We start from the raw sequence: 57,671 nt of genomic DNA on the forward strand, positions 1-57,671 counted from the left end.
CGCCCCCGGCCCTTCCGCCGGCGCCCGTCGTCCTCGTCGTACTCGTCCTCACGCGGGCCCAGCAGCTCGTCCGCCAGCGTCGGCAGATCGTCCAGCGGCGTCTCCTCGGCCCAGTCGGACCGCCGTCGGCGCGCTGTCTCGTCGGGGTCGACCTGGGGCAGCTCACGCGTGCGGTCGTCCGACCCGTCCGGCCGGGCAGCCGGGCGCTCGTCCCGGAAGTACCCCGGCGGCATACGGTCCGCAGGCCCGTCCCCCGACACCGGCGGCAGCACAGCCGTCTCGTCGGCGGCCCCCGGCGCCACGGGAGGCAGCACAGCCGTCTCGTCCGCCGCCCCCGGCGGAACCGGCGGCTTCGGCAGCTCGGCCGTCACCTCCGAGTCGGCCGGCTCGGAGGTGCGCTCGTCAGCTCGCTCCTCCCGTACCGGACGGAGCACCGCCGTCTCCTCCAGCGGCCCGCCGGAGGCGTTCTTCGGCGTCACCACCGGCGTCGGCACGGTCGCCGCGTCCGGCGCGGTCCCGGAGTCATCCGGAGCCGTCGGCTTGGGGCCCGCCGCGGCAGCGGCAGCCGCCTGTTCCGCCATCCGCCGGGCCTCCTCGGCCCGCAGCAGCGCCTCCTCTGCCTTGCGCTGCTTCTCCAGGCGTCGTGCCTCGGCCTCGGCCCGCAGCCGGGCCTCCTCCTCGGCCTGCTGGCGGCGCCGTTCCTCCTCCGCCTTGCGCCGGGCCTCCGCCTCGGCCCGCTGCTTCTCCTCCGCGAGGAGTCGCGCCCGCTCCTCCTCGGCCCGCCGACGCGCTTCCTCGGCCCGCCGCCGGGCCTCCTCCGCCTGCCGTTCGGCCTCCCGGCGCTGCGCCTCCTCCAGCTCGCGCCGCTTGCGCTCCTCCTCCTCGGCCTTCAGCCGGGCGAGCTGCTCCTGGCGCTCACGCTCCAGACGCTCCTCCTCGGCCTTGCGCCGGGCCTCTTCCTCGGCCTTGCGCCGGGCCTCCTCCTCGGCCTTGCGGCGCGCCTCCTCCTGTGCCTTGATCTCGGCCTCGGACAGCGGCAGCACCTGGTCGAGCCGGTGCCGGACGGCGGTGGTGACGGCCTCGGGTTCCTGGCCCGCGTCCACGACGAGGTACCGGCCCGGGTCGGCGGCGGCCAGCGTCAGGAAACCGGCCCGCACGCGCGCGTGGAACTCCGCGGGCTCCGACTCCAGCCGGTCCGGCGCCTCGGTGAAGCGTTCGCGCGCGGTCTCCGGCGAAACGTCCAGCAGCACGGTGAGGTGGGGGACGAGACCGTTCGTCGCCCAGCGGTTTATCCGGGCGATCTCGGTCGGGGACAGGTCCCGGCCCGCTCCCTGGTAGGCCACCGAGGAGTCGATGTAGCGGTCCGAGATGACGACCGCGCCGCGTTCCAGTGCGGGGCGGACCACCGTGTCCACGTGCTCCGCGCGGTCCGCCGCGTACAGCAGCGCCTCCGCCCGGTGCGAAAGGCCGGCCGAGGACACGTCCAGCAGGATCGACCGCAGCCGCTTGCCCACCGGCGTCGCCCCGGGCTCGCGTGTGAGCACCACCTCGTGGCCCTTGGCCCGTATCCACTCGGCGAGCGCCTCGGCCTGGGTGGACTTCCCCGCTCCGTCGCCGCCCTCCAGGGCGATGAAGAAGCCGGAGGCGGCGGGTGCCGTCTCCGGGTCGTCGCCGCCGAGCAGCGCGTCCCGCAGGTCGTGCCGCAGCGGCACCCCGGAGCGGTCGTCGACCTTGGCCAGCACCAGCGCGGCCACCGGCAGCAGCAGCGCACCGACCAGCATCAGGGTGAAGGCCGCGCCACCGTGCGCGAAGACGAACTTGCCGCTCTCCAGGCGGTGCGGCCCGATACCCGCCGCCACCGCGGGGGCGATCACCGCGCCGAGCGCCACACAGACCCGTACCACCGCGTGCAGGTGCTCGGTCGTGCGCACCCGGCGGTGGTCCTCGGCCTCCTGGTCGAGCAGGGTGTGCCCGGTGTTGGCGGCCACGCCCGCGCCGACGCCGGCCAGCGCCAGGATCAGCAGCACGCTGGTGTCGTCCGGCGTGAGTCCGGCGGCCAGCAGGGCGACGCCGGTGAAGGCGATCGCCAGCGCCAGCAGGCGCCGCCGGGACAGGGCGGGCAGGAGGGCGGGCGCCGTACGGATGCCGACGACGACGCCGCCGGTCAGCACCGTCACCAGCAGGCCGTACAGGACAGGGCCGCCGCCCAGGTCCTTGGCGTGGAGCACGGACACGGCGACGCCGGCCGCCACCGCCGCGGCGACGGCCGCGCAGGCGAGCACCAGCAACGGGATCGCGCCGGTGCGGCCCTTGTCGGAGCCCGTGGTCGTCCGCGGCCGGCGCAGGCCCTCCAGCGGCGACCGCGCGCGGGGGGTGCGGGTGCCGGGCAGCTCCAGGAAGGTCACCACGGACAGGGACGCGGCGAACAGTCCGGCCGCCACGTACGAGCCGAGGGCCGCCTGGTGCTGGCCGAACCAGTCGATCCCGGCGCCCAGGAGGTTGTTGATCAGCCCCGCGACGACGAGTGCGGCGGCGGCCAGGGGGATCGCCACGAAGTTCGTCCGCAGCGACAGGCGGCGCAGGGCGTCCATGTGGTCCGGCAGCGGCCGCACCGTCGCGCCCTCCGGGGGCGGGGCGGGCAGCAGTGCGGGGGCCGCGCTCTCGCGGCACACGGTCCAGAACCGCTCGGCGACACCGATGACGAAGGCGGTGACCAGGAGGGCCGCCAGGGCGTTGTCCGGCGTCCAGTCGATCCACAGCGGCGCGACGATGAGCAGCGCGGCCCGTATGCCGTCGGCGCCGACCATGGTCCAGCGGCGGTCGAGCGGGCCGTTCGCGCCGGTGAGGGAGGTGAGGGGGCCGAGGAGGACGGCGCCGAAGAGCAGCGTCGCCAGGATGCGCACCCCGAAAACGGTCGCCACTGCGAACGCCACGCCCCGGTAGCCGCCGCCGAACGCGCCCTCGGCGATCGCCGCCTGGAGGGCGAGGACGACCAGCACGAGGAGTCCGAGTGTGTCGCCGATCCCGCCCACGAGCTGCGCACTCCACAACCGCTTCAGCTGCGGCTGGCGCAACAGGGCGCGGACGGCGCGCTCGCGGGAGTCCGCGACCAGGGCGTCGTCAGGGGTCGGGTGAGGGGCCGTGGGCTGCTCGGCTGGCTGCTCGGCTCGCGTCATGCTTTCAGACTATCGGGACCGACTGACAGCCCTGAGCGCCCGTCCGGTCCCGCGCCCGCCCCGACACCGAACTGATGCCGGGGCGTTCGCATTGCGAAGCCGTGGTGAAGATCCAGGCCGTGGTCGGCCCGGTCCAGGGACGGCCTCAGTCCTCCGCGGCGTTCGAGGCGGTCGCCTTCTTCGCCGTCGTCTTCTTGGTGGTCGTCTTCTTCGCCGCGGTCTTCTTGGCGGCCGACGTCGTCTTGGCGGCCGTCTTCTTCGCCGCCGTCGCCTTCTTGGCCGGGGCCTTCTTCGCGGCCGTCTTCTTCGCGGTCTTCTTGGCGGGCCCCTTCGCACGCTTCTCGGCGAGCAGTTCGAAGCCGCGCTCCGGGGTGATGGTCTCGACGCTGTCGCCGGAGCGCAGGGTCGCGTTGGTCTCGCCGTCGGTGACGTACGGCCCGAAGCGACCGTCCTTGACGACGACCGGCTTGCCGCTGACCGGGTCCGCGCCCAGCTCCTTCAGCGGCGGCTTGGCGGCCGCCCGGCCCCGCTGCTTGGGCTGGGCGTAGATCGCCTGCGCCTCCTCCAGCGTGATCGTGAAGAGCTGCTCCTCGGACTGCAGGGACCGCGAGTCCGTGCCCTTCTTCAGGTACGGGCCGTAGCGGCCGTTCTGCGCGGTGATCTCCTGGCCGTCGGCGTCGGTGCCGACGACACGCGGCAGCGACATCAGCTTGAGCGCGTCGTCGAGGGTCACCGTGTCCAGCGACATCGACTTGAAGAGGGAGGCCGTGCGCGGCTTGACCGCGTTCTTGCCCGTCTTCGGGGTGCCCTCGGGGAGGATCTCCGTGACGTACGGGCCGTAGCGGCCGTCCTTGGCGACGATCGTGTGCCCGGTGGCCGGGTCGGTGCCCAGCTCGAAGTCACCGCTCGGTTTGGCGAGCAGCTCTTCGGCGAGCTCGACGGTCAGCTCGTCCGGTGCCAGGTCGGCCGGGATGTCGGCGCGCTGGTGCTGCTCGGTGTCCTTCTCGCCGCGCTCGATGTACGGGCCGTAGCGCCCGACCCGCAGCACGATGTCGTTGCCGACCGGGAAGGACGACACCTCCCGGGCGTCGATCGCGCCCAGGTCGGTCACCAGCTCCTTGAGGCCACCGAGGTGGTCCCCGTCGCCGTTGCCGGCGTCGGCCGCGTCGCCGTTGCTGCCGCCCTCGCCGAAGTAGAACCGCTTCAGCCACGGCACGGCCTGTGCCTCGCCACGCGCGATGCGGTCGAGGTCGTCCTCCATCTTGGCGGTGAAGCCGTAGTCGACGAGCCGTCCGAAGTGCTTCTCCAGGAGGTTGACCACGGCGAAGGACAGGAACGACGGCACCAGGGCCGTGCCCTTCTTGAACACATAGCCGCGGTCGAGGATCGTGCCGATGATCGACGCGTACGTCGACGGGCGGCCGATCTCGCGCTCTTCCAGCTCCTTGACCAGCGAGGCCTCGGTGTAGCGGGCCGGGGGCTTGGTCGAGTGGCCGTCGGCGGTGATCTCCTCGGCGGTGAGCCGGTCGCCCTCGGCGACCTGCGGCAGCCGGCGCTCGCGGTCGTCGAGCTCGGCGTTCGGGTCGTCGGCGCCCTCGACGTACGCCTTCAGGAAGCCGTGGAAGGTGATCGTCTTGCCGGAGGCGCTGAACTCGACGTCCCGGCCGTCGGCCGCGGTGCCGCCGATCTTCACGGTCACGCTGTTGCCGGTCGCGTCCTTCATCTGGGAGGCGACCGTCCGCTTCCAGATCAGCTCGTAGAGCTTGAACTGGTCGCCGGTCAGTCCCGTCTCGGCGGGCGTGCGGAAACGATCACCCGAGGGTCGGATCGCCTCGTGCGCCTCCTGCGCGTTCTTGACCTTGGCGGCGTACGTCCGCGGCTGCGGCGGCAGGTAGTCGGCGCCGTACAGCTGCGTGACCTGGGAGCGGGCGGCGGCGATGGCCGTGTCGCTCAGGGTCGTGGAGTCCGTACGCATGTAGGTGATGTAGCCGTTCTCGTACAGCTTCTGCGCGATCTGCATGGTGGCCTTCGCGCCGAAGCCGAGCTTGCGGCTGGCCTCCTGCTGCAGCGTCGTCGTACGGAACGGGGCGTACGGCGAGCGGCGGTACGGCTTGGACTCCACGGACCGCACCGAGAACCGGGTGTTCTCCAGCGCGGCGGCCAGGGCGCGGGCATGGGCCTCGTCGAGGTGGAGGATGTTCGCGCTCTTGAGCTGTCCCAGGGAGTCGAAGTCGCGGCCCTGCGCGATCCGCCTGCCGTCGACGGTCTGCAGGCGGGCGACCAGCGACGACGGGTCCGACGCGTCCCCCGCGCGGCCGGTCGCGAAGGTGCCCGTCAGGTCCCAGTACTCGGCAGAACGAAACGCCATGCGCTCGCGTTCCCGCTCCACGACGAGACGGGTGGCGACGGACTGGACACGGCCCGCCGACAGGCGCGGCATGACCTTCTTCCACAGCACCGGCGAGACCTCGTAGCCGTAGAGGCGGTCGAGGATGCGGCGGGTTTCCTGGGCGTCGACCAGCTTCTGGTTGAGCTGGCGCGGGTTGGCCACGGCCTCGCGGATCGCGTCCTTGGTGATCTCGTGGAAGACCATCCGCTTGACCGGGATCTTCGGCTTGAGGACCTCCTGGAGGTGCCAGGCGATGGCCTCTCCCTCGCGGTCCTCGTCCGTGGCGAGGAAGAGCTCGTCGGATTCCTTCAGCAGGTCCTTGAGCTTCTTGACCTGGGCCTTCTTGTCGGCGTTGACCACATAGATCGGCTGGAAGTCGTGTTCGACGTCCACACCGAGGCGGCGGACCTCGCCGGTGTACTTCTCGGGCACTTCGGCGGCGCCGTTGGGGAGGTCGCGGATGTGCCCGACGCTCGCCTCGACGACGTATCCGGGGCCGAGGTAGCCCTTGATCGTCTTCGCCTTGGCAGGCGACTCGACGATGACGAGTCGGCGGCCGCCCTTCGCGGTCTCGCTGGTCGGGGACAACTTCGCTCTTCTCTCCGGTCGACGCTGGGGTCCCCCCAGGCCTTCGTCCCGGGGTCGGGTCATGCTGACGCTGCGGAGTGTGACGGTACATCCCGCCCCCGTGTCAAACGGGAAAAGCTCGCAACGGCCACTCGAACGGTAACCCGACTCGCACCATTCCTGCCGCCCGGAGTGCCCACCTGCCGATTCCGCGCTGTCCGGAGGGCGACCCCTTGATGGTCGGGGCCGTGGTGCTTTCACAGTCCGAACACACCACTCACGGACGTGTGAAGCACCACGCCCCGAGAACCAGTGCGGCCAACGCGGCGATGCTCGCGAGGGTCGCCGATGCGACGGGGTTCACACCCTGGGCGACGGGACGGCGGTGCCGTGCAGAAGTGACGATCCAGGCCAGCAGACCGCCTCCGAACAGGGCGAACACCACTCCCGCGAAGATCGCCGGCCCGCTCTCCATGGCTCTTTGTGCCCCTTTTCTCCGGTCCGCGAGTGCCCAGCCCCGGGAGGCTGACACGCGCGGGCGGCGGGCAGGCGAACCCGAGGTGAACGCCGGGCCGACAGACCTCGACGGACCGCGCTCGCCGCTGTCCCGTCGTAGCCGGTCCCGGACCGAACCGGGGATGAGTATTTTTCCGGTCGTCTTCTTCCCGTCGGCACGGCTCACCGTGACGAGCACGGCTCACCGTGACGAGAGGTGCGGCTCCCGTACGGCGACGGGTTGCCGGTAGGTGGGCGCGGGGGCGTGTCAGGCATGGGCGGGGCCCCGGGCCCTCCGGAGCCGCGCGGCAGCCCGGCCGGCCCTCACCGGGCGTCGGTTCGCCCGCGCCGGCGGAGGGGTGCCGGGTCCTCGTCGAGCAAGGCCGTCCGGGTCGCGTACTCGCAGCGTGGGCGACCCGCCACGGGCGCGCTCGGGGCCGGACAGCCGGGCGGGCGGAGGACGCCGGCGGTGGCGGTGATCCGGGGGCTCCGGGAGCTCGGACCGGCACGCGAGGCCGTAGCCGGCGGGCAGCACGCGCGCGTGGGGGCTCCCGCGGCGTCCGGCGCCAGAAGGAGGTTGGCCGGTTTCGCACTCCCTGCGCAGGAGGCCGATGCGGGCCACGCGAGGGGGCGGCAGCGGTCCCGGGTGCCGTACGACCGCCAGGAGAGCCCTTCGTCAGGCGACCGGTTCGAGGAACCCCTGCTCCACCAGCAGCCGGATCTGCGCCGGCGTGCGGTCGCGCAGCAGCACCGGGTCCTCACCGACCAGTTGCGCGATGGCGTCGAGGATGCGGCCCGCGCTCATCGTGCCGTCGCAGACGCCCGCGAAGCCCGCACCGACGGTGTCGACCTTGGTGGCCCGGCGCATGCCGCGGTGCTGGCGCAGCACGACGTGCTCGGGATCTTCTGCCCCGGGCAGCCCGACCTGCTCCTGGACGACCTCGGCGGCCAGCTCGAAGTGCGTTGCGAGCAGCGCCGCGTCGTCGTGCGACCGCAGCCAGTCGAGGCGGTCGAAGTGCGCCCTCACCGTCTCGCCGAGCGGCTGCTCGACCGGGTGCGGCCACTCCTCCACCGTGACCGACGGCACGGCCGCCCCCGTCTTCCGCAGGGTGATCCAGCCGAAGCCCACGGCCTGGGTCTTGCGTGCCTCGAACTCGTCCAGCCACGCGTCGTACCGCGCCTGGTACTCGGCCGGATCCTCGCGATGGTCGCCCGCGTCGCGGAGCCACAGCTCGGCGTACTGCGTGACGTCCTGCACCTCGCGCTGCACGACCCAGGCGTCGCAGCCGCTCGGCACCCAGGAGCGCAGCCGGTCGGTCCAGTCCTCCCCCTCCACGTGCTGCCAGTTGGCGAGGAACTGCGCGAACCCGCCCTGGTTCAGCCGCTCTCCCGCCTGCTGAACGAGCGTGCGGCACAGATCGTCCCCGCCCATGCCGCCGTCGCGGTAGGTGAGCCGGGCGCCCGGCGAGATCACGAACGGCGGGTTGGACACGATCAGGTCGTAGGTCTCGTCACCCCTGACCGGCTCGAACAACGACCCCTCGCGCAGATCCGGGGCCTGGGCGCCGGACAGCGCGAGGGTGAGCGCGGTGATGTGCAGGGCGCGCGGGTTGACGTCGGTCGCCGTCACGCGCGTGGCGTGCTGGGCGGCGTGCAGCGCCTGGATCCCGGAGCCGGTGCCGAGGTCGAGCGCGGAGGAGACGGGCGTACGGACGGTGATGCCGGCGAGGGTGGTGGAGGCACCGCCGACGCCGAGGACCACGCCCTCGTCCCGGCGGCCGATCCCTCCGGCCCCGCCGACCGCGCACCCCAGGTCGGACACGATGAACCAGTCCTCGCCGCGGGGCCCGCCGTACGGCCGTACGTCCACGGTCGCGACGACGTCCCCGGAAGATGCGCCGGCACGCTCCAGCCACCCGCTGTCCAGGCAGGCGTCGACGGGCAGAACCTCCGCCACGCGCGCGTGGGGCACGGGTTGCTGCAGCAGGAACAGCCGTACGAGCAGCTCCAGCGGCGTGTCCCCGCGGGTCGCCCGGAGCGCGGGCACGATCTCGCTGCGCGCGAGCGCCGCGTACGCGGGGGCGCCCAGCAGCTCCAGCAGGCCGTCGGCGGTGAAGGAGGCCCCGAGCAGGGCGTCGCGCAGCCGGGCGGCGACGTCGGGGCGGTCGGAGGCGGGCAGGGGGGAGAGGCTGGCGTTACTCACGCCCCCATTGTGGCCCGCCCCGAGGGCCCGGCGAGGCGGACGTCAGCTCGCCGTCGCCGGCGCCGAGCCGGTCGCCCTCTTGCAGCTGGACTGCTTGGCCATCGCCTGGCCGACCTCGCCCTCCTCCAGGGTCTTCAGGGCGTCGTTGCCGGTCTTGCTGAGCTTGTCCAGCTCGGTGGCGATGTCCTTGAGGCCGTCCGCGAACTTGCCCTGGTTCTTGGTGTCGAGCTCGTCGACCTGCTTCTTCAGGGAGGCGTACGCGGAGGAGATGGTGTTGAGTTCCTTCACCGCGTCCTGCTGCTTCTTCTGGCCGTTCTCGACGTCCGGCGCCCCGGCCTTCTGGACGGCGGTGCCGATCGCCTTGTAGGCGTCGGACATGTCCTGGAAGGCCTGCGCGTCGGTCTTCTGGACCTCTTCCGGCGTGCTGTTGTCCGAGGTCTCCTTCTGGATCGAGGCGTTGGCGGCCTCGATCTTCTTGGCCTGCGGCTGAACGGCGTCGCAGACATCCTTGGCCCAGGAGTTCAGCTTGTCGCTGCTGTCGTCGCTGCTGCATCCCGACAGCGCCAGTACCAGTACCGCACCGCCGGACAGTGCGGCCGCGAGCTTCTTGTTCACCGGTTTGGTCCCTTCCATGGCTCTCGGCCCCGGAACATACACGCCAGACGGGCGACAGCCGCATGCCGAACGTCCACTAGTACCCTATTCATCACTGTTTGCACCAAGCGAGAGAAGGCTCACGGCGAGGGCGCGAACAGGCACAGAACGGGCGGCCGACGCGTCAACACGCGCCGCCCGCCCGTGCCTTGAGCTGGGGCTTGTCAGACGAGCTCCGAGGGAGCTACGAAACCACCGCGGGATCGGCCGACTTGGACTCCCGCTCGGCGTTGTCTTCGTCACCCACGGCGATTCCACGCCGCTTCGAGACGTACACCGCTCCGACGATCACGAGGAACGCCAGGACCGCGACCAGGATCCGTACGCCGATGCTCTTGTCCGCGCCGTAGGAGAACTTGATCACCGCGGGTGCGATCAGCAGCGACACCAGGTTCATGACCTTCAGCAGCGGGTTGATCGCGGGACCGGCGGTGTCCTTGAAGGGGTCGCCCACCGTGTCGCCGATGACCGTCGCCGCATGGGCCTCGCTGCCCTTGCCGCCGTGGTGGCCGTCCTCCACCAGCTTCTTCGCGTTGTCCCAGGCGCCACCGGAGTTGGCGAGAAACACCGCCATCAGCGTGCCCGCGCCGATCGCGCCCGCCAGGTACGCGCCGAGCGCGCCGACGCCGAGGGTGAAGCCTATGAAGATGGGCGCCATCACGGCGAGGAGACCGGGGGTGGCGAGTTCGCGCAGGGCGTCCTTGGTGCAGATGTCGACGACCTTGCCGTACTCCGGCTTCTCGCTGTAGTCCATGATCCCGGGCTTCTCACGGAACTGCCGCCGCACCTCGAACACCACGGAACCCGCCGAACGGGACACCGCGTTGATCGCCAGCCCCGAGAAGAGGAAGACGACCGCCGCGCCCGCGACGAGGCCGACGAGGTTGTTGGGCTGCGAGATGTCCATCATCAGGCTCAACGGGGCGCCCTGACCGCTGAGCTGCTCGCCCACGTCCCGCGCGCCGGTGGTGATCGCGTCGCGGTACGACCCGAACAGCGCCGCCGCCGCGAGGACCGCGGTGGCGATGGCGATGCCCTTGGTGATGGCCTTGGTGGTGTTGCCGACCGCGTCCAGGTTGGTGAGCACCTGCGCGCCCGCGCCCTCGACGTCGCCGGACATCTCGGCGATGCCCTGCGCGTTGTCGGAGACCGGCCCGAACGTGTCCATCGCGACGATCACGCCGACCGTGGTGAGCAGGCCGGTGCCGGCCAGGGCCACCGCGAACAGCGCCAGCATGATCGACGTACCACCGAGCAGGAACGCCCCGTACACACCGAGGCCGATCAGCAGGGCGGTGTAGACGGCCGATTCGAGCCCGACCGAGATACCGGCGAGGACGACGGTGGCCGGGCCGGTGAGCGAGGTCTTGCCGATGTCCCTGACGGGGCGGCGGGTGGTCTCGGTGAAGTAGCCGGTCAGCTGCTGGATCAGGGCGGCGAGCACGATACCGATGGCCACCGCGACGAGGGCGAGGATCCGTGGGTCACCGCCCTTGCCCAGGATCGCCTCGTCGGTCACGCCGTCGAGGTCGGCGTACGACGACGGCAGGTAGGCGAAGACCGCGATCGCGACCAGCACGAGCGAGATCACCGCGGAGATGAAGAAGCCCCGGTTGATCGCGGACATGCCACTGCGATCCGCTCTGCGCGGGGCGACCGCGAAGATGCCGATCATGGCCGTGACCACGCCGATCGCGGGCACGAGCAGCGGGAACGCCAGCCCCGCGTCGCCGAAGGCCGCGGTGCCGAGGATCAGCGCGGCGACGAGCGTCACGGCGTACGACTCGAAGAGGTCGGCCGCCATGCCCGCGCAGTCGCCGACGTTGTCGCCCACGTTGTCGGCGATGGTCGCGGCATTGCGCGGGTCGTCCTCCGGAATGCCCTGTTCGACCTTGCCGACCAGGTCGGCGCCGACGTCGGCGGCCTTGGTGAAGATGCCGCCGCCGACCCTCATGAACATCGCGATCAGCGCCGCGCCGAGGCCGAAGCCCTCCAGCACCTTCGGCGCGTCGGCCGCGTACACCAGCACCACACAGGAGGCGCCCAGCAGGCCGAGCCCCACCGTGAACATGCCGACGACGCCGCCCGTGCGAAATGCGATCTTCATCGCTTTGTGCGAGACGGTGGTGAGATCCTTTTCCGGTTCACCCTGCGCCGGTGTCGCTTCCCGCGCCGCCGCGGCGACGCGCACATTGCTGCGCACGGCGAGCCACATGCCGATATAGCCGGTGGCCGCCGAGAACGCCGCGCCGATCAAGAAGAACACCGATCGTCCGGCGCGCTGGTTCCAGTCGTCCGCGGGCAGCAGCATGAGCAGGAAGAAAACGATCACGGCGAATACGCCGAGCGTGCGCAGCTGCCGGGCGAGATAGGCGTTCGCGCCTTCCTGGACGGCTGCCGCGATCTTCTTCATGCTGTCGGTCCCCTCGCCCGCCGCGAGCACCTGGCGCACCAGGACGCCTGCGACCACGAGCGCCGCCAGTGCGACGGCCGCGATGACCGCGATCATGACGCGGTTGTCGTCGGTCAGCACTGCGGCTGCGAAGGTCGAGGGGTGGCCCAACTGATGAGGGGTAGAAAGCCCCGCCATTCGTCCTCCTTGACGCTTGGGCTGAGCTCAAGATGTGGACGGATTGTAGGTACCGGAACCTGATCAAAACAGGGCGCGGTAAATGGAATTAGCCTTCACATGCTTCTCAGCAAATGATCGCCGGGGAGCGGCCGAAACGCAAAGCGGTAATGCCCCGAAAGCATTCACGCTTGATCCGCGGCAGCGCTTTCTTGATCGACGCCTGATCGTGAATTAATTCACGAAAAGCACCGCACGGAACCACTGTATGCGCGGGTCTGGACTTCCGCACATGACAAAGGGCCCTACGAGGTAGGGCCCTTTGTCACGGAAGTCGTCCGGTGAGGTCGCCGGGGTCAGGCCACGGGCACCGACGGAGTCGCGGTCGGCCAGGTCATACGGATCAGACCGCCGTGCTCCCCGGTCGAGACCTCCACGTCGTCGACGAGCCCGCTGATGACCGCCAGGCCCATCTCGTCCTCCTCGGCCTCCACGTCGTCGGCCGCCGCTCCTGGGTCCCCGCTCCCGGGGACGGCGTGCGGCGCCTCGTCGCCGACCTCGATGGAGAACTGTTTCTCCTCCTCGATCAGCGACACCTTCACCGGCGCCGTGACACCGCTGTTCTGATGCAGTCCCACGGCCCGTGTGCAGGCCTCGCCGACAGCGAGCCGGACCTCGTCGAGGACGGCCTCGTCCACTCCTGCCCTGCGTGCCACCGCGGCCGCCACCAGCCGGGCGGTCCTCACGTGCTCGGGCAGCGCGCTGAAGCGGAGTTCGACGGTGGCCATGCATCCCCCTCGGAGCTACGGGCGTGCTGTCGAGGGGCCGGGCCGCCGGGAGCCCGGACCCCCTGTTGTGTTCACATCTTCCGTCCCGGACCAGGGCCCGGGAATGGCGGTCAGTCGGTGGCCGCCACCGCTTCCTCGACCGAGGTGTGGATCGGGAACACCTTGGTGAGACCGGTGATGCGGAAGATCTTGAGAATGCGCTCCTGGTTGCAGACCAGGCGCAGTGAGCCCTCATGGGCCCGCACGCGCTTCAGGCCACCGACCAGCACGCCGAGCCCGGTGGAGTCGAGGAAGTCCACGCCCTCCATGTCGACGACAAGGTGGAAACTGCCGTCGTTCACCAGCTCGACCAGCTGCTCGCGCAGCTTGGGCGCGGTATATACGTCGATTTCGCCACCGACCCTGACGATCGTGCGATCGCCCATGGTCTCGGTCGACAGGGACAGGTCCACGGATCCTCCAGCACCTTGCTATCGAGCGTTCGTCCCTCGGGACACCTCGGCTTGAAGCCCCCAGGACGCTTCGCCAGCCGCGATGGCATTCAATCACTTACCGGCAGGCGTGCACGACGCCTTGCGCCCATTGTCCGTCACGCCAGTGACACACTCGGAGCCGATGGCCAAGAATCACCGATCCGATCGGACCTCGACGGACCCCGTTTCCCAGCTGAGGCCGGGCACGGTCCTGGACCGGCTCGCCGCGGGGCCGAGCCGGGCTACGCGCATCACTCATACGGAGCACTTGCCCCCACGTGAGGGCCGCCATGCCGTCTGGCCGGACCGGATTCGCCCGGAGGTCATCGCGGCGGTGCAGGCCGCGGGCATCGAGCATCCCTGGGCCCACCAGGCCCGCGCGGCCGAGCACGCCCTGGACGGACATTCGGTGGTCGTCGCCACCGGAACGGCCTCCGGCAAGTCCCTGGCGTACCTGGTTCCGGTGCTGTCGACGCTCCTGGACGGCTCCGAGGCCCCGAACGGCCGCGGCGCCACCGCGCTGTACCTGTCCCCGACGAAAGCTCTTGCGGCGGACCAGTGCCGGTCCGTGAAGGAACTTTCACAAGGGCTGGGCACTGCCGTTCGCCCCGCGGTGTACGACGGGGACACCCCGTTCGAGGAACGCGAGTGGATCCGCCAGTACGCCAACTACGTGCTCACCAACCCGGACATGCTGCACCGCGGCATATTGCCGGCACATCCCCGCTGGTCCTCCTTCCTGAAGACGCTGAAGTACGTCGTCGTCGACGAGTGCCACACCTACCGCGGCGTCTTCGGCTCCCACGTCGCCCAGGTGCTGCGCCGACTGCGGCGCCTGTGCGCCCGCTACGGCGCCTCGCCGGTGTTCCTGCTGGCCTCCGCGACCGCCGCGGAGCCCGCCGTGGCCGCCCGCCGTCTCACCGGCCTGCCGGTTCTCGAGGTCGCCGAGGACGCCTCCCCCCGCGGTGAACTGGTGTTCGCCCTCTGGGAGCCCCCGCTCACCGAGATGCAGGGTGAGAAGGGCGCGCCCGTCCGCCGCACGGCCACCGCCGAGGCGGCCGACCTGCTGACCGACCTCATCGTGCAGGGTGTGCGCTCGGTCGCCTTCGTACGCTCCCGGCGCGGCGCCGAGCTGATCTCCGTCATCGCCCAGGAACGCCTCGCCGAGGTCGACCGCTCGCTCGCCCGGCGTGTCGCCGCCTATCGCGGCGGCTACCTCCCCGAGGAGCGCCGCGCCCTGGAACGCGCCCTGTACTCGGGCGAACTCCTCGGTCTTGCCGCGACCAACGCCCTCGAACTCGGCGTCGACGTCTCCGGCCTGGACGCCGTGCTGATCGCCGGCTATCCGGGGACCCGGGCGTCGCTGTGGCAGCAGGCCGGCCGGGCCGGGCGGTCCGGACAGGGGGCGCTGGCCGTCCTCGTCGCCCGCGACGATCCCCTGGACACCTTCCTCGTCCACCACCCCGAGGCCCTGTTCGACCAGCCCGTGGAGACCACGGTCCTCGACCCCGACAACCCGTACGTCCTGGCGCCTCACCTGTGCGCCGCGGCCGCGGAGCTGCCCCTGACGGAGGAGGACCTCGGCCTGTTCGGTCCCGCCTGCGAGGAACTGCTCCCCCAGCTGGAGGCCGCGAAGCTGCTGCGCCGCCGTACGAAGGCCTGGCACTGGACGCGCCGGGAACGGGCCGCCGACCTCACCGACATCCGCGGGGAGGGCGGACGGCCGGTCCAGGTCGTCGAGGCGGGCACCGGACGGCTGCTGGGCACGGTCGACGCCGGCGCCGCCCACACGACCGTGCACGAGGGCGCGGTCCATCTGCACCAGGGCCGTACCTATCTGGTGCGCTCGCTCGACCTTGAGGACTCGGTCGCCCTGGTCGAGGAGGCGAGCCCTTCGTACTCGACGATCGCCCGTGACACGACGTCGATCTCCATCCTGGAGACGGACATCGAGGTCCCCTGGGGCGACGGACGCCTGTGCTACGGCTCCGTCGAGGTCACCAACCAGGTGGTCTCCTTCCTGCGCCGTCGGCTCATCACCGGTGAGGTGCTGGGCGAGACCAAGCTCGACCTCCCTCCTCGTACGCTGCGGACGCGGGCCGTCTGGTGGACGGTCACCGAGGACCAGCTGGACGCCGCCCGGATCAACCCGGAGATCCTCGGTGGCGCCCTGCACGCCGCCGAGCACGCGTCGATCGGCATGCTGCCCCTCTTCGCGACCTGCGACCGCTGGGACATCGGCGGCGTGTCGATCCCGCTGCATCCCGACACGCTGCTGCCGACGGTCTTCGTGTACGACGGCCACCCCGGCGGCGCGGGCTTCGCGGAGCGCGCCTTCCACACCGCCCGCGCCTGGCTCACCGCCACCCGCCAGGCCATCGCCTCCTGCGAGTGCGACGCCGGCTGCCCCTCCTGCATCCAGTCCCCCAAGTGCGGCAACGGCAACGACCCGCTGCACAAGAGGGGGGCGGTGCGGCTGCTCACGGTGCTGCTGCGGGGGGCACCGGAGGAGAAGGCGGTGGCGGATCCGGCGACGGGACCTCTTCAGGAGCCACCGGAAGAACCGGCTCCGGAAGCCTCGCCGGCGGAACCGGACCCGCAGGGCCCGCCCTCGCCCTGACCTCCGCCGCGAAGGGGCCGTGTCCCGACGCCGCCGTCACATCCGAGATCTCCCCGGCGACCACGCACCGCACGAGCCGCGTGCCCTGGGCCCGGGCCAGCCGGTCCGCGCGAGCGCAGGCCGCCGTGGTGCCCTCCGCCCAGTGGTCCGCCGCCGCGAGCGCCGCCAGGTCGGCGCCACCGGCCGCACGGTGCCGTGCCACGACAGCCTGCCCCAGGGCCAGGACGACCCCGAAGACCACGCAGAGAACGGCGATCGCACCGACGGTCCAGACGGTGGCGGACCCTTCGTCGGAGCGGCGGCCGACGGTCGGTCCGTGGGACGAGGGGCCGTTGCTCATCGCTCCGCCCGTCACGTCCCCGCCTCCACCGTCTCCTCCACCGCGCCCACCGTCTCCTCCACCGACGCCACGGCCTCCTCCCGCACCTCGAAGGGCAGGCCACGCAGTGCCGACGGCCTCGCCACGACCACCACGCGGACCTGCTCCGCCTCCCGGCTGACGCGGACCTCCGCGCCGCGCGGTGCCGCCGCCCGGGCCACCTGGACGACCGCGTCGGCCGGGTCCTGCCGGGCCGCGGCTCGGGCGCCGGTCCGCGCCGCGTCCACGCACTGGATCTGCGCCGCCACGACCAGCAGTCCCCACACCAGCGCCATCGTGAACATCACCAGCACCGGAAGCACCACGGCCGTCTCGGCGGTCACGAACCCCCGGTCCGCGTCCCGTTCACATCGGCGCATCGAGCGCCTGCTTCACGACGTTCTCCAGCGCGGCACCGACCGGCCCGCTCGTCACCACCTTGTAGAGCACCGTGGCGAACGCCACCGTCGCGACGATTCCCATCGCGTACTCGGAGGTGACCATCCCCGCGTCCCTCCGCACCGCTCGCACTCCGCACACCAGGGCACGCAGCCGCGCCCGTACCGCCTTGTACATCGCAACCCCCGTAAGGATCAGTCCTGCCTTGAGGATCAGTTCTGAGCTACTTGCGTTCGTCGTTCGTCGTTCGTCGTGGACTACGTCATCCCCCACCGCCTCCCAACACGCCCCTCGCCAGCCCGATCACCACCGGCAGCACGCCCACCGCGATGAACGCGGGCAGGAAGCACAGCCCCACCGGCGCGGTGACCATGACGGCCGCCCGCCGCGCCCGTGCCGTCGCGGCGCGTGCCCGGTCGGCACGGGCCTCGGCGGCGAGCCGGGCGGCCGGTCCGGCCGCGGGCAGCCCGGACACATCGGCCCGTTCCAGCAGCCGCGCCAGCCCTCCGGCACCAGGTGTCGCGGCCAGCCGCCGCCAGGCCTCGCCCGGCTCGCCGCCGAGCCGCACCTCCGCGGCGCCCCGCGCCAGCGCTTCCCCGACAGGCCCGCCCAGAGCCTCGCCCACCGCCTGGGCGGCGATCACGGGCCCGGCGCCCGCCGCGATGCAGGCCGCCAGCAGATCGGCAGCGAGCGGCAGTTGACGGACGGCCTCCGCCGCGTCGGCCCTCTCCCCGGCCGTACCGGCGGCAGCCTCCTGCCGCAGGTGCAGGCGCCAGAGCCCGCCCGCGACCACCAGCCCCGCCACCACCCCGGCGACGCCGCCGACCAGGACCCATCCGGCGCACACGGTCCCCAGCAGGGGCAGCCATCTCCGGGCGGCGCTCCGCACCTCGATGCGCGGAGCGGCACGCGTCGGTTCCAAGGCCGGGAGCCCGGCCAGTCGCCGCCGCAGCCTGCGCTCGCTCCGGACCGCCCCCAGCCACCGCGCCGACCATCCGAGTACCAGCACCGTCCCCACGGCCGCCCCCAGCCTGTGGACAACGTCCCCGTTCACGCCGCCGCCTCCGCTCCCCGCACGATGCGCATCGCCCACCACATCCCCAGGCCCTCCAGCACACCGCCGGCCAGCAGACAGCCCAGCCCCGCGCCGGTGTGCAGCAGCACGTGCAGCGGGTCGGCCCCGAGGGCGGTGCCGAGGAGAAGGCCGAGGACCGGCAGGCCGGCGAGCATGACCGCCGTGGAACGGGCGCCCGCCAACTGGGCGCGCAGGTCGGCACGTTGGTCCCGCGCGGCGCGCAACGCCCCTTCCAGCCGGTCGAGTCCGGCCGCGAGTCCCGCGCCCTGGTCCACGGCCACCCGCCAGCACGCCGCGAGGCCCAGCAGCCCGTCGGCGCCCGGTTGCCGTGCCGCGGTCGCGAGCGCGCCCGGGACGTCTCCGCCGAACCGTGCGGCCGCCAGCACCGCCGCCTGCGCGTCCCCCAGCCCGCCGGAGTCCCGCGCGGCACACAGCAGCGCCTCGCCGGGTTGCCGCCCCGCCCGCACCTCTCCGGCGAGCGCCCCGCACAGCGCGATCACCGCGTCCGACCGACGCTCCCGCGCCCGCCGCGCCGCCCCCGCCAGCCGTACGCGCCGCAGCACCGGCACCCCGGCCGCCCCCGCGACGACCGGCAGCACCGAGGCACCCAGCACCGCCAGCACCAGCCCGGCCGCCAGCGACCACCACTCGGCCCGCACCTTCCCACGGATCCGCCGCAGCCCGGCCGTCACCTGGCGCCACTCGGGCGGCCCGGTCCCCACCGTCTCGCCGCCCGCGATCAGCAACCGCGCCCGTCGTGCTCCGCTATGACGCCCTGCTGTCAGCCACGCCGCCGCCCCCAGACAGGCCACGGCCGCACCCGTCGACAGCTCACTCATCCCCGTCGTCATCCCTGCCCGTCCCTTTCCGGGCCGCCGGCGCCGAGCAGCCCCCGCAGCCGCTCCCATCCCCGCTCGTAGGCGAACGCCTCCGCACCCCATCGCAGCGCCGGCACCGTCCGCACCAGCCCCGAAGCGTCCCGTTCCAGCACATGCACCTCGGCGATCCGCCGCCGGCCGGCCCTGTCCCGTACGAGATGCAGGACCACCGACAGCGCGGCCGCCAACTGGCTGTGCAGGGCCGCCCGGTCGAGCCCCGCGGCCGTACCGAGCGCCTCCAGCCGGGCCGGTACGTCCGCGGCGGCGTTGGCGTGCACGGTCCCGCAGCCGCCCGAGTGAACCGCCAAACCATCCATGGCGTTCGACTCGCTCGGAAGTCCGTATGAGACCTAAAACCGTCGTGATCTATGACCGCCTGTCCCGCTTGTACGCCGAGGAGGCGCCAGATCACCGCATCGCCGCCTGCAAGGCGTACGCCGCTCAGCGCGGGTGGAAGGTCGTTCACATCGCCGCCGACACCAACGTCAGCGGAGCAAGCAAGCTCGAAGATCGCCCCGGCATGCGCGAGGTACTGGCCTGGCTTCCGCGCGCTGACTACGTGCTGGCCGCCAAGCTCGACCGGTACGCGCGCAGCGTCCTGGAGTTTCAGCGGCTGCTCGACGCTGCCAAGGCAACCAAGGCAGTGGTCGTCACCGCTGACGGCGTCGTGTCGCCGGAGAACTCATCGCTGATCGCCAACGTGCTGGCAGCGTTCGCCGAGTACGAGCGCGACATGATCAAGGCCCGGATCACGGCCAGCAAGGAACACTTTCGCCAGCGCGGGAACCACCTGGGCGGGATCGCCCCGTACGGGTACGCCGTGGCTGGCCCGATCAATGACAAGCGCTGGGTCATCGACGAGACGGCAGCAGCGATCATTCGCGAGTGCGCTGACCGACTGGTGAACCATGGTGCGACCCTGACGGGGCTTGCCCGTGAGCTGAACGAACGGGGCGTGTTGCCTCCCGCCGAGCACGCACGCCAGCGAGACGGCCGGAAGCTGCGGGGTCAGCGCTGGCACTCGACCACACTCCGGGATGTTCTCTACACCCCTGCCGTCCGTGGATGGCTCGTACAGGCCACCCCGGGCACCCGTCGTAGCGCGCTGACGAATCAGCCCGTCCTCGACGCTCAGGGCAACCCGCTGAGCGCTGGTCCGGCCATTCTCGACGCAGAAACCTGGGCGACTGTCCGGGCACTCGTCGACGGAAAGTCCAAGGGCCGTGGCACCCCGCGCAACGGTAAGGCGTTGCTCCTGCACGTGGCCTGCTGCTCCGAGTGCAAGGGACCGATGTACCGACAGCGCAGGGCAGTGGACGGGGTCGACTACTCCACCTACGTGTGCCGGAACGGTGTGGGCAAGCACGGGACGCACCGGCCCAACGTGATCACTGCTCGGTACCTGGACCAGCTTGTGACCGACGACTTCCTGAAGCGGTTCGGTTCGTTCGCGCTCATGCGCTGGCAGGAGGCAGACGGCAGTGCAGTGCTTCAGCTCGCTGAGGTGTCCACTCAGCTGGACAACCTTGCCGGGAACCTCGCCAACCTGCCAGCGGGTGGCCGAACGGCTCAGCGGGTCATGGCGCAGATTGGGGCACTGGAAGAGCGCGAGGCGGAGTTGCGCAAGGAGGCGGAGCACGCCGTAGGCCGCTGGGTGGACGCTGGGGGCACCGTGGCGGACGCATGGGCCGAGCGGGACACAGAGGGACGCCGGAACCTGCTGGGCGACCTAGGGGCGTGTGTGGTCGTATCTCCTGCTCGCGCTGGTGCACCTAAGCGGTTCGACGCCGGACGGGTAGCGGTCGACTTCACCGGGCCTGCGTGGTGGCGGGGTGCCGATCCGGCCGAGGCAGCGCTAGCGGCTCTCGCGCTGGAAGAAGAACTGAGCCGAGAAGAACTTGCCGAGCGCTTCGGGTGGGACCCCGACAAGGTGCCTGCGCCGTGCGCGGTGACGGATTGCAAGATGCACGCTCCGCCCAGGGAGACCTATTGCCCCGAGCATCAGCGGACGCGTGAAGAGAACACAAAAGCCGCCTAATTCAATGGCACCGGTTCGGCCAGTGATCTTGGCGGACGCAGACCGAACCGGTGTCCCTGCGAAAGGGAGAGACCAGTATGACGCGCGAACACCGGATAGCGCAGTGGCAGGCTCAGCAGGACGCCGAGGACGCAGTGTTTGAGCGCGAGTTGGAGTGGCGCCAGATCACGCGCAGGCTCGATGCGCTGTACGCCGCGCAGGCAGCCGGGGACGGCTCGACCTACACCCGCCAGCGCATAGGGCGCCTTGAAGCACTACAGCAGACACTCATGGGTCAGCCGGAAGCACTAGGAGCAGCAGCATGAGCGACAACCCGCCCAAGGTTCAGGTCACCGTGGCATGGCCGGACAGAGACACCACTGAGTGGCTCTTGGCCTACCCGCAGCGCGGCGACTTCCTGATGAGGGAGGACGCAACGCTTTGGGAGGTCACCCGAGTTACGTGGGTACCCGTCCCTCGCGCCGAATGTGTGGTCACAGTAGATAAGCCCGCGCAGCAGCCCTGAGCGGCCCCCTGAGCACCTTCTAGCCCCGTCGGGTGGGATTCCTCCGACGGGGCTTTCTCATGCCCCCAGACGGCCACCGAGCGGTTCGCCGACGGCTACAGGCGGAGTACTCGGTTCCGGTCCCTACCGGCGGTAGGCGTTCGAGCCGCTCTGAGGAAAGTGGAGAGTCCTACTGCGGGAGGAGAGAACCGCGCATGTCCATCGAGCAGGTCAAGGAAATTGCCCGTCGGCTAGCTGAAGAGCTTGACGTCACGGTCACCGAGGCACTCGGCCCGGATGGTCGGCTGACTGAAGCGGCCCGCAACATCTACAGCGCAGTGGCGGGCAATGCCCCCGTGTTCGCTGTCTAGCAATCTGAGCCCCTGGTTTCCCGAGCGGGAAGCTGGGGGCTCTTTTGCGTCTGTGCAGTCCGCTGAGCGCCGTTAAGGGGCCCCTGGGGGCATCGCTCGGCATAGCTCCGTACAGGCTCCAGAGGGGCGCTGTGTAGTTTCAGCGGGAGGGGGCCAACGAACTACACACAATCAAACCCGCTCTGACCTGCAAGAACACTAGCTAGATACTTCTTCTATGTAGTTTGTAAGGGAAATACAGAACTACATAGGGATTCCTAAGAGCAAACCCAAGATTCCTTACGAACTACACCGAGACGCTCCGTCAGACATAAAGCCGCAGGTCAAAGGCCATATCGGCCTGTGTAGGTTGCTGCACTCGCTTACAGGCAGGCCATAACAGGCGTTCGAACCGCTCTCTTACAAGTGAGGGGGATTTCAGCCCCCGCCCCATAAGAGAGGACACCCCCGTGTACGAGTGCTCTGCCCCTGGCTGCGAGCGCCCCACTGAAGGCCGTTCCGCGTACTGCTCGCAGCGCTGCTACATGCGCGAGTACCGACTACGCCAGATGACCCCGGAAGAGCGTACGGCGAAGCACCAGCGCGATAACCGACTTGCCGAGGATCGCAGGTCTGAGTGGGAGATCCAGCGCGACCGCAACACCCGCCGCAAGTTCCCCTGCGCTGTTTGCGGGCAGGCGTTCAAGCGGAAGCCCGGTTACGAATCCGGCCGTATCGCTAAGTACTGCTCGACCCAGTGCCGTTCGCGCCGTTCCCGTGAGATCTCCGGCGTCGCTCCTGGCGCTGTCGCTGAATACCTCCGCTTCACCCTCCTACCTCCTGGCCAGCCTGTCAGCGCCCTGAAGTTCTACGAGACCTACGTGACATGGGCCGGGATCTACGGTGTTGACCCGCTGTCCCCCTCAGACATGCTTCCGCAGCTAAAGGCGCGAGGCTTCCGCATTGAGGGCGACGACGCCGACCAGGTTGTCATCCTGAGCGAATAGCTTTATGCCCGGCTTGTTCTTACCGGGCGTTCGAACCGCTCTCTTACTAGTGAGGGGCCTATTGCGGCTCCATCGCGCAGCGAATCGGCTGGACTCCACCCCGTATCGCCGGTAACCCTGCGCCCTTCAATCCTGGCCCTAGGCCGGTTTCTCCTGTGCGACGAGTGGAGTCCTCGCACAGTGCAGAAACCCGCCTAGGGCCATTTCTCGTTTCTGGCAAGGCACCAGTCACTATGCCGCCGCAAACTGCTCGCCCGAGCGCACACATGCCCGCTGACCAGGCTTGACCCCTCAGCCGGCATTTACCCCCTGTTTTCTGGAGCACACATGCCCACACCCGCCGACATGCCTACTCGCCGCCCTGGTTCTGCCCAGACTCGCGTAGCGCTTGAATCTGTCATCACCGCTCTCGCTGAGTCGATTGAGGCTGACGGCGAATCCATCGACCTTGACGCCGTTATCACGCTGACTCGCCTAGTCGATTCCGTGGCCAAGCTGACTCAGGCGCAGGCCGATTACACAGCCGCCCTGAATCAGCGCCACGCTCAGCGCGCGGAGGCTGCCCGATGAAATCCAATGCTGTTCGTGCCCGTCGTGGCGCCAAAAGCCTTGCATTCAGCGTCACCGTACGCACGTACCACGAAGAGGGCGTGTCCCTCGATCGCGCTGGGCAGGAAGCCATCTTCGCTTCTGTCTGCGCCAATTACCGACCACCAGCGTACGCAGTCCTGACCGATGAACTCTGGGAACGAATCCAAGATGCCATCTGGGAAGGCATCCAGGACGCTGCGACCGCAATCAGCAAGAAGGAGACCAACAAGTGATCGCCGATATCACCGTGACCAACTTCCCACCCGTTGACTCGCTACCGCGAAACGTGGCCGAGCTGATCGCCGCTCGGGATGCCGTCTACGAGGAACTCGACGCGTTCGAGGTCGAATGGGCCGACGTTCTAGCGGACGACTGGCGAACCATCGCTGAAGGCAAGGACATTCGCTCTGCTGTCGACGCTGCCAGAGCTGGCAAGGATGGCCTGAAGGGCGCCAGCGAGGTTGCCAAGGCACGTGATATCCGACCCCGTGTGGTCGGCGTTCATCGCGTCCTGACATCCAAGCTGCGTGAGGCCGAGAATGCCGCTCAGAAGGCTTTCCGCGCTGTCGTCGGCACCCTGGAGGCTGACGCACTTAAGCAGCTGCGAGAGACGGCGCAGAGGGCCGAGGAGGCGTATCGGGCTTACCTCGCTGCGCGTGACGCTTTGGGCGGAGCCGCTAACCGTGTTCGCTTCGTGCGCGATTGGCAGTCGGACGGGCGCCCGAGTTGGACCGATGAGGGCATGAACCCCCTTCGCGCCGACAATAGCCCTCTGACCGCCACTGAGCCTCTCGCGGAAATCCGCGAATTGCTGGAGTCCTTCAATGCACCATTCACGCCCGATCCACTGGTGTGGGTGGAGTTCGGTAATGGTCAGCGCATGGAGCTACGGCGCTCGCAGGCCAAGGCACTAAACGACTCTGCCAACAACGACATTCGGCTAGTCGACGCCGAGTAGCACGTATGGGGGGCCAGCCACCTACCAGTTTCGGTATGCGGCTGGCCCCCTCCCTGAAGGGGGAAACCGCCCTATGAAACTGCGAGTTGGAGCCCTTCACTCGCTGGCCTACGGCGACACGATTTACCGGGGTGGCGACGAATTCGAGGTACCCGACGAGAGCGCCGCTCAGTGGCTCCGTACGGGCCTTGTGGTCCCTGCCAATGGTGTTTGGCCGGACGGCGCCCTTATCGAGCCTGAACAGCCCCCAGCGCGCAAGCGCTCTGAGCCTGCCACTATCGGCGTTCATCCGCTGTGTGACCCTGGCCCGAAACCATCCGGTCAGCGTGGCGGCATGCGGCCGTGTCCGGTCGCTCAGTGCCCCTGCAAGACATGGTCGGGCAAATGCCGAGCACACGCACGGACACGCAGCGACGGCAGACGGTATTCCGACAGCCACAACGACGCGCCCTCTCTCCGAAAGCGCTGGGACAGGGTCAAGCGCAACTATCTGCGCGCTAACCCATACTGCGAGTGTGAGGAATGCAGCTCGATTCCCGAGCCGCTGAGAGCCGCAGCCCAAGAGGTCGACCACATAGACGGGCTCGGCTTGCTCGGCCCCCGTGCATTCGACTGGTCCAACCTTCAGTCATTGACCAAGGCTCACCATTCGCGGAAAACGGCGCGCGAATCGTTCGGCCATTCGTAACGCATGGTCACTACCCCCTGGGGGGTGACCCCTTCCGACCCTGGGGACGTTCAGCGCGGGGGAGGGCTCTGAGAGGTGCGCCCGGTACTAGACCCTGTTCTACAGCGCGATAGCCCCCAATACCCCGTCTTTCCCTTTACCGAGAGTGACCCATGTCTGAGGACGAATACCTAGCCCACTGCTCGCGCTGCGACGAGGAAAAGCCAGAGTCCGCATTCGCCTGGTGCGGTGTCTACGGACTACAGCGCTGGTGCCGACGGTGCAAGACGGAATACCAGCGTGAGCGACGCAGACGAATACGCGAGCAATCCGCCGACTGACCACATACCGACTTTCGTAGGTGCCCTGATTCCGCCGACAGGCGAGCCGGGGCACCTTTCGTTTCCCTGGAGATCCCCTCATGACTCGCTGTTCAGTAGCCAACCTCGCGCGTTATGCAGCCCTGTTGGCCGCCATGTTCATCAGCTTCTCGACTCAGCGACACCTTGCACTGACACACGGAGTACCTGAGTGGCCGTCATACGCCGTACCAGTGGCCATCGACCTGTTCATGATTTGGGCTGTCCGGTCACGCCGTGATGTGGCGCTGGCCGTGGCCGTTGCCGTGTCCGCAAACGTGGCCGGTGTGTTGTCCGCTGAGCCATTGGGCGCTGTTGATACCTGGGTGTCCGCAGCGCTGCACGCCGTGTTCCCGCTGACCGTGTGGCGAATGCACAGGGCGCCTGAGACGGCACAGCCGGTACCGGCGGACCCTGGCCCGGAGATAGCCCCGCAGAGAGCCTCTGAGAGCCTGCCGGACACGTGGCCGTCGGATGACCTCTGGGCCGACTTTGCCGAGACAGCGCCGGACAGCGAGCAGGACACGGTGGCCACCCCGCCGACCCCGGATCACGTACGCACGGTCATCGCGGACATGGGCGGACACGTAACCGGCGCCATGCTGGCCAAGCATTACGGAGTGTCCGAACGGACCGGCCGTCGGTACCTGGCAATGGCCGGTGATGCGGCATGAGGGACGCACAGCTAAAGGCTCTGCTCGCGCTGTCCGAGGCGGAGTTGTGGCGCCCTCTCTGGGAATGGCCATGGGATCAGCGCAGGGACGTGCTGCGCGCTCGCGAGAGGCGCCGCTATGCCCGCTGGGTCCCATCGGAGGATGGCGAACCGTACGTGCCGTCAGAGAGCCTTACGCCCGTTCTCGACTTTGCGCCGACCGAGTGACACCCTGCCCCGATCTTGGGATATCCCAGGATCGGGGCCTTTCGTGTTTCTGGCGCTGTGTCGGCTCAGCTCGCTGGACTCCCGCTTGACCTATCGGCGTTGCTCCGCTAGGGCGAGTGCGTACCCTGGGTGTTGAGGTGAGTGCCGATGTCCGCAGGGTTGGCAGACAACGTCCGCAAGTACCGGCGCCAGCGAGGTTGGAGCCAAGAGCGGTTGGCCGAAGAATCGGGCCTCTCGCTGAGCACCGTGCGCAAGGTCGAGCAGGGTGGGCACGTCAGCATGGACACCCTTGCTGCGCTGGCTGGTGCGCTGGGTGTCGAGACTTCCGCACTGTTCGCCAGCGAGGCGCCTGAGCCGGTACTCGGCCAGCAGGATGAGGCGAACCGCAGGAACCTCGCCGAGCTACGCCGTGCGCTCATGCCCCCTATCGGCCTTGCTGCGCCCCTTGCTGAGCCCGGTGAGGCTGCGGAGCCATCGGTCATCCGACAGGGCGTACAGGACGGCCACACGCTGTATCAGGCAGACCGGTACACGTCCGTGGCCCGGAAGCTCCCCGGCCTGCTCCGATCCTCCGAGGCTGCCGTTGCGATCCTGGAGGGCGAGGAGCAGCAGCACGCCATGATTGCGCGGGCTCATGCGCTGCTGCTGGCGGGCAAGTATCTGACTCAGGTTCGGCAGTACGACATGGCTTACTTCGCGCTGGCTGAGGCGATCAGGCTTGCTCGCGAGACTGGCCAAACTCAGTTGGCAGCAACGGGAGTTGTGGGTCTGTGCTGGCTGCTGCTGAGGCAGGACCGGTTCGACGAGTCGGAGCAGCTTGCAGCGCAGACGGCGACGGACATTGAGCCACGCATGTCGGAGGCAACACCCGCCCAGCTTGCTGTCTGGGGTGAGCTGTGGTTGCGCGTTGCTGCTGCTGCACGGCGGAACAACCGGCCGGACGTGGCCAAGCATGCTCGCCGGATGGCTGGCACTGCCGGGGGCGCCCTTGAGCGGGAACACACGGACTTCCCTACTCACTGGAGTGCCTTTGGTCCCGTCACTGCTGAGGCCAAGGCCGTTGAAGATCTCGCGCTTGTAGGTGACGCGCGTGGTGTCCTCCGGCGAGCCGATGAGGGACCCCTGAGCCCCAAGGCAGCGAAGAACGTCGGTCGGTTGAGTACGAACAACTGGGGCCGTCACCGGCTGGACGTTGCCCGCGCTCACGTCCTGCTCGGCTCGCACCAGGACGCCATGGACGAGCTAGTCAGCCTGCGCGAGACGGCCGATGTCTGGCTGACCCACCAGCCCATGGCACGGCGCGTGATGGCGGACATTCTGAAGACTCGCAAGCGCACGCTGACGGAAGACATGCGCAGCATGGCGGTACACCTCGGGGTCGCTGGCTGACCTACTGCGGAGCGTGGTAGTTCGGCCCGCAGTCCTGCTCAACTACCGCTCTGCACACGTGGATTGACGCTGCGCGCGCTCATACGGTCCCCCTACTGACCACCGGCGAGGGGACCTAAGCCATGCAGAGAACGGGCGGCGAGGTATCGACGGGTCACCGGCCCCGGTTGCTCCCTTGGACGACTGAGGACGGTAAGCCGTGCATGCTCAGCACCAGTGATCCAGACAGCGTCATGTCTCGGCTCGCTGATGACTTCGAGGATGCCCAGATGGCCATGGGCGCCGACGTGGTCAAGGAAGCTTCCGCCGTGCTGGGCAATCCGCTGTCCACTCACTCTGAGGTGCGCTACATCGCTCTGCGCCTGTCCGAGTGCCTCTCTGACGCGCTGAGGATCGCCGAGAGCCGTGGCCTGCGCCTGCCTGTGCCGATCGCCAGCGAGGATGACGACAGCGACGCAGAGGTGCCCGCATGACCACGCGCGCGGTACTCCGGTACGTCCCCCACACGATCCGGCATGCCCCCGACCTTGAATCGACGCGTGAGGCTTTCTGCACGGCGACCGGCTGTGAGGAATCGTCCGGCGCTGGCAGCGAAGAGAGTGTGCAGCTCTGGTGTCTCAGGCACACCGGCCGGAACCCCTCGCACGACACATTCCGGCGCGTCTTCACTGACCATGCCCGGGTGACCCGAGTCGAGTAGCCCCACCCCTGAAACTGCCCCCGTCTGTGTGCCTCCCCCGTGGTGCATGGGCGGGGGCTCTTCGCTGTCTGCTCGGCTCTATGTATGGTTGAGGCGTTCACTCACCTTCGTGGCCCGTGTTCAACGCGGCGAGGAGGTGGACCACTTCGGGTCCCCGCACCTCGCCGACGACCAGCCGGTCCGGCCGCATCCGCAGCGCCTGCCGCACCAGGTCCTCCAGGGTGACGAGCCCGGCGCCCTCCTGGTTGGCGGGTCTGGTCTCCAGCCGCACGACGTGCGGATGGTCCGGGCGCAGCTCCGCCGAGTCCTCGGCGAGCACGATCCGCTCCCCCGGCCCGACGAGCCCCAGCAGCGCGCTGAGCAGGGTCGTCTTGCCGCTGCCGGTTCCACCGCTGACGAGGAAGGACAGCCGTGCCCGCAGCAGCGCCCGCAGCACGTGGTCCCCGCCCGGCGGCACGGTGCCCGCGGCCACCAGTTCGTCGAGCGTGAACGCGCGCGGGCGTACGACGCGCAGCGACAGGCACGTGCAGCCGACGGCGACCGGGGGCAGCACCGCGTGCAGCCGGGTTCCGTCGGGCAGCCGGGCGTCGGCCCAGGGCCGGGCGTCGTCGAGACGGCGTCCGGCCACGGCGGCGAGGCGCTGCGCGAGGCGTCGTACGGCCGCCGCGTCCGGGAAGGCGACGTCCGTCAGCACCAGTCCGCCGCCCCGGTCCACCCAGACCCGGTCCGGGGCGGACACCAGCACGTCGGTCACCGAGGGATCGGCGAGCAGCGGCTCCAGCGGCCCGCTGCCGACCAGTTCGGACCGCAACTGCTCGGCGGCCCCCAGCACTTCGGCGTCCCCGAGCACCCGCCCCTGCTCCCGCAGCGCCTGCGCCACGCGCGCGGGTGTCGGTTCCGCCCCGCTCTCGGCGAGCCACTGCCGGACGCCGTCGAGCAGCCCGGGAGGCATCCCCGCGGGCCCTCCGCGCCTGCCGGCACTGGCACTCCTCTCAGAAGCCGTGTCCCACTCGGGTGCCCCACTCCTCGGTGCCGCCACCGCACCGCCCGCCCACTCGATCCCGGACGCCGTCCTCATGCCGCACCCGCCTCCAGCAACGCCCGCTCCCAGAACTCCTTGCAGAAGCGCGCCAGCGGTCCGCGGCCGGACGCGCCGGGTGGCCGCTTGCTCTCGTTCGGGCGCAGCAGTGCGGACTCGACGGGGACCTCGCCGACCAGGGGCAGTCCGAGGAGCCGGGCCACCTCCCGGTCGTCGAGCCCGGGCGCGTACGGCCCGCGTACCGCGACCCGGAGGTCGCGCAGGACCATGCCGACGGCGGAGGCCACGCGGCCGGCCGCGGCTACGGCGCGCAGTTCGGCGGGGACGACGAGGAGCCCGACGTCCAGTTGGGCGAGGACCTCGGCGACCCCGTCGTCGATGCGGCGCGGCAGATCGACGACGACCGTGCCGCCGCGGCGCCGGGCCGCGGCGAGCACCGCCCGTACGGCCTGCGGCGGGACGGCGACGCAGTCGCCGCGGTCCCAGCTGAGCACCCGAAGCGAGTGCAGCGCGGGCAGGGACTCCTCCAGGGCTCCGCCGCCGACTCGCCCGCGGGAGGCGGCGAACGCGGGCCACCGCAGTCCCTCGGCCGTCTCGCCGCCGAGGAGTACGTCGAGTCCGCCGCCCAGCGGATCGGCGTCCACGAGCAGGGTGCGCAGTCCCTCACGCGCGGAGGTGACGGCGAGCGCGCAGGCCAGCGTGGACGCTCCGGCGCCGCCCCGGCCGCCGATGACGCCGACGGTGAGGGCGGGCCGGCCGACGCCCTCGGCGACGTCCGCGATGCGGTCGACCAGCCACTGTTCGCCGTCGGGCAGCATCAGGACGTGGTCGGCGCCGATCTCGACGGCTCGCCGCCAGACCCCTGAGTCGTCCTGGTCGCGGCCGACCAGCACCACTCCCCGTCTGCGGGCGGCCCCGCGGACGCGCCGGGCGGCGTCGTCGCCGACCAGGACGAGTGGCGCGGCCTCCCAGCTGCCCCGTTGCTCGGGCACCGAGTGGTGCACCTCGGGTGTGGCGCCGGCCGCCGCGCACAGGCGCAGCAGGTCGTCGAGGAGTTCGGCGTCTTCGGTGACGATCAGCGGTCCGCTCTGCCGCCCTCCGGCGGCGGGCGGCGGTCCGTGTGTGACGGCTCCGGGCACGGTCTTGGTCCCCCTTCGCTGCATCTCTCGCGCAGCCCCTGCGGCCCCGCGATTCCCAAGCGTGTGGAGAACCGGCAACCGGCCCTCCATATGAACGGCCGATACGAACCGGCCATACGCGCACGACAAACGGAACCGGCCATGGAACTGGCCGCGGCCGAGGCGCGTTGGAATCACGGTGCAGCGATCCCGGAAATCTTGTGGATCTTGGTCGATAACTGTGGACAACTCGACGGTTGTGAATATCGCCGTCACCCATACCGGTGAGCCCTGCGCCACCCTCTGTACGACCTCCGCAGAGCAGTCCGATGACTACGGACAGTGAGGGATCATGGGCATGCCACGAGGCCGGCCGCAACTGCCACCAACCGGCTCCTCAGCCGCACACAGAAGGGGAAAACCCACCCGGACATGCGACGACCCCCGCCGGGGGGGAGAGCGGGGGTCGTCTCCACGGCCGACTCGGGGGGGGAGGAGTCGGACCGGGTTAGCACGGTCGCGAACGATCCGTGACTTCCATGGTGTACCCGAGAGCCCTCTCAGGCAAACCCACGCGCCCCACCTTACGCCGAATGGGCTGCCCCTATGCTCTGGGGCGTGGAAAACCACTCCTTGCCCCGCACAGCGGCCTTCTTTGATCTGGACAAGACGGTCATTGCGAAGTCGAGCACGCTCACGTTCAGCAAGTCGTTCTACCAAGGCGGCCTGATCAACCGCCGGGCAGTCTTGCGTACCGCATATGCCCAGTTCGTCTTCCTCGCGGGCGGCGCCGACCATGACCAGATGGAGCGCATGCGGCAGTACCTGTCCGCACTGTGCCGCGGCTGGAACGTCCAGCAGGTCAAGGACCTCGTCGCCGAGACACTGCACGACCTGATCGACCCGATCATCTACGACGAGGCCGCCTCCCTGATCGAGGAGCACCACACCGCCGGCCGCGACGTGGTGATCGTCTCGACATCGGGTGCCGAGGTGGTGGAGCCGATCGGCGAGCTGCTCGGGGCGGACCGGGTCGTGGCGACCCGCATGGTCGTGGGCGACGACGGATGCTTCACCGGAGAGGTGGAGTACTACGCGTACGGCCCGACCAAGGCCGAGGCGATCAGGGAGCTGGCCGAGTCCGAGGGCTATGACCTTTCCCGCTGCTACGCCTACAGCGATTCGGTCACCGACCTGCCGATGCTGGAGTCCGTGGGCCGTCCCCACGCCGTGAACCCGGACCGCGCCCTGCGCCGTGAGGCACTCGCGCGCGGGTGGCCCGTTCTCGACTTCCACCGCCCCGTGCGGCTCAAGCAGAGGCTGCCCGCGTTCTCCGTACCGCCCCGTCCGGCGCTGGTGGCGGTCGCCGCGATAGGCGCCGCTGCGGCCACCGCGGGCCTCGTCTGGTACGCCAGCAGGCGCCGGGCGACGGTGGTCTGACCTGGCATACCGCCGAAGCTTCGGCGCCGCTCGGCATATCAGCGTCCGTTTGCAACCTTTTGAGGCTAAAAGTAAAGAAGTGCAACCAGGACTTCCGCTTGCTCCGGTCCTGGAGTACAAAGGAGTCAACGGCCCGCGAGACCAAGGCCATCCGAGAGGATCACCTTAAAAACGCAATTGGCCCCACGGACCGAGCATGAACATCGGGCACCCACGCGACGTCGACCCGTCGATTACGGGCCAGCCGCACCAGGTGACGGGCAAAGTTCCCGACCTGATGGGCACATATCGAGGACGCTTGGTAACCCGGTGGTCATGCCAGCGGCGGTACGAATTCTCGTACCGCCGCATCTCTGCGAGGCCCCCTTACGGGGGCCTTTTCCGTGTACCGCCACCCGCGCGTGCCGCCGACGGGACAGCCGTGTCAGGCCGCCCCGCGCTGCAGCGCCTCACACACCGCCGTCGACTCGCGCACGCCCAGCTCGACCGCCTTGCCGCAGTGGGCGATCCAGGCGGCCATACCCTCCGAGGTCCCGGAGACATAGCCGTCGAGGGCCGCCAGGTAGGCCGCGCGGCCCAGTTCGGCGTGGCCCACCTCGGCCGGGCACACCGACTTCGGATCGAGACCGCTGCCGACCAGCACGATGCGCTCGGCCGCGCGCGCGACGAGCCCGTTGTGCGAGGCGAACGGGCGCAGCGCGAGGAGCTCGCCGTGCACGACGGCCGCCATCACCAGTGCGGGAGCGGAACTTCCCGCGATGATCAGTTCGGCCAGGCCCTCCAGGCGGCCGTGTGTCTCCGCCGCGCTCGGCAGCGGCAGTTCGATCAGCGGCTCGTCGACCGGCTCGCCCTCCTGACGCGGCCGGCCGACCTCGTCGGCCTTGTCCGCCGCCGCCACCAGGTGCAGTCGCGCCAGCACCCTGAGGGGCGACTGCCGCCAGACGGACAGCAGCTGGCCCGCCTCCGCCGTCAGCCGGAGAGCGGCACCCATCGTGCGCGCCTCGTCGTCGCCACTGAAGTCGGTGCGCCGCCGCACCTCCTCCAGGGCCCAGTCGGCGCCGGAGAGCGCCGCCGAGCCGCGGGCGCCGCGCAGCGCCGCCTCGGAGGTGATCTCGTTGCTGCGGCGCCGCATGACCCGGTGTCCGTAGACCCGGTCCACAGCCTTGCGCACGGACTCCACGGACTCGGCCACACCGGGCAGTGCGCCCAGGGCCGCAAGGGGGTCCGCCCCGTTCGAGCCTTTTCGAGAGCTCGGGGGCGGATCGGCGGTCGCGCCTGTCGTACTCATGGGTACGACCCTACGCACAGCGGCGTCACACCCCACGAAGGAGTGGTCTTCTTCACGCCGCCCGGCACGTACAGCCATCTCCCTACTACGCTTAGTGAACATGAAAATTGCTTTCGTGGGGAAGGGCGGCAGCGGCAAGACCACCCTGTCCTCCCTGTTCATCCGCCATCTCGCGGCCACTGGCGCGCCCGTCGTCGCCATCGACGCCGACATCAACCAGCACCTCGGGGCCGCACTCGGCCTGGACGAGGCGGAGGCGGCCGGGCTGCCCGCGTTGGGAGAACACCTGTCGCTGATCAAGAACTATCTGCGCGGCACCAACCCGCGCGTCCTGTCCGCCGAGACGATGATCAAGACGACCCCGCCAGGCGCGGGCTCGCGGCTGCTGCGGATCTGTGAGGACAACCCCGTCTACGACGCCTGCGCCAGGCCGGTGGAACTCGACGGCGCCACCGTCCGTTTGATGGTCACGGGACCCTTCACGGACGCCGACCTGGGGGTCGCCTGCTACCACTCCAAGACGGGAGCGGTGGAGCTGTGCCTGAACCACCTGGTCGACGGCCGCGACGAGTACGTCGTGGTCGACATGACCGCGGGCTCGGACTCCTTCGCCTCCGGTATGTTCACCCGCTTCGACATCACGTTCCTCGTCGCCGAGCCGACCAGAAGGGGGGTCTCCGTCTACCGCCAGTACAAGGAGTACGCCGGCGACTACGGCGTCACCCTGAAGGTCGTCGGCAACAAGGTGCACGGCCAGGACGACCTCGACTTCCTCCGCGCCGAGGTCGGGGACGATCTGCTCGTGACGGTCGGGCACTCGGACTGGGTGCGCGCCATGGAGAAGGGCCGGCCGCCCCGGTTCGACCTGCTGGAGGACGCCAACCGCCGCGCGCTGCGCACGCTGCACACGACCGCCGACGCGACGTACGAGCTGCGGGACTGGGAGCGCTACACACGCCAGATGGTGCACTTCCACCTGAAGAACGCCCAGTCCTGGGGCAACGAGCGCACGGGGACCGACCTGGCGGCACAGGTCGACCCCGGGTTCGTCCTCGGCGAGGGCGTGGCCGCACCCGCGTGACGGTGGCTACCGGCCGGCTGCGGCCATGGCCTGACTGCGGCTACTGCCGGGCCGCCCGCGTCCCGGGCGCCCCCTTCGGGGCCGGGGCGTGCCGGGCCGCCAGGAAGGACGCCCAGCCTCGCTCGGGGGCCTCGCCGACCTTCAGCGTGCGCAGCTTCCGAAGCGTCCCGGGGTCCTGGGCGTCCAGCCAGTCCGCCAGCTGTCGGAAGGAGACACAACGCACCTCGGGCTTGGTGCACACCCGCTCGATCACGTCCTCGACGGCGCGCATGTAGGTGCCGCCGTTCCAGGACTCGAAGTGGTTGCCGATGATCAGGGGTGCGCGGTTGCCGTCGTAGGCCCGGCGGAAGCCACTGAGCAGGCTGTCCCGCATCTGCCGGCCCCAGCGCGCGTGGTGGCGGGGGTCTCCCTGGGTGCTCCTGCCCGACTGGCTGAACATGAAGTTGTAGTCCATGGTGAGCTGCTCGAACGAGTGGCCGGGGAACGGCACGAGCTGCATCGACAGGTCCCACAGGCCGTGCTTCTTCTCAGGCCAGACCTGGTCGTTGATGCCACTGCTGTCGTAGCGGAAGCCCAGCTGGCGGGCGGCCCGCAGGAAATTCTTCCGGCCCTCCAGGCAGGGCGTGCGGGCTCCGATGAGTTCCTTGTCGTAGTCGAAGGGCAGTGGGGCCGCGTCCGTCATCCCCGCGTTGGTCCGCCAGGTCTTCACAAACCGCTTGGCCTGGGCGACCTCCTCCTTCCACTCCTTGACCGACCACTCGCCGACCCCGCCGTCGCTGCCACAGAAGTGGCCGTTGAAGTGGGTGCCGATCTCGTTGCCCTCCAGCCACGCCAGGCGTAGCTGCTTCACGGTGTCGGCAATGCCCTGCCGGTCGTTGAAGCCGATGGTGGAACGGCCCGGGGAGTGCTGCGGCGGCTTGTACAGGTCACGCTTGTCCTCCGGCAGCAGGTACACGCCGCTGAGGAAGTACGTCATCGTCGCGTTGTTGTCCCGGGCCACCTTGCGGAAGCGGGAGAACAGCCGCTGACCGTCCTCCGCCGCGCCGTCCCAGGAGAACACCACGAACTGCGGGGGCTTCTGGCCGGGCCTGAGACGCCCCGGTCTGGGCAGGTGCGGCTGCGCTCCGGTGTACGCGGTGGACCCGTCACCGATCAGCCGCACAGCGCTCTTGGGCGCCGGGGCCGGGCCGGGCACCCCTTCCCGAGGCCCTTTGACGCCGGCCCCGCAGCCGGCGAGCGAGACGGCGCAGGCCGCGGCGACCACACTGCCCGCGGCGATCCTCTCAGCGGCGGCCATGTCCGCTCACCTTCTTCCTTCTCTCGGCCAACGCCGCCAAGGTCCCATGGACCCGAAAAGGAATTAACACGACAAGCAGACTTAAGGGCTACTTCACCCTTCGGAGTGATTCGTTACGCCATTTGCCCGGAATGTCTATGCCTGGCCTTTACTCTGCATTACGATCCATTTACCGAGCGTTGATCATCCCGCCGCTGTACGCCGTGACCCACGGCCGCGACCGACCCCCCGACGCGAGAGGGGGGACCACCTGTTCCGCGACCGCGCAGCCCCGGAGGAGACGGGAAACATGTCAGCTTGCATCCCCACCCGCGCCACCGACCCGACTCGGACCAAGCGCATCCACCAACCCCACAGCCCGCCGCCGACCCGACCGCGCCGCTTCCGCATCGCGGGCGCCGACGTGTCGGCCTCGATCGCCGTCTTCCTGATCGCCCTGCCCCTGTCCCTGGGCATCGCCCTCGCCACCGGCGCGCCCCTCCAGGCCGGCCTCGTGGCCGCCGCGGTGGGTGGCATCGTCGTCGGATGGCTGGGCGGCTGCCCACTCCAGGTCAGCGGCCCCGCCGCCGGACTCACGGTGGTCACCGCCGACCTCATCCACCGCTACGGGTGGCGTACGACCTGCGCCATCACCGTCCTGGCCGGCCTCGCCCAGCTGGGCCTGGGCTGTCTGCGGGTGGCGCGTTCGGCGCTCGCCGTCAGCCCCGCCATCGTGCACGGCATGCTCGCCGGCATCGGCGTCACCATCGCCGTCGCCCAGCTGCACATCGTCCTCGGCGGCACTCCACAGAGTTCCGTCCCCGACAACCTCCGTGCCCTGCCCGCCCAGTTGGCGGGGCTGCAGCCGGCCTCCGTGTCGGTGAGCGCGCTGACGCTGACCCTGCTGCTGCTCTGGCCACGGCTCCCCGGCCGGGCCGGTCGGCTGCTGCGCAAGGTCCCGGCCGCGCTCATCGCCGTCGCGGGATCCACCGCGGTCGCGGCGCTCGCCGGGCTGCGCCTGCCCAAGGTCGACCTGCCGACCTGGACCAGCCACGCTCTGGCCGCGCTGCCCGAGGGCCCGGTGCTCGGCCTCGTCGCCGCGGTACTCACCACCACGCTGGTGTGCAGCGTTCAGTCCCTGCTCGGCGCGGTCGCCGTGGACAAGCTGGTGGCCGCACGGCCGGCCCTGCCCGCCCAGGTCGGGCGCGCCGACCTGGACCGCGAGCTGCTCGGCCAGGGCGCCGCCAACATCGTCTCCGGCACACTCGGCGGACTGCCCGTGGCCGGCGTGGCCGTGCGGAGTTCGGCGAATGTGAACGCGGGTGCCGTGAGCCGGAACTCCACGATGCTGCACGGCGTTCTCGTAGTGGTCGCCGCGCTGCTGATGGTCCCCGTCCTGGAGCTCATCCCGCTCGCCTCGCTCGCCGCCCTGGTGATGGCCGTCGGCATCCAGATGGTGTCCCTGAACCACATCCGCACGGTGACCCGCCACCGTGAAGTGCTGGTGTACGTCGTCACCACCCTCGGCGTGGTGTCCCTCGGCGTCCTGGAGGGTGTCGGACTGGGGGTCGCCATGGCCGTCGGCGTCGCCCTGCACCGCCTCACCCGCACCCGTATCACCCACGAAGAAAGGGAAGGAGTCCATCACGTACACGTAAGAGGGCAGCTGACGTTCCTCGCGGTGCCGCGGCTCAGCCGGGCCCTGCATCTCGTACCCCAAGGGGCCGAAACCGTCGTCGAGTTGGACGGGTCGTTCATGGACCACGCGGCCTACGAGACGCTGCAGGACTGGCAGAACACACACACCGCGCGAGGCGGCACCGTCGAGATCACCGGCCGCCGTCCCGGCACGCGCATCGCCGAGCCGGCGGACCCCGCGGGATGCCGCTGCCGTCCCTGGACGCCCTGGCGCAACCACCAGTGCGAACGCCCGCAGGCCGCACTGCTCCACGGCAGCCCCGAGGGCGGAACCGGTGAGCCGAGCGGACACGAACTGGCCCGAGGCATCAGCGCGTTCCAGCGCAACACGGCACCCCTGGTGCGCAGCGAGCTGGCCCGGCTGGCGCGCGAAGGGCAGCGGCCCTCGCAGCTGTTCCTGACCTGCGCCGACTCACGGCTGGTCACCTCGATGATCACCTCCAGTGGTCCGGGCGACCTCTTCGTGGTGCGCAACGTGGGCAACCTCGTACCGCTGCCCGGCGAGGAGAGCGGCGACGACTCGGTGGCCGCGGCGATCGAGTACGCGGTGGACGTGCTGAAGGTGCGCTCCATCACGGTGTGCGGGCACTCCGGGTGCGGAGCCATGCAGGCACTGCTCAACTCCGAGCCCGGGGGCGCCCAGACGCCGCTCAAGCGGTGGCTGCGGCACGGGACGCCGAGCCTGCAGCGCATGGCCGACGACAGCCGCCCCTGGGCCGGGCTGGCCGGACGCGAACCCGCCGACGCGGTCGAGCGGCTCTGCCTGACCAACGTGGTCCAGCAGTTGGAGCACCTGCGCGCCCACGAGTCGGTGGCCCGCGCCCTGCGGGAAGGCGAGCTGGAGCTGCACGGGATGTACTTCCACGTGGGCGAGGCCCAGGCCTACCTGCTCACCGACACGGGCGGGGACCGGGTGTTCGACCACGTACGCGCCGACCAGCCGGCGTAAGTGCGGGGCCCGCGGGGTGCGGTCACGATCGAGCGCACCCCGCACCGGCGACGCCGGGCACCGCCGGCCAGGGCCATCGGCCCCCGCCCCAGGGCACTTCAGCACTTCAGCACTTCGCACCTCGGCCCGGGTCAGCCGAAGGACTCCGGCTCACAAGGCTTCATCCGACCCTTGATCGCGTAGAACCTCTCGGTGTTCGGACCGGGTTCGCCGTCCTTGCGGGCGGTGTTCTCGATGCCGAGGGAGTCGCCGGGATGCAGGGTGACCTGCCACTCGCGGTCGAAGGCCGGGTCGGTGGGGCCGACGGGGACGGAACCGTCCTCGGGCGCCTTGTCACCGATGAAGGCCCGGTCGACGGTGCCCGACAGCAAGGTCCCCCGCGGCTGGGCGCACTGGTGGCCGAACGGCAGGCTGTCGATGGTGACGTCGATGCCCTCGGCACGCAGTCGTTCGGCCAGCCGGCGCTGGGACTCGGGGCCGATCACGAGCTTGACGAGGGTGAGCGTGACACTGCCGTCGCCGTGCCGTTCGACCGCGTACGCCGGTGAGTCGGCCGGGGACCCCGGCACGAGCACCACCGCGAGACCGGCCAGCGCGCAGGCCCCCGCGGCGAGGGCGAGCCGCCGGCCGGTGAGCAGCCCCCTGGCCCGAGGGCGCCTCACCACACCCACCCCGCGCAACTCGGCTCCGCACAACTCGGTTCCGCGCATCTCCGCCGCCCGCGCCTCGGCCCCGCCCGCCTCGACGCCACGCACCTCGATCTCATGCTGCAACTCCCGCAGCAGCCGGTCCTCGAACGTCGTCTTCGTGTTCATGCCTCTCCTCCAGACCCCTCGGCTCCCCTGACGCCCCTGACACCCCTGGCTGGCCCGTTGCCCCCGCGCCCGACGCCTCCGGGCCCGCCCGCTCCCCCCATGGCGTACGACAGGGCCGTACCGCGCTGCCGGTCCGGCACCGCCGTGTCCGCCTCCGCCCGCAGGGCCTTGCGGGCTCGGTGCAAGCGGACTCGGGCCGTGACCTGGCGGATGCCCAGCGCGGCCGCCGCCTCCGTGACCGTGAGCTGGTCGACCACGACCAGCTCCACGACGGCCCGTTCGCCGTCCGGCAGCCGTTCCAGCGCGGCGAGCGCACGACGGCCCGGGCTCTCGGCGTCGAGCTTGTCCTCGAGCCGGGCGATGTCGTCGGACTCCAGCAACCGCCGCCCCGAGACGCGCACCTCACGCGCCGTCTCCCGGGCTGTCCGACGGCGCTCGGAGGCGACGACATTGCGGGCGATGCCGTAGAGCCAGGCCCGCTCTCCACCCCGCCCGGGGCGGTAGGTGTGGGCGGAGTCCAGGACCGCGAGGAACACCTCGGCCGTCAGGTCCGCCACCGTGTGGACGTCGGCGACACGCCGGGCCACGAAAGACGTCACGGCGTCCACGTGGCGCCGGTAGAACTCTTCGAAGAGCTGGGGGTCGCGTGCCGCCGCGGTGGGCCCGCCCCGTATGTCGTCCACTCGTGTCCCCTCTCGTCGGTGCGCTTCACCTGTAGTTGGGCCGGAGTGTGAAAGGCGTTACAAGTGCTGAACTCCGGCGGCCCGACGTCCGTGGGTACGGATGACCCAAGCCGCCGTAAAGCCCACGGAAAAGTCCTGCGGAGACCCCCGCGAACAGGTCTAAACCATTTTCCGGACGGCCCTTGTCACCGGACCACCCGGTCTGATGAGCTGTGGCCTGGGACACAGCCGGACAACCCTGGGAAAGGGAGCAGTCGTGAGCAATGAAAGCCTGGCCAACCTGCTGAAGGAAGAACGCAGGTTCGCACCCCCCGCAGACCTGGCCGCGCACGCCAACGTCACCGCGGAGGCGTATGAACAGGCCAAGGCTGACAGGCTCGGCTTCTGGGCCGAGCAGGCCCGCCGGCTGACCTGGGCCAAGGAGCCGACGGAGACCCTCGACTGGTCGAACCCGCCGTTCGCCAAGTGGTTCAAGGACGGCACGCTCAACGTCGCGTACAACTGCGTGGACCGGCATGTGGAGGCCGGGCACGGCGACCGCGTCGCCATCCACTTCGAGGGCGAGCCCGGCGACAGCCGCGCCCTCACCTACGCCCAGCTCAAGGACGAGGTCTCCAGGGCGGCCAACGCCCTGCTGGAGCTGGGAGTCGAGAAGGGCGACCGCGTCGCGATCTACATGCCGATGATCCCGGAGACGGCGGTCGCGATGCTGGCCTGCGCCCGGATCGGCGCCGCGCACTCGGTCGTCTTCGGCGGCTTCTCGGCGGACGCGCTCGCGACCCGTATCCAGGACGCCGACGCCCGGGTCGTCATCACCTCCGACGGCGGCTACCGGCGCGGCAAGCCGTCCGCGCTCAAGCCGGCCGTCGACGAGGCGGTCGAGAAGGCGGGCAACGTCGAGCACGTCCTCGTGGTCCGCCGCACCGGCCAGGAGGTCGCCTGGAACGACTCCCGCGACGTGTGGTGGCACGAGCTCGTCGAGCGGCAGTCCGCCGAGCACACGCCCGAGGCGTTCGAGGCGGAGCACCCGCTGTTCATCCTCTACACCTCCGGCACGACGGGGAAGCCGAAGGGCATCCTGCACACGTCCGGGGGCTACCTCACGCAGACCTCGTACACGCACTGGGCCGTCTTCGACCTCAAGCCGGAGACCGACGTGTACTGGTGCACCGCCGACGTCGGCTGGGTCACCGGGCACTCGTACATCGTCTACGGGCCGCTCGCCAACGGCGCCACCCAGGTCATGTACGAGGGCACGCCGGACACCCCGCACCAGGGCCGGTTCTGGGAGATCGTGCAGAAGTACGGCGTCACGATCCTCTACACCGCGCCCACGGCCATCCGTACGTTCATGAAGTGGGGCGACGACATCCCCGCGAAGTTCGACCTGTCCTCCCTCCGCATCCTGGGATCGGTCGGCGAGCCGATCAACCCCGAGGCGTGGATCTGGTACCGCAAGAACATCGGCGCCGACAGGACACCGGTCGTCGACACCTGGTGGCAGACCGAGACCGGCGCGATGATGATCACCCCGCTGCCCGGCGTGACGGAGGCCAAGCCGGGGTCGGCGCAGCGGCCGCTGCCCGGCATCTCCGCGACCGTCGTCGACGACGAGGCGAACGAGGTGCCGAACGGCGGCGGTGGCTACCTGGTCCTCACCGAGCCGTGGCCGTCGATGCTGCGCACCATCTGGGGCGACGACCAGCGGTTCATCGACACGTACTGGTCACGCTTCGAAGGCAAGTACTTCGCCGGTGACGGTGCCAAGAAGGACGACGACGGCGACATCTGGCTGCTGGGCCGGGTCGACGACGTGATGCTCGTGTCCGGGCACAACATCTCCACCACGGAGGTCGAGTCGGCGCTCGTCTCCCACCCCTCGGTGGCCGAGGCGGCCGTCGTGGGCGCGGCGGACGAGACGACCGGTCAGGCGATCGTGGCGTTCGTGATCCTGCGCGGTACGGCGGCGGAGACCGAGGACCTGGTGGCGGAGCTGCGCAACCACGTCGGCGGCGCCCTCGGGCCGATCGCCAAGCCCAAGCGGATCCTGCCGGTGGCCGAGCTGCCCAAGACCCGCTCCGGCAAGATCATGCGGCGCCTGCTGCGGGACGTCGCGGAGAACCGTCAGCTCGGTGACGTCACCACGCTGACGGACTCGACCGTCATGGACCTCATCCAGGCCAAGCTCCCGGCGGCGCCGAGCGAGGACTGAGAGTACGTACGTCCCTGAGGGGCACCCGGCAGACAGCGCCGGGTGCCCCTTTCGGCACCTGATGCAGGGATCGCCGGATTCCTCCCCACGTACTTTGGATAGGCTGAACAAAATAGGTGCGCCGGGAAGTCTGGTCGGCAGTCGTTCCGTCCTGCCCACCGACCGGAGGTCCCCGTGGCCACGCCCCGCACCACCACCCGCAAAATCCTCGGACGTCTGTCCCTGCCCGAGCGGACCTTCGTCGCGGACGCGCTGCGCACCGAGACCGTCGGCGGTGTGCTGCTGCTCGTCGCCGCGATCACGGCGCTGCTCTGGGCGAACGTCCCCGCGCTGCACGACAGCTACGAAAGCGTCGGCCACTTCCACCTCGGCCCCGAGGCCCTCGGCCTGCACCTGTCGGTCGAGCACTGGGCCGCCGACGGACTGCTCGCGATCTTCTTCTTCGTCGCCGGTATCGAGCTCAAACGCGAACTCGTCGCCGGGGACCTCAAGGACCCCCGGGCCGCCGTGCTGCCGGTCGTGGCCGCGGCGTGCGGGATGGCCGTACCGGCGCTCGTGTACATCCTCACGAACGTCACCGGCGGCGGCTCCCTGGCGGGCTGGGCCGTGCCCACCGCCACGGACATCGCCTTCGCGCTGGCCGTGCTCGCGGTCATCGGCACGTCGCTGCCCAGCGCCCTGCGCGCCTTCCTGCTCACCCTGGCCGTCGTCGACGACCTGTTCGCGATCCTGATCATCGCGGTCTTCTTCACCGACGACATCGACCTCGCCGCGCTCGGCGGCGCCGTCGTCGGCCTCGCCGTCTTCTGGCTGCTGCTCAGGAAGAACGTACGCGGCTGGTACGTGTACGTCCCGCTCGCCCTCGTCATCTGGGCGCTGATGTACAACAGCGGCGTCCACGCCACCATCGCCGGCGTCGCCATGGGCCTGATGCTGCGCTGCACGGCGCGCGAGGGCGAGGAGCACTCCCCCGGCGAGCGCATCGAGCACCGCGTGCGCCCTCTGTCGGCGGGTCTGGCCGTGCCGCTGTTCGCGCTGTTCAGCGCGGGTGTCTCGGTCTCCGGCAGCGCACTGGGCGACGTGTTCACCCAGCCGGAGACGCTCGGTGTGGTCCTCGGGCTGGTGGCCGGCAAGGCGATCGGCATCTTCTGCGGCACCTGGCTGACGGCCCGTTTCACCAGGGCGGCGCTCAGCGACGACCTCGCATGGGCCGACGTCTTCGCGGTGGCGACCCTCGCCGGCATCGGCTTCACCGTCTCGCTGCTCATCGGCGAGCTCGCCTTCGAGGGCGACACGGCGATGACGGACGAGGTCAAGGCGGCCGTCCTGACCGGCTCCCTCGTCGCGGCGGCCCTGGCGACGGTGCTGCTGAAGCTGCGCAACGCCAAGTACCGCAGGCTGTCGGAGGCCGAGGAGCGCGACGAGGACAGCGACGGCATCCCGGACATCTACGAGGAGGACGACCCGGCGTACCACCTGCGCATGGCCGGCATCTACGAGCGCAAGGCCGCCGAGCACCGCAGGCTCGCCGAGCTGAAGGCCGCCGAACGACGCGGGCTTGCCGAAGTGCCGGGCGGGGCAGGCGATGACCGCGGCGGTCCGGCATGATCTGACGAGACGGTACAAAAGACGGGACCGTACGCAGTCGGACACACGTCAGACAGAAGACGGCACCGCACTCGGAAGACGGAACCGTACGCAGAAGAGGGAGACCGCGATGAGCGCACCCGACGGCAGCCCGGTCGGCGCCGAACGCAGCATCGGCCAGCTGTTCGCCTCGGCCACGACCGACTTGTCGGCGCTGGTGCACGACGAGATCGCGCTGGCGAAGGCACAGCTGAAGCAGGACGTCAAGCGCGGGGCGACGAGCGGCGGCGCGTTCACGGTGGCCGCCGCGATCCTGCTGTTCTCGCTGCCGATGCTCAACTTCGCGCTGGCGTACGGCATCCGGACCTGGAGCGACTGGAACCTCGCGATCTGCTTCCTGCTGTCCTTCGCGGCGAACGTCCTCGTCGCGGTGGTCCTCGCGCTGATCGGTGTGACCTTCGCGAAGAAGGCCAAGAAGAGCAAGGGCCCGCAGAAGGTCGCCGCCTCGATGAAGGAGTCCGCGGGCGTGCTGCAGAAGGCCAAGCCGCACCCGCGGCAGGCGCTGGAGGACCGGTCGCCCGAGGCCATCGAGGCTGTGGCACGCTCATCCTCATGACGGGCTCCTCCACTCCTTCCGGTCCTTCCGGTCCTTCCGGGCCATCCCCCTCGGCGCAACCCGCTTCGGTCGTACGGCTCGACGTCCCCGGCGGGCGGGAAGTGACCCACCGGGACGTGGCCGCCAACGGCGCGCGCTTCCACATCGCGGAGCTCGGGGACGGGCCGCTGGTGCTGCTGCTGCACGGCTTCCCGCAGTTCTGGTGGACCTGGCGGCACCAGCTGGTCGCGCTCGCCGACGCCGGCTTCCGGGCCGTCGCCATGGACCTGCGGGGCGTCGGCGGCAGCGACCGCACCCCGCGCGGATACGACCCCGCCAACCTCGCCCTCGACATCACCGGCGTCATCCGCTCCCTGGGCGAGCCGGACGCCGCGCTGGTCGGCCACGACCTGGGCGGCTACCTGGCGTGGACGGCGGCCGCGATGCGCCCCAAGCTGGTACGGCGCCTCGCGGTGGCCTCGATGCCGCACCCCCGCCGCTGGCGCTCGGCGATGCTCGCCGACGTCAGGCAGACGAAGGCGGGCTCGTACATCTGGGGGTTCCAGCGGCCCTGGATCCCGGAGCGGCAGCTGACCGCGGACGACGGCGCGCTCGTGGGACGGCTGATCCAGGAGTGGTCCGGGCCCCGTCTGCCGGACGACGAGGCGGTTCAGGTCTACCGGCGCGCGATGTGCATCCCGTCCACGGCGCACTGCTCGATCGAGCCGTACCGCTGGATGGTGCGGTCCCTCGCACGCCCCGACGGCATACAGTTCAACCGCCGCATGAAGCGGCCGGTGCGGGTGCCGACGCTGCACCTGCACGGCTCACTCGACCCGGTGATGCGCACGCGCAGCGCGGCCGGGTCCGGCGAGTACGTCGAAGCGCCGTACCGCTGGCGGCTGTTCGACGGACTGGGGCATTTTCCGCAGGAGGAGGATCCGGTCACTTTCTCCGCGGAACTGATCAACTGGCTGAAGGATCCCGAGCCCGATCGCTGACCGATCCGATCGGGGACGACCTGCAACGGTGACCGAACGGGCGCACCCGGTGTCCGGACCGGAATGCCTGTCCCAGGAGCGGCCACTTGCCCGGCGCATAGGCCAATTGGGGGCTCCGGAGGCGGTTATCGACCTTGGGCCAGGGGCAGACGTCGGGGTATGGGCTGGACGCACGACTACAGTGACGCAGCACGCGATCGCCGCTCCACGAGCGGTGTGAGCACCCACCAGCGCGATGGATCCGCGCAGCTGCCGGAGACCGATCTCAGGGTGGGAATCCCGCGCATCCTGCGCCGCCGGGCCCGCTGGGTCTCGGTACGCCTGCGGCACACTCGCGGCTGACGCCTCCCAGCGGCTCAGAGCGCGCAGCTGTCGCTGTCCACCTGCTGGTTCGCGGTGCGCCCCCTGGTGATGTCCTCCTGGATCTCGTCCGCGGTGAGCGCGTACCCCGTCTCGGCGTCGTCGAGTGACTTGGCGAAGACCACGCCGTAGACCTTGCCGTCAGGGGTGAGCAGCGGGCCGCCGGAGTTGCCCTGGCGGACGGTCGCGTAGAGCGAGTAGACGTCGCGGCGGACGGTGCCGCGGTGGTAGATGTCCGGGCCGTTGGCCGTGATGCGGCCGCGCACACGCGCGGCACGGACGTCGTACGCCCCGTTCTCCGGGAACCCGGCGACGATCGCGCCGTCGCCGCGGCTCGCGTCCTCGGAGGTGAACCGCAGCGCGGGCGCGCTCAGGTCGGGCACGTCCAGTACGGCGATGTCGCGCTGCCAGTCGTAGAGGACGACCTTGGCGTCGTACTTCCGGCCCTCACCGCCTATCTGCACGGTGGGCTCGTCGACACCGCCCACCACGTGCGCGTTGGTCATGACACGGCGGTCGGCGAAGACGAAGCCGGTGCCCTCCAGGACCTTGCCGCAGCTCTGGGCGGTGCCCATGACCTTGACGATGGAGCGCTGCGAGCGGGTGGCCACCGGGCTGCCCGCCAGCGCCGGGTCCGGGGGCTGCACGTCGGTGATCGGCTCGTTGGAGAACGGGCTGAAGACCTGCGGGAAGCCGTTCTGCGCGAGGACGGAGGAGAAGTCCGCGAACCAGGTGTCGGCCTGGGTGGGCAGCGCCCGGGAGACACCGAGCAGCACCTTGGAGCTGCGGACCTCCTTGCCGAGCGTCGGCAGGGTGGTGCCCGCGAGGGCGGAGCCGATCAGCCAGGCGACCAGCAGCATCGCGACGACGTTGACGAGGGCGCCACCGGTCGCGTCCAGGGCGCGGGCCGGGGACCAGGTGATGTACCGGCGCAGCTTGTTGCCGAGGTGTGTGGTCAGGGCCTGGCCGACGGAGGCGCAGACGATCACGACGACGACGGCGACGACGGCCGCGGTGGTGCTCACCTCGGCGTTGTCCGTCAGGGCGTCCCAGATGACGGGGAGCGCGTAGACGGCGGCGAGACCGCCGCCCAGGAAGCCGATCACCGACAGGATGCCGACGACGAAGCCCTGGCGATAGCCGACGATCGCGAACCACACGGCGGCGACCAGCAACAGGATGTCCAGCACGTTCACCGCTTCAAGCCTCGCCTCGTCAGTCCGCGGTCACCGCAGGTCGGCCGGGAGGTCAGCACGCCGTGCAGCGGCATTCGGACACAGCGTTCCCCGGGAAAACACAGCACGGCAGACACCCTGTCATGACCGCCAGTCGAGCGGGACCTGCTTCCCCCTGTCCCAAGGTCGTTCCCAGCCCGCGTAGTGGAGCAGCCGGTCGATGATTCCGGCCGTGAAGCCCCACACCAGGGCCGATTCGACCAGAAATGCCGGACCTTGGTGGCCCCTGGGGTGAATGGCTGTCACGCGGTTGTCCGGATTCGTGAGATCCGCCACGGGAACGGTGAAGACCCTGGCGGTCTCTTTCGGGTCGACGACTCCTACCGGGCTCGGCTCGCGCCACCAGGCCAGCACCGGGGTGACGACGAAGCCGCTGACCGGGATGTAGAGCTTGGGCAGGACCCCGAAGAGCTGCACGCCGGCCGGATCGAGCCCGGTCTCCTCCTCCGCCTCGCGGAGCGCGGCCCGCAGCGGCCCCTCGGCCCCCGGGTCGCCGTCCTCGGGGTCGAGGGCGCCGCCCGGGAAGGAGGGCTGGCCGGCGTGGGAGCGCAGGGAGCTCGCCCGCTCCATGAGCAGCAGCTCGGGGCCACGCTCGCCCTCGCCGAACAGGATCAGCACGGCGGACTGCCGCCCGGCGCCGTCCTCCGGCGGCAGGAAGCGGCTCAGCTGGCCCGGCCGCACCGTCTCCACGGCCCGCACCACCGGATCCAGCCAGCCGGGCAGGCCCTCCTTGCTGAGTGCCACGCCCCGGGTGTTGCTCGCGTGCGTCATCGCCACCCCCGTCGTCCTGCCGGGTCCAACGCCCGACGGCCCCGAGATCGTTCCTGGGTCCCTTCCCGGGGGCCCCGCGACGCCCGGGGCGTCATCCGGCGGCCCTCAGCGGCGGCGCCGGTGTGCCGCCCGCGTCCAGGTATGCCTGCGGGGGTTTCAGGCGCTGGCCCGGGAAGCCGCCCTTCTCGTACTTGAGCAGCTTCCTCGCCTTCTCCGGGTCCGTCTCGCCCTCGCCGTACGCCGGGCAGAGCGGGGCGATGGGGCAGGCGCCGCAGGCGGGCTTGCGGGCGTGGCAGATGCGGCGGCCGTGCCAGATCACATGGTGCGAGAGGTCCGTCCAGTCGCTCTTGGGGAACAGCGCGCCGACGGCGGCCTCGATCTTGTCGGGGTCGGTCTCGCCGGTCCACTCCCAGCGGCGCACCAGGCGCTGGAAGTGCGTGTCCACGGTGATGCCGGGGCGGCCGAAGGCGTTGCCGAGGACGACGAAGGCGGTCTTGCGGCCGACGCCGGGCAGCTTGACGAGGTCCTCCAGGCGCCCGGGGACCTCGCCGCCGAACTCCTCCGTCAGGGCCTTGGACAGCCCCATCACCGACTTGGTCTTGGCCCGGAAGAACCCGCAGGGACGCAGGATCTCCTCGACCTCCTCGGGGTTGGCGGCGGCCAGGTCCTCCGGGGTCGGGTACTTGGCGAACAGGGCCGGCGTGGTCTGGTTGACCCTGAGGTCGGTGGTCTGGGCGGACAGGACCGTGGCGACCAGCAGCTGGAAGGGGTCGTCGAAGTCCAGCTCGGGGTGGGCGTACGGGTAGACCTCGGCGAGCTCACGGTTGATCCGGCGGGCACGGCGGACCAGGGCGGTGCGCGACTCCTCCCTCGGCGGCCTGGAGGCGACGGTCTGCGCGGGGGCGACACCCTTGACGGCGGCCGTGCCGTCCTTGGGGGCGGCGACCACTTTCCTGGGGGGCGGTGCCTTTTTCACGGCGGCCTTCTTGGGGGCGGCCTTCTTGGCGGGCGCGGCCTTCTCGGAAGGCGGCACCTTCTGCACGGCCGCCTTCTTCCCGGCCGTCTCCTTCGCAGCCGCCTTCTTCCCGGCCGTCTTCTTTACAGCCGTCTTCTTCGCGGTCGTCTTCTTCGCAGCGGCCGTCTTCTTCACAGGCGCAGCCTTCTTTGTCGCTTTCGCCGTTTTCCTGCCGCCATCGGGGCTCTGTTCGCCCACAGCGGAATCTCGACGTACAACCACCCGTCCAGCCCCCTCGGCCTGTGCTCTCACCGGCGATTTGGACACCCGGCCAGCCTACGGCCCGGCTCGGACATCCGTCCCGGACCCCGAAGATCGGCCCCCAATTGGACCCCTGCCGCGTACCCCGGGACGCCGGTGCGGCATCCTTGTGACAGATCACACTGTTTGGACCGCCCAGCACAATGGGCACCACGGTCCCCTGGTACACGGGGGATGCACTATCCCCTGAGCAGGTCGACAAGGAGAGAACTCGTGGACGACGTTCTGCGGCGCAACCCGCTCTTCGCGGCGCTCGACGACGAGCAGGCCGCGGAGCTCCGCGCCTCCATGAGTGAGGTGACCCTCGCCCGCGGCGACTCGCTGTTCCACGAGGGCGACCCCGGTGATCGCCTGTACGTGGTCACGGAAGGCAAGGTCAAGCTCCACCGCACGTCCCCCGACGGCCGCGAGAACATGCTGGCCGTCGTCGGCCCCGGCGAGCTCATCGGCGAGCTGTCGCTCTTCGACCCGGGCCCCCGCACGGCGACCGCCACGGCACTGACCGAGGTCAAGCTGCTCGGGCTCGGCCACGGCGACCTCCAGCCCTGGCTGAACGCCCGCCCCGAGGTGGCGGCGGCGCTGCTGCGCGCCGTCGCGCGGCGGCTGCGGAAGACCAACGACGCGATGTCCGACCTGGTCTTCTCGGACGTCCCCGGCCGCGTGGCCCGGGCCCTGCTGGACCTCTCCCGCCGCTTCGGCGTGCAGTCCGAGGAGGGCATCCACGTCGTGCACGACCTGACGCAGGAGGAGCTGGCCCAGCTGGTCGGCGCCTCCCGCGAGACGGTCAACAAGGCCCTGGCGGACTTCGCCCAGCGCGGCTGGCTCCGCCTGGAGGCCCGCGCGGTGATCCTGCTGGACGTGGAGCGGCTCGCCAAGAGGTCCCGCTGACGTTCGGCCGTACACCGAGAGGGCCCGTCTCGTGAGAGACGGGCCCTGTTCGTGCGACGGCCGGCCGAGGGCCGGGTGCCACGGCCGGCCGGGCTAGGCCTCGCGACGCCGGGATGATCCAAACGACAGGGCCTAGATGAGCCCGTGCTCCTCCAGGTAGTCCAGCTGCGCCCGTACCGACAGCTCCGCGGCCGGCCACAGTGAGCGGTCCACGTCCGCGTACACGTGGGCGACGATCTCGGGTGCCGTCCGGTAGCCGTCCTCGACGGCCGTCTCGACCTGGGCCAGGCGGTGGGCGCGGTGGGCGAGGTAGTACTCGACGGCGCCCTGGGCGTCCTCCAGGACGGGACCGTGGCCCGGGAGCACCGTGTGCACGCCGTCGTCGACGGTGAGGGACCTGAGCCGCCGCAGGGAGTCCAGGTAGTCGCCGAGGCGGCCGTCCGGGTGCGCCACGACCGTCGTACCGCGTCCCAGGATGGTGTCGCCGGTCAGCACGGCCTGGTCGGCCGGGAGATGGAAGCAGAGCGAGTCCGCGGTGTGTCCGGGGGTCGGTACGACCCTCAGCTCCAGGCCGCCGACGCGGACGACGTTCCCGGCGGACAGCCCCTCGTCGCCGAGCCGCAGCGCCGGGTCCAGGGCCCGCACCTTGGTGCCGGTCAGCTCGGCGAAGCGCGCGGCGCCCTCCGCGTGGTCGGGGTGACCGTGGGTCAGCAGGGTGAGGGCGACGCGCCTGCCGGCCCGCTCGGCCGTGTCGATGACGGTGCGCAGGTGGCCCTCGTCCAGCGGGCCCGGGTCGACCACGACGGCCAGGTCGGAGTCGGGTTCCGCGAGGATCCAGGTGTTCGTGCCGTCCAGGGTCATCGCCGAGGCGTTGGGCGCCAGGACGTTGACGGCCCGTGCGGTGGCCGGGCCCGTGAGGACCCCGCCCCGTGGCTGGCCGGGCAGGGTGCTTGCGTCCGTCATGCGGGGGCTCCCCCGGTCCGGGTCGTCGGGATGTGCTTGGTGAACTCGTCGTGGCCGGGCCAGGAGAGCACGATCTCGCCGTCCTCCAGGCGTGCCTCGGCGAGGACGGGCGTCAGGTCGCGCCCGGGGGCCGCGGCGAGCGCCTCCGCCGCCGTGCCGTACGGCGCCAGCTGGCGCAGGGTCGCGATGGTCGGCGGCATCATCAGCAGCTCGCCCTTGTCGTAGCCGTCGGCCGCGTCCTGAGGGCGGGTCCACACGGTGCGGTCGGCCTCCGTGGAGGCGTTGCGCGTGCGCTGCCCCTCCGGGAGGGCGGCCACGAAGAACCACGTGTCGTAGCGGCGGGACTCGAACTCCGGGGTGATCCAGCGGGTCCAGGCGCCCAGGAGGTCCGAGCGGAGCACCAGCCCGCGGCGGTCCAGGAACTCGGCGAAGGACAGGTCCCGGGCGACCAGTGCCGCACGGTCCGCCTCCCAGTCGGCGCCCGTGGTGTCGCCGGCCACGGAATCGGGCGTCGGGCCGGCGAGGAGGACGCCCGCCTCCTCGTACGTCTCCCGTACGGCCGCGCAGACGATCGCCTGGGCCCCGGTCTCGTCGACGCCGAGTCGGTCCGCCCACCACGCGCGCGTGGGACCGGCCCAGCCGATGTCACGGTCGTCGTCGCGCGGGTCGACCCCGCCGCCCGGGTAGGCGTACGCGCCCCCGGCGAACGCCATGGAGGCACGCCGGCGCAGCATATGGACCCTGGGCCCGGTGTCGGTGTCCTTCAGGAGCATGACGGTGGCCGCGCGTCTCGGGGTGACCGGCGTCAGGGTGCCTGCCGCCAGCGCGCGGATGCGGTCGGGCCACTCCGGGGGGTACCACTGCCCATTCGCCATGGCCGGAGGCTATCCCGTGACGGGCGGATGTTCGAGTGGCCCCCGTGCCTGCTCCCGCGTCAGACGGTGAGGGAGGCCAGCCAGCCGGTCAGGAGGCGGTTCGTCTCCTCGGGGCGTTCCTGCTGGAGCCAGTGGCCGCAGCCGTCCAGGAGGTGCGAGGCGGTCAGTCCGGGCAGCGTGCGGGGGTACGCCTCGATGGCGTCGGACAGCCAGGTCGTGGAGGGGTCCAGGCTGCCGCCGAGGAACAGGGACGGCTGGGTGACGGGGGCGCCGTGGTGGTCGGCCAGGTCCGCCCAGTCCCGGTCCATGTTCCGGTAGCGGTTGAGGGCACCGGTCATGCCGGTGCGTTCGAACTCCCCCGCATAGACGTCGAGGCCGTCCTCACCGAGCCAGGACGGCAGCCCCCCGGACGGGAACCGGTCGCGCATCCTGCCGCCGCGGGCGACGAAGTGCGGGCCGGGGACGCCGGGCGCGGGCATGGTGTCGGCGGACAGGGCCGCGTAGAACCCCGCGAGCCAGCCGCGGACGTCGGGCTCGATCTCCGCCTCGGCCCGGCCGGGCCGCTGGAAGTAGGAGACGTAGAACTCCTCGCCGCCGTCCGCTCCCATCCCCGCGAAGACCTCGCTGGGCCGGGGCCCGCCGGGCGGGGTGTACGGCACGCTCAGCAGGCCCACCGCACGGAACACATCCGGTCGCAGCAGCGCGGAGGTGGCGGCGATGGTCGCGCCCCAGTCGTGCCCGACGATCACCGCGGACCGCTCGCCCAGGGCCTCGACCACGGCGACGTTGTCCGCCACCAGGTCGAGCATCCGGTACGCGTCCACCGCATCCGGCCGGGAGGAGCGCCCGTAGCCGCGCACGTCGATCGCTGCCGCGCGGAAGCCGGCGGCGGCCAGCACGGGCAGCTGGCGACGCCACGAGTACCAGGACTCCGGGAAGCCGTGGACGAGCAGGACCAGCGGTCCGGTCCCCTGTTCCACCAGGTGGATCCGTCCGGCGGGCGAGGGCACCAGGCGGTGGACGGTTTCGGTCACGGGCGTCTGCGGCATGGGGCCCTCCCGGGCGCTGGATCCGACCGGTGCCGGGGCCGTTGGCGGCCGCTGCCGGCGGGCTGGGCGCGGACCGTCACCGACAGCCGCTGCGCACCGGGGCACCGGCAGCGAGCATGCGGGGGGCGGGGTGGAGCGAGCGAGGCTATTTGCCGTTTCGGCAACATGAGCGGCGGCGGAGCAGCGCCTTGCGGGCCGGCCCTCCGAGATACAGCCCATCAAGGGTGCGGTCCGCCTCTCCCAGGCCGCGTGCGACGCCCTGTGCGGCCACCCCGGCGCGACGCTCCCGCACGACCGCCGATGGGCATGTCCTGGCCAGGGGTGCCACGCCCCGTACGACGGCCAGGCCGCAGCCCCGTCCCGGAGGCCACGACGTCGGCGGGCGCTGTTCGGGCGCGCCGACGGCGGCCACGGCGGGTCGGCCGGCGCAGCGCGTCGATCACCGGTCCGCCGCCATGGGCGAGGAGCTGCGGTGCGGCGCGCGGTGCGCGGGCGCGAGGGGCTGGGCGGGTCGGGTCGTCCGCCGCCGAGCCCGCAGTCTCGTGGGCGCCGACGCCGTGCTTGCCGGGGGCGCCGCCGCCGACACCCGACGTCGCCGCCGCGTGCCGGGCGTCCGCCGGCCGGACCGGCCGCCGTGAACCCACCGCCCCGCGGAGCCCTTACGCCTCCGTCAACTCCACCTGGATCTCGACCTCCACCGGCGCGTCCAGCGGCAGTACCGCCACGCCCACCGCGCTCCTCGCGTGGACGCCCTTGTCGCCGAGGACCTCGCCCAGGAGTTCGCTCGCGCCGTTCAGCACGCCCGGCTGCCCGGTGAAGTCCGACGCCGAGGCCACGAAGCCCACGACCTTCACCACGCGCGCGATGCGGTCCAGGTCGCCGGCGACGGACTTGACGGCGGCCAGGGCGTTCAGCGCGCAGGTGCGCGCCAGGTCCTTGGCCTCCTCCGGCGTGACCTCCGCACCCACCTTGCCGGTGACCGGGAGCTTGCCCTCCACCATCGGCAGCTGACCGGCCGTGTAGACGTAGACCCCCGACTGCACGGCCGGCTGGTAGGCGGCCAGCGGCGGCACGACCTCGGGCAGCGTCAGGCCCAGCTCGGCCAGCCGCGCCTCGACCGCGCTCATCCCTGCTTCTCCCGCTTCAGGTAGGCGACGAGCTGCTCGGGGTTGTTCGGCCCGGGCACGACCTGGACGAGCTCCCAGCCGTCCTCGCCCCAGGTGTCCAGAATCTGCTTCGTGGCGTGCACGAGCAGCGGCACGGTTGCGTATTCCCACTTGGTCATGCGGCCGACTCTAGTCGCTGTCCGGCGCTGGTCGGCGGGCGGCCGCGACCGCGTTATCCACAGCCTCCCGCTTAGGTCGCACCGGGACTGGTTACGCTCGAAGACGTGAGCAGGCTCCAGGTCGTCAGTGGCAAGGGCGGTACCGGTAAGACCACGGTGGCCGCGGCCCTCGCGCTGGCCTTGGCCACGGAGGGGAAGCGGACGCTTCTCGTCGAGGTCGAGGGCCGCCAGGGCATCGCGCAGCTCTTCGAAACGGAAGCGCTGCCTTATGAGGAGCGGAAGATCGCCGTCGCTCCCGGGGGCGGGGAGGTGTATGCCCTCGCCATCGACCCCGAACTGGCCCTTCTGGACTACCTCCAGATGTTCTACAAACTGGGGAGCGCCGGACGGGCCCTGAAGAAGCTCGGCGCGATCGACTTCGCCACCACCATCGCGCCCGGTCTGAGGGACGTACTCCTCACCGGGAAGGCGTGCGAGGCGGTGCGGCGGAAGGACCGGAGCGGGCGGTTCGCGTACGACTACGTCGTCATGGACGCGCCACCGACCGGGCGCATCACACGGTTCCTCAATGTCAACGACGAGGTCGCCGGGCTCGCGAAGATCGGCCCGATACACAATCAGGCGCAGGCCGTGATGCGGGTGCTGAAGTCGTCGGAGACGGCCGTGCACCTGGTGACGCTGCTGGAGGAGATGCCCGTCCAGGAGACGGCGGACGGCATCGCCGAGCTGCGGTCCGCGCGGCTGCCGGTGGGGCGGATCATCGTGAACATGGTGCGGCCGGGGGTGTTGGACGGGGCCGACCTGGAACTCGTACGGACGGTGCCGCGTTCCTCCGTTGCCAGGGCGCTGTCGTCCGCCGGGCTCGGCGGGGCGCGGCGGGGCGGGCACGCCGAGCGGCTGGTGGACCCGCTGCTGGAGCAGGCCGCGGAGTACGCCGAGCGCTACGCGCTGGAGCAGGAGCAGCGGGCCGTGCTCGCCGAGCTGGGCCTGCCGCTGCACGAACTGCCACTGCTCGCCGAGGGCATGGACCTGGCGGGTCTGTACGAACTGGCCACGGAGCTGCGGAAGCAGGGGATGTCATGAGTCCGGACCCGGCCCACGCGCACCACCACCTGTCCCCCACGCGCGTACTCGACCTCGATCCGCTGCTCGACGACCCCAAGACCCGCATCGTGGTGTGCTGCGGCTCGGGCGGCGTCGGCAAGACCACGACCGCGGCCGCGCTGGGCCTGCGGGCCGCCGAGCGGGGCCGCAAGGTCGTCGTCCTCACCATCGACCCGGCCCGCCGGCTCGCCCAGTCGATGGGCATCGACTCCCTCGACAACACGCCGCGCCGTGTGAAGGGCGTCGAGGGGGATGGCGAGCTGCACGCCATGATGCTCGACATGAAGCGCACCTTCGACGAGATCGTCGAGGCGCACGCGGACCCCGAGCGGGCAGCCGCGATCCTGAGCAACCCCTTCTACCAGTCGCTCTCGGCGGGCTTCGCGGGCACGCAGGAGTACATGGCGATGGAGAAGCTGGGGCAGCTGCGCGCCCGGGACGAGTGGGACCTGATCGTCGTCGACACGCCGCCCTCCCGCTCCGCGCTCGACTTCCTGGACGCCCCCAAGCGGCTCGGGTCCTTCCTGGACGGGCGGCTGATCCGGCTGCTGACGGCCCCGGCGAAGCTGGGCGGACGCGCCGGGATGAAGTTCCTGAACGTCGGCATGTCGATGATGACCGGCACCCTCGGCAAGCTGCTCGGCGGACAGCTCCTGAAGGACGTACAGACGTTCGTGACCGCGATGGACACGACCTTCGGCGGGTTCCGCACACGCGCGGACGCCACGTACAAGCTGCTCCAGGCACCGGGCACGGCGTTCCTGGTGGTCGCGGCCCCGGAGCGGGACGCGCTGCGCGAGGCCGCGTACTTCGTGGAGCGGCTGGCGGCCGAGAACATGCCCCTCGCCGGCCTGGTGCTCAACCGGGTGCACGGCAGCGGCGCCGACGGGCTGTCGGCCGAGCGGGCGCTCGCGGCCGCGGAAAATCTTGAGGATTCCCGCATTGTCGATCAGGACGGCGGGAAAGCTGGACTTCGTAACTCCCCCGAAACGTACGACAGTTCAGGCTCTCCCGTTTCCGGAACAGCTCCCGGAACAGCCTCCGAAACACCAACTCCCGACGACGACTCCCCCACGACCGCGGACACTGCCACGGACCAGGAGCGTTCCGTCGACCAGCTCACCGCGGGCCTGTTGAGGCTGCACGCGGACCGTATGCACCTGCTCGCCCGCGAGCAGCGCACGCGTGACCGCTTCACCGCGCTCCATCCCGAGGTGGCGGTGGCCGAAGTGGCCGCGCTGCCCGGCGACGTGCACGACCTCACGGGGCTGCGGGACATCGGGGACCGCCTCGCGGCGGCCCGGCCGGAGCTGTCGTAGGCCCGAGGGCCCCTCAGCTCACGGCCGCGTAGTCCTCGTACACCTCGTCGTCATCCAGGGCTACGACGCCGGAGCCGCGCTCGTACTCCGAGCGTGCCGTCTCCAGCAGTCGGCGCCAGGAGGTCACGGTGGGCCGCCTGCGCAGCAGTGCGCGGCGCTCCCGCTCCGTCATGCCTCCCCACACGCCGAACTCGACGCGGTTGTCCAGCGCGTCCGCCAGGCACTCCGTGCGTACCGGACATCCGGTGCACACTGCCTTGGCCCTGTTCTGCGCTGCTCCCTGCACGAACAGTTCATCCGGATCGGTAGTGCGGCAGGCGGCCTGCGCACTCCAGTCGGTTACCCAGCCCATACCGGCGCCGTCCTCTCCCGAATCGAGGCTCCCCCACGGCGGCAGCGGCATATTCACCGCCGCCAGTTGAGGACGTTACGGAAGGTGGGCACAGTGCAACACCCCCAGCGGGCCCAATCTTGAATGGCCCGAACGGACTATGCGTAAGCGGCAGATCACCCGGGGGAGTGAGCTGGCGGCATACGCGACTATTCCGTCATTCCTGGACGGTTCTGTTGCACCACAACGGGCACCACGTGACACACAAGGCGGATTCGGGCACGGACCCCACACGCCTCGGCACACCTCGACACAACCACCCACCCCTGCCGGACAGCCGACAAGAACCGGGCAGTCACCCCGAACAAACGGACCAGGCAACCGCTCCGACAGCATCCCGACAGCAACCCGACAGAAAAAAGTCGAGAAAAACCGGAACGCTTCGAGGTCGCCGGACGTATTGATACGTGGCCTCACTGCTGTGACAGTTGAGAGCAGCTTAGGCCAAGGCATACACGCGTGTCCGGCGAATGAGAACGTAGGCTGCCCTCATGCCAAACAAGCGCTCGGGCGGTGGTCTGTCGCCAGCACAGCAGGCCGCCAAGTTCCTCGGTGTCAGTGTGCTCGCGGGAGCGGTCCTGGCCGGCCTCGCGCTGCCCGCCGTGGGCGCGCTGGGTCTGGCCGCCAAGGGATCGGTCGAGAGCTTCGACGAACTCCCGGCCACCCTGAAGACCCCTCCGCTCAGTCAGCGCACCACGATCCTCGACGCCGACGGCGGCACGATGGCCACGGTCTACTCACGCGACCGCACCGTCGTCGACCTCAAGGACATCTCGCCGTACATGCAGAAGGCGATAGTCGCCATCGAGGACGCCCGCTTCTATCAGCACGGCGCGGTCGACCTGAAGGGCATCCTGCGCGCGCTGAACAAGAACGCGCAGAGCGGCGGCGTGTCCCAGGGCGCGTCCACGCTGACACAGCAGCTGGTGAAGAACGTCGCCGTGGAAGAGGCCGGCAACGATCCGACGAAGGTGGCCCAGGCCACACAGCAGACGCTCGGCCGCAAGATCCGCGAGCTGAAGTACGCGATCCAGCTGGAAGAGGAGCTGAGCAAGAAGCAGATCCTCGAGAACTACCTGAACATCACCTTCTTCGGTCAGCAGGCCTACGGCGTCGAGGCCGCCGCCCAGCGCTACTTCTCCAAGTCCGCCAAGGACCTGAACCTCCAGCAGGCGGCCCTCCTGGCCGGCATCGTCCAGTCGCCCAGCCGGTACGACCCGGTCAACGACGAGGCGGAGGCCACCAAGCGCCGCAACATCGTGCTGCAGCGCATGGCGGATGTCGGCGACGTCTCCCAGGCCGAGGC

General features: G+C 70.5%; 48 protein-coding genes and 3 pseudogenes (2 of these 51 only partly in view). 22 read left to right on the forward strand and 29 right to left on the reverse strand.

Translation table 11 applies throughout. The annotated features are described in order from the left end of the window. From tmk to bldG, 8 genes are all read right to left on the reverse strand, one after another. Positions 1-3,176, reverse strand: partial view of a dTMP kinase gene (gene tmk, locus NW895_RS24020; RefSeq protein WP_289937946.1) — the 5' portion only. The gene continues 4 nt to the left of window position 1, outside the view; the window shows 3,176 of its 3,180 coding nt (coding positions 1-3,176); the start codon lies at positions 3,174-3,176; the stop codon falls past the left edge of the window. Between the two features lie 145 nt (positions 3,177-3,321). Continuing rightward, positions 3,322-6,153, reverse strand: a complete 2,832-nt coding sequence (gene topA, locus NW895_RS24025) for a type I DNA topoisomerase (protein ID WP_289937948.1) — start codon at positions 6,151-6,153, stop codon at positions 3,322-3,324. A 256-nt stretch (positions 6,154-6,409) separates the two neighbouring features. Next, positions 6,410-6,607 carry a hypothetical protein gene (locus NW895_RS24030; protein WP_289937949.1) on the reverse strand — a complete coding sequence of 66 codons (198 nt, stop codon included), beginning with the start codon at positions 6,605-6,607 and terminating at the stop codon, positions 6,410-6,412. Between the two features lie 696 nt (positions 6,608-7,303). Then, entirely contained in the window at positions 7,304-8,830 is a 1,527-nt protein-coding gene (locus NW895_RS24035; protein WP_289937950.1) for a class I SAM-dependent methyltransferase, read from the reverse strand. A gap of 42 nt (positions 8,831-8,872) precedes the next feature. After that, positions 8,873-9,463 (reverse strand): small secreted protein, encoded by a 591-nt coding sequence (locus NW895_RS24040; protein WP_289937952.1) that lies wholly within the window; start codon positions 9,461-9,463, stop codon positions 8,873-8,875. A gap of 205 nt (positions 9,464-9,668) precedes the next feature. Then, positions 9,669-12,074, reverse strand: coding sequence for a sodium-translocating pyrophosphatase (locus tag NW895_RS24045; RefSeq protein WP_289937953.1), 2,406 nt, complete (start codon positions 12,072-12,074; stop codon positions 9,669-9,671). 335 nt (positions 12,075-12,409) lie between these two features. Further along, positions 12,410-12,841 carry an ATP-binding protein gene (locus tag NW895_RS24050; protein ID WP_289937954.1) on the reverse strand — a complete coding sequence of 144 codons (432 nt, stop codon included), beginning with the start codon at positions 12,839-12,841 and terminating at the stop codon, positions 12,410-12,412. 110 nt (positions 12,842-12,951) lie between these two features. Beyond that, positions 12,952-13,293, reverse strand: coding sequence for an anti-sigma factor antagonist BldG (gene bldG, locus NW895_RS24055; RefSeq protein WP_003991900.1), 342 nt, complete (start codon positions 13,291-13,293; stop codon positions 12,952-12,954). An 82-nt stretch (positions 13,294-13,375) separates the two neighbouring features. On the opposite strand from bldG, the gene NW895_RS24060 reads away from it, so the two are divergent. Further along, the gene (locus NW895_RS24060) at positions 13,376-15,934 is read left to right on the forward strand and encodes a DEAD/DEAH box helicase (RefSeq protein ID WP_289937956.1); all 2,559 of its coding nucleotides are present in this window, start codon (positions 13,376-13,378) and stop codon (positions 15,932-15,934) included. Here the strand turns inward: NW895_RS24060 and NW895_RS24065 are convergent. The 6 genes and pseudogenes from NW895_RS24065 to NW895_RS24090 form a co-directional block, all read right to left on the reverse strand. After that, positions 15,906-16,274 (reverse strand): annotated as a pseudogene (locus NW895_RS24065) (Rv3654c family TadE-like protein); the annotation flags it as partial. The gene NW895_RS24060 and the pseudogene NW895_RS24065 sit on opposite strands and share 29 nt — an antisense overlap. An 11-nt stretch (positions 16,275-16,285) precedes the next feature. Next, positions 16,286-16,672 carry a TadE family type IV pilus minor pilin gene (locus NW895_RS24070; RefSeq protein WP_289937957.1) on the reverse strand — a complete coding sequence of 129 codons (387 nt, stop codon included), beginning with the start codon at positions 16,670-16,672 and terminating at the stop codon, positions 16,286-16,288. Continuing rightward, positions 16,659-16,868, reverse strand: coding sequence for a DUF4244 domain-containing protein (locus NW895_RS24075; RefSeq protein WP_289937958.1), 210 nt, complete (start codon positions 16,866-16,868; stop codon positions 16,659-16,661). The genes NW895_RS24070 and NW895_RS24075 overlap by 14 nt, the downstream gene beginning before the upstream one ends. Positions 16,869-16,953: 85 nt before the next feature. Beyond that, positions 16,954-17,745, reverse strand: coding sequence for a type II secretion system F family protein (locus NW895_RS24080; protein WP_289937959.1), 792 nt, complete (start codon positions 17,743-17,745; stop codon positions 16,954-16,956). Next, entirely contained in the window at positions 17,742-18,605 is an 864-nt protein-coding gene (locus tag NW895_RS24085; protein WP_289937960.1) for a type II secretion system F family protein, read from the reverse strand. The genes NW895_RS24080 and NW895_RS24085 overlap by 4 nt, the downstream gene beginning before the upstream one ends. Positions 18,606-18,613: 8 nt before the next feature. Then, positions 18,614-18,937 (reverse strand): annotated as a pseudogene (locus NW895_RS24090) (ATPase, T2SS/T4P/T4SS family); the annotation flags it as partial. A gap of 50 nt (positions 18,938-18,987) precedes the next feature. On the opposite strand from NW895_RS24090, the gene NW895_RS24095 reads away from it, so the two are divergent. The 9 genes from NW895_RS24095 (at position 18,988) to NW895_RS24135 (ending at position 27,840) form a co-directional block, all read left to right on the forward strand. Continuing rightward, positions 18,988-20,682 carry a recombinase family protein gene (locus NW895_RS24095; protein ID WP_289937961.1) on the forward strand — a complete coding sequence of 565 codons (1,695 nt, stop codon included), beginning with the start codon at positions 18,988-18,990 and terminating at the stop codon, positions 20,680-20,682. Positions 20,683-20,759: 77 nt separating this feature from the next. After that, complete coding sequence (locus NW895_RS24100) at positions 20,760-20,987, forward strand: hypothetical protein (RefSeq protein ID WP_289937962.1); 228 nt, start codon at positions 20,760-20,762, stop codon at positions 20,985-20,987. 394 nt (positions 20,988-21,381) lie between these two features. Further along, positions 21,382-21,537, forward strand: coding sequence for a hypothetical protein (locus NW895_RS24105; protein ID WP_289937963.1), 156 nt, complete (start codon positions 21,382-21,384; stop codon positions 21,535-21,537). Between the two features lie 524 nt (positions 21,538-22,061). Continuing rightward, positions 22,062-22,523: a hypothetical protein gene (locus tag NW895_RS24110; protein WP_289937965.1), complete on the forward strand. Its 462-nt coding sequence runs from the start codon at positions 22,062-22,064 to the stop codon at positions 22,521-22,523. Between the two features lie 566 nt (positions 22,524-23,089). Further along, on the forward strand, positions 23,090-23,347 hold the full coding sequence (locus tag NW895_RS24115) for a hypothetical protein (protein WP_289937967.1): 258 nt from the start codon (positions 23,090-23,092) through the stop codon (positions 23,345-23,347). Further along, entirely contained in the window at positions 23,344-24,072 is a 729-nt protein-coding gene (locus NW895_RS24120; protein WP_289937968.1) for a hypothetical protein, read from the forward strand. Before NW895_RS24115 ends, NW895_RS24120 begins: the two co-directional genes overlap by 4 nt. Positions 24,073-25,292: 1,220 nt before the next feature. Next, entirely contained in the window at positions 25,293-25,772 is a 480-nt protein-coding gene (locus NW895_RS24125; RefSeq protein ID WP_289937969.1) for a transfer protein spdA, read from the forward strand. 353 nt (positions 25,773-26,125) lie between these two features. Then, positions 26,126-27,367 carry a helix-turn-helix transcriptional regulator gene (locus tag NW895_RS24130; RefSeq protein WP_289937970.1) on the forward strand — a complete coding sequence of 414 codons (1,242 nt, stop codon included), beginning with the start codon at positions 26,126-26,128 and terminating at the stop codon, positions 27,365-27,367. Positions 27,368-27,570: 203 nt separating this feature from the next. Further along, positions 27,571-27,840, forward strand: coding sequence for a hypothetical protein (locus NW895_RS24135; RefSeq protein ID WP_289937971.1), 270 nt, complete (start codon positions 27,571-27,573; stop codon positions 27,838-27,840). Between the two features lie 330 nt (positions 27,841-28,170). Here NW895_RS24135 and NW895_RS24140 read toward each other — a convergent pair. Continuing rightward, positions 28,171-29,019 (reverse strand): annotated as a pseudogene (locus tag NW895_RS24140) (TadA family conjugal transfer-associated ATPase); the annotation flags it as partial. Positions 29,020-29,141: 122 nt separating this feature from the next. Then, on the reverse strand, positions 29,142-30,269 hold the full coding sequence (ssd, locus tag NW895_RS24145) for a septum site-determining protein Ssd (protein WP_289937972.1): 1,128 nt from the start codon (positions 30,267-30,269) through the stop codon (positions 29,142-29,144). Between the two features lie 561 nt (positions 30,270-30,830). Between ssd and NW895_RS24150 the strand changes: the two genes are divergently transcribed. Beyond that, positions 30,831-31,664, forward strand: a complete 834-nt coding sequence (locus NW895_RS24150) for an HAD-IB family hydrolase (protein ID WP_289937973.1) — start codon at positions 30,831-30,833, stop codon at positions 31,662-31,664. A 424-nt stretch (positions 31,665-32,088) separates the two neighbouring features. Here the strand turns inward: NW895_RS24150 and NW895_RS24155 are convergent, their stop codons facing one another. Beyond that, positions 32,089-32,952: a Fic family protein gene (locus tag NW895_RS24155; protein WP_289937974.1), complete on the reverse strand. Its 864-nt coding sequence runs from the start codon at positions 32,950-32,952 to the stop codon at positions 32,089-32,091. Between the two features lie 100 nt (positions 32,953-33,052). Between NW895_RS24155 and NW895_RS24160 the strand changes: the two genes are divergently transcribed. Further along, the gene (locus NW895_RS24160; RefSeq protein WP_289937975.1) at positions 33,053-34,033 is read left to right on the forward strand and encodes an ATP-binding protein; all 981 of its coding nucleotides are present in this window, start codon (positions 33,053-33,055) and stop codon (positions 34,031-34,033) included. 40 nt (positions 34,034-34,073) lie between these two features. Here the strand turns inward: NW895_RS24160 and NW895_RS24165 are convergent, their stop codons facing one another. After that, positions 34,074-35,330, reverse strand: coding sequence for a hypothetical protein (locus NW895_RS24165; RefSeq protein WP_289937977.1), 1,257 nt, complete (start codon positions 35,328-35,330; stop codon positions 34,074-34,076). A 289-nt stretch (positions 35,331-35,619) separates the two neighbouring features. Between NW895_RS24165 and NW895_RS24170 the strand changes: the two genes are divergently transcribed. Then, positions 35,620-37,956 carry a SulP family inorganic anion transporter gene (locus NW895_RS24170; RefSeq protein WP_289937978.1) on the forward strand — a complete coding sequence of 779 codons (2,337 nt, stop codon included), beginning with the start codon at positions 35,620-35,622 and terminating at the stop codon, positions 37,954-37,956. Positions 37,957-38,087: 131 nt separating this feature from the next. Here the strand turns inward: NW895_RS24170 and NW895_RS24175 are convergent, their stop codons facing one another. Continuing rightward, complete coding sequence (locus tag NW895_RS24175) at positions 38,088-38,771, reverse strand: hypothetical protein (protein ID WP_289937979.1); 684 nt, start codon at positions 38,769-38,771, stop codon at positions 38,088-38,090. Then, the gene (locus NW895_RS24180; RefSeq protein ID WP_289937980.1) at positions 38,768-39,454 is read right to left on the reverse strand and encodes an RNA polymerase sigma factor; all 687 of its coding nucleotides are present in this window, start codon (positions 39,452-39,454) and stop codon (positions 38,768-38,770) included. Before NW895_RS24180 ends, NW895_RS24175 begins: the two co-directional genes overlap by 4 nt. 256 nt (positions 39,455-39,710) lie before the next feature. Between NW895_RS24180 and acs the strand changes: the two genes are divergently transcribed. The 5 genes from acs to NW895_RS24205 all read left to right on the forward strand — a co-directional run bounded on the left by acs (position 39,711) and on the right by NW895_RS24205 (position 45,191). Further along, entirely contained in the window at positions 39,711-41,666 is a 1,956-nt protein-coding gene (acs, locus tag NW895_RS24185) for an acetate--CoA ligase (RefSeq protein ID WP_289937981.1), read from the forward strand. A 174-nt stretch (positions 41,667-41,840) separates the two neighbouring features. Then, positions 41,841-43,274 (forward strand): Na+/H+ antiporter NhaA, encoded by a 1,434-nt coding sequence (gene nhaA, locus NW895_RS24190; protein WP_289937982.1) that lies wholly within the window; start codon positions 41,841-41,843, stop codon positions 43,272-43,274. 109 nt (positions 43,275-43,383) lie between these two features. Further along, the gene (locus NW895_RS24195; RefSeq protein ID WP_289937983.1) at positions 43,384-43,869 is read left to right on the forward strand and encodes a phage holin family protein; all 486 of its coding nucleotides are present in this window, start codon (positions 43,384-43,386) and stop codon (positions 43,867-43,869) included. After that, positions 43,866-44,849 carry an alpha/beta hydrolase gene (locus NW895_RS24200; RefSeq protein ID WP_289937984.1) on the forward strand — a complete coding sequence of 328 codons (984 nt, stop codon included), beginning with the start codon at positions 43,866-43,868 and terminating at the stop codon, positions 44,847-44,849. The genes NW895_RS24195 and NW895_RS24200 overlap by 4 nt, the downstream gene beginning before the upstream one ends. Before the next feature lie 159 nt (positions 44,850-45,008). After that, positions 45,009-45,191 (forward strand): hypothetical protein, encoded by a 183-nt coding sequence (locus tag NW895_RS24205; protein ID WP_289937985.1) that lies wholly within the window; start codon positions 45,009-45,011, stop codon positions 45,189-45,191. A gap of 14 nt (positions 45,192-45,205) precedes the next feature. On the opposite strand, the gene NW895_RS24210 is transcribed toward NW895_RS24205, so the two are convergent. The 3 genes from NW895_RS24210 to nth all read right to left on the reverse strand — a co-directional run bounded on the left by NW895_RS24210 (position 45,206) and on the right by nth (position 48,365). Further along, complete coding sequence (locus tag NW895_RS24210; RefSeq protein WP_289937987.1) at positions 45,206-46,405, reverse strand: MarP family serine protease; 1,200 nt, start codon at positions 46,403-46,405, stop codon at positions 45,206-45,208. 120 nt (positions 46,406-46,525) lie between these two features. Continuing rightward, positions 46,526-47,215, reverse strand: coding sequence for a CoA pyrophosphatase (locus NW895_RS24215; RefSeq protein ID WP_289937989.1), 690 nt, complete (start codon positions 47,213-47,215; stop codon positions 46,526-46,528). Positions 47,216-47,306: 91 nt separating this feature from the next. After that, a complete protein-coding gene (nth, locus tag NW895_RS24220; RefSeq protein WP_289937990.1) occupies positions 47,307-48,365 on the reverse strand; it encodes an endonuclease III in 1,059 nt (352 codons plus the stop codon). Between the two features lie 339 nt (positions 48,366-48,704). Here nth and NW895_RS24225 point away from each other — a divergent pair, with 339 nt between their 5' ends. Beyond that, entirely contained in the window at positions 48,705-49,379 is a 675-nt protein-coding gene (locus NW895_RS24225) for a Crp/Fnr family transcriptional regulator (RefSeq protein WP_029382547.1), read from the forward strand. Positions 49,380-49,511: 132 nt separating this feature from the next. Here the strand turns inward: NW895_RS24225 and NW895_RS24230 are convergent, their stop codons facing one another. The 5 genes from NW895_RS24230 to NW895_RS24250 all read right to left on the reverse strand — a co-directional run bounded on the left by NW895_RS24230 (position 49,512) and on the right by NW895_RS24250 (position 53,551). Further along, entirely contained in the window at positions 49,512-50,342 is an 831-nt protein-coding gene (locus tag NW895_RS24230; RefSeq protein ID WP_289937998.1) for an MBL fold metallo-hydrolase, read from the reverse strand. Further along, entirely contained in the window at positions 50,339-51,217 is an 879-nt protein-coding gene (locus NW895_RS24235) for an NUDIX hydrolase (protein WP_289937999.1), read from the reverse strand. The genes NW895_RS24230 and NW895_RS24235 overlap by 4 nt, the downstream gene beginning before the upstream one ends. A gap of 59 nt (positions 51,218-51,276) precedes the next feature. Further along, positions 51,277-52,266, reverse strand: coding sequence for an alpha/beta hydrolase (locus tag NW895_RS24240; protein WP_289938000.1), 990 nt, complete (start codon positions 52,264-52,266; stop codon positions 51,277-51,279). A gap of 659 nt (positions 52,267-52,925) precedes the next feature. Further along, positions 52,926-53,393 (reverse strand): RidA family protein, encoded by a 468-nt coding sequence (locus tag NW895_RS24245; RefSeq protein ID WP_289938001.1) that lies wholly within the window; start codon positions 53,391-53,393, stop codon positions 52,926-52,928. Further along, complete coding sequence (locus NW895_RS24250) at positions 53,390-53,551, reverse strand: DUF4177 domain-containing protein (protein WP_142194045.1); 162 nt, start codon at positions 53,549-53,551, stop codon at positions 53,390-53,392. Before NW895_RS24250 ends, NW895_RS24245 begins: the two co-directional genes overlap by 4 nt. Before the next feature lie 105 nt (positions 53,552-53,656). On the opposite strand from NW895_RS24250, the gene NW895_RS24255 reads away from it, so the two are divergent. Next, positions 53,657-54,634, forward strand: coding sequence for an ArsA-related P-loop ATPase (locus NW895_RS24255; RefSeq protein WP_289938002.1), 978 nt, complete (start codon positions 53,657-53,659; stop codon positions 54,632-54,634). Further along, entirely contained in the window at positions 54,631-55,974 is a 1,344-nt protein-coding gene (locus NW895_RS24260) for an ArsA family ATPase (RefSeq protein ID WP_289938003.1), read from the forward strand. The genes NW895_RS24255 and NW895_RS24260 overlap by 4 nt, the downstream gene beginning before the upstream one ends. A 13-nt stretch (positions 55,975-55,987) precedes the next feature. On the opposite strand, the gene wblA is transcribed toward NW895_RS24260, so the two are convergent. Then, complete coding sequence (wblA, locus tag NW895_RS24265; RefSeq protein ID WP_289938004.1) at positions 55,988-56,326, reverse strand: transcriptional regulator WblA; 339 nt, start codon at positions 56,324-56,326, stop codon at positions 55,988-55,990. Positions 56,327-56,856: 530 nt separating this feature from the next. On the opposite strand from wblA, the gene NW895_RS24270 reads away from it, so the two are divergent. Further along, a protein-coding gene (locus NW895_RS24270) for a transglycosylase domain-containing protein (RefSeq protein ID WP_289938006.1) crosses the window boundary here: on the forward strand, positions 56,857-57,671 show its 5' end (the start). It continues 1,462 nt past the right edge of the window; the window shows 815 of its 2,277 coding nt (coding positions 1-815); the start codon lies at positions 56,857-56,859; its stop codon lies off the right edge, out of view.

The organism is Streptomyces sp. S.PNR 29, from assembly GCF_030386795.1.
Taxonomy (GTDB): Bacteria; Actinomycetota; Actinomycetes; order Streptomycetales; family Streptomycetaceae; genus Streptomyces.

Excerpts from the sequence above, each read along its gene's own strand:
- NW895_RS24235 (WP_289937999.1), bottom strand. The coding sequence starts at position 51,217 with ATGGCGAATGGGCAGTGGTACCCCCCGGAGTGGCCCGACCGCATCCGC.
- NW895_RS24150 (WP_289937973.1), top strand. The coding sequence starts at position 30,831 with ATGCTCTGGGGCGTGGAAAACCACTCCTTGCCCCGCACAGCGGCCTTC.
- NW895_RS24230 (WP_289937998.1), bottom strand. The coding sequence starts at position 50,342 with ATGACGGACGCAAGCACCCTGCCCGGCCAGCCACGGGGCGGGGTCCTC.
- NW895_RS24060 (WP_289937956.1), top strand. The coding sequence starts at position 13,376 with ATGGCATTCAATCACTTACCGGCAGGCGTGCACGACGCCTTGCGCCCA.
- NW895_RS24105 (WP_289937963.1), top strand. The coding sequence starts at position 21,382 with ATGTCCATCGAGCAGGTCAAGGAAATTGCCCGTCGGCTAGCTGAAGAG.
- NW895_RS24085 (WP_289937960.1), bottom strand. The coding sequence starts at position 18,605 with ATGAGTGAGCTGTCGACGGGTGCGGCCGTGGCCTGTCTGGGGGCGGCG.
- NW895_RS24160 (WP_289937975.1), top strand. The coding sequence starts at position 33,053 with ATGAAAATTGCTTTCGTGGGGAAGGGCGGCAGCGGCAAGACCACCCTG.
- ssd (WP_289937972.1), bottom strand. The coding sequence starts at position 30,269 with ATGCAGCGAAGGGGGACCAAGACCGTGCCCGGAGCCGTCACACACGGA.
- wblA (WP_289938004.1), bottom strand. The coding sequence starts at position 56,326 with ATGGGCTGGGTAACCGACTGGAGTGCGCAGGCCGCCTGCCGCACTACC.
- NW895_RS24030 (WP_289937949.1), bottom strand. The coding sequence starts at position 6,607 with ATGGAGAGCGGGCCGGCGATCTTCGCGGGAGTGGTGTTCGCCCTGTTC.
- NW895_RS24260 (WP_289938003.1), top strand. The coding sequence starts at position 54,631 with ATGAGTCCGGACCCGGCCCACGCGCACCACCACCTGTCCCCCACGCGC.
- NW895_RS24250 (WP_142194045.1), bottom strand. The coding sequence starts at position 53,551 with ATGACCAAGTGGGAATACGCAACCGTGCCGCTGCTCGTGCACGCCACG.
- NW895_RS24175 (WP_289937979.1), bottom strand. The coding sequence starts at position 38,771 with ATGAACACGAAGACGACGTTCGAGGACCGGCTGCTGCGGGAGTTGCAG.
- NW895_RS24195 (WP_289937983.1), top strand. The coding sequence starts at position 43,384 with ATGAGCGCACCCGACGGCAGCCCGGTCGGCGCCGAACGCAGCATCGGC.
- NW895_RS24240 (WP_289938000.1), bottom strand. The coding sequence starts at position 52,266 with ATGCCGCAGACGCCCGTGACCGAAACCGTCCACCGCCTGGTGCCCTCG.
- NW895_RS24050 (WP_289937954.1), bottom strand. The coding sequence starts at position 12,841 with ATGGCCACCGTCGAACTCCGCTTCAGCGCGCTGCCCGAGCACGTGAGG.
- NW895_RS24095 (WP_289937961.1), top strand. The coding sequence starts at position 18,988 with ATGAGACCTAAAACCGTCGTGATCTATGACCGCCTGTCCCGCTTGTAC.
- NW895_RS24045 (WP_289937953.1), bottom strand. The coding sequence starts at position 12,074 with ATGGCGGGGCTTTCTACCCCTCATCAGTTGGGCCACCCCTCGACCTTC.
- NW895_RS24200 (WP_289937984.1), top strand. The coding sequence starts at position 43,866 with ATGACGGGCTCCTCCACTCCTTCCGGTCCTTCCGGTCCTTCCGGGCCA.
- NW895_RS24245 (WP_289938001.1), bottom strand. The coding sequence starts at position 53,393 with ATGAGCGCGGTCGAGGCGCGGCTGGCCGAGCTGGGCCTGACGCTGCCC.
- NW895_RS24070 (WP_289937957.1), bottom strand. The coding sequence starts at position 16,672 with ATGCGCCGATGTGAACGGGACGCGGACCGGGGGTTCGTGACCGCCGAG.
- NW895_RS24155 (WP_289937974.1), bottom strand. The coding sequence starts at position 32,952 with ATGAGTACGACAGGCGCGACCGCCGATCCGCCCCCGAGCTCTCGAAAA.
- NW895_RS24205 (WP_289937985.1), top strand. The coding sequence starts at position 45,009 with ATGGGCTGGACGCACGACTACAGTGACGCAGCACGCGATCGCCGCTCC.
- NW895_RS24135 (WP_289937971.1), top strand. The coding sequence starts at position 27,571 with ATGCTCAGCACCAGTGATCCAGACAGCGTCATGTCTCGGCTCGCTGAT.
- NW895_RS24170 (WP_289937978.1), top strand. The coding sequence starts at position 35,620 with ATGTCAGCTTGCATCCCCACCCGCGCCACCGACCCGACTCGGACCAAG.
- NW895_RS24075 (WP_289937958.1), bottom strand. The coding sequence starts at position 16,868 with ATGTACAAGGCGGTACGGGCGCGGCTGCGTGCCCTGGTGTGCGGAGTG.
- NW895_RS24115 (WP_289937967.1), top strand. The coding sequence starts at position 23,090 with ATGAAATCCAATGCTGTTCGTGCCCGTCGTGGCGCCAAAAGCCTTGCA.
- NW895_RS24110 (WP_289937965.1), top strand. The coding sequence starts at position 22,062 with ATGCGCGAGTACCGACTACGCCAGATGACCCCGGAAGAGCGTACGGCG.
- NW895_RS24100 (WP_289937962.1), top strand. The coding sequence starts at position 20,760 with ATGACGCGCGAACACCGGATAGCGCAGTGGCAGGCTCAGCAGGACGCC.
- NW895_RS24130 (WP_289937970.1), top strand. The coding sequence starts at position 26,126 with ATGTCCGCAGGGTTGGCAGACAACGTCCGCAAGTACCGGCGCCAGCGA.
- NW895_RS24040 (WP_289937952.1), bottom strand. The coding sequence starts at position 9,463 with ATGGAAGGGACCAAACCGGTGAACAAGAAGCTCGCGGCCGCACTGTCC.
- NW895_RS24215 (WP_289937989.1), bottom strand. The coding sequence starts at position 47,215 with ATGACGCACGCGAGCAACACCCGGGGCGTGGCACTCAGCAAGGAGGGC.
- NW895_RS24165 (WP_289937977.1), bottom strand. The coding sequence starts at position 35,330 with ATGGCCGCCGCTGAGAGGATCGCCGCGGGCAGTGTGGTCGCCGCGGCC.